This window comes from Massilia sp. 9I (genome assembly GCF_902506415.1).
Classification (GTDB): domain Bacteria; phylum Pseudomonadota; class Gammaproteobacteria; order Burkholderiales; family Burkholderiaceae_D; genus Telluria.
In genome coordinates this window covers 1,304,631-1,359,301 of the sequence record NZ_LR733275.1, presented here as the reverse complement: position 1 = coordinate 1,359,301, position 54,671 = coordinate 1,304,631, and the positions used below count along the sequence as shown (strand labels likewise).

At 65.4% G+C, this 54,671-nt stretch carries 58 protein-coding genes and 1 riboswitch (2 of these 59 cut by a window edge); of the genes, 36 read left to right on the top strand and 22 right to left on the bottom strand.

Features of this window, described 5'->3' with window-relative positions; translation table 11 throughout:
- Positions 1-272, top strand: partial view of a Dabb family protein gene (locus GV068_RS06200; RefSeq protein WP_159696505.1) — the 3' portion only. Its footprint begins 46 nt before the window's first position; the window shows 272 of its 318 coding nt (coding positions 47-318); its start codon lies off the left edge, out of view; it ends in the stop codon at positions 270-272.
- Positions 269-793 carry a hypothetical protein gene (locus GV068_RS06195; protein ID WP_159696504.1) on the top strand — a complete coding sequence of 175 codons (525 nt, stop codon included), beginning with the start codon at positions 269-271 and terminating at the stop codon, positions 791-793. Before GV068_RS06200 ends, GV068_RS06195 begins: the two co-directional genes overlap by 4 nt.
- On the opposite strand, the gene GV068_RS06190 is transcribed toward GV068_RS06195, so the two are convergent.
- The 4 genes from GV068_RS06190 to GV068_RS06175 form a co-directional block, all read right to left on the bottom strand.
- Complete coding sequence (locus tag GV068_RS06190) at positions 756-1,961, bottom strand: serine hydrolase (RefSeq protein WP_159696503.1); 1,206 nt, start codon at positions 1,959-1,961, stop codon at positions 756-758. The genes GV068_RS06195 and GV068_RS06190 overlap by 38 nt on opposite strands.
- 74 nt (positions 1,962-2,035) lie before the next feature.
- Positions 2,036-2,242, bottom strand: coding sequence for an addiction module protein (locus tag GV068_RS06185; RefSeq protein WP_159696502.1), 207 nt, complete (start codon positions 2,240-2,242; stop codon positions 2,036-2,038).
- Between the two features lie 42 nt (positions 2,243-2,284).
- Positions 2,285-5,881, bottom strand: a complete 3,597-nt coding sequence (locus GV068_RS06180; RefSeq protein ID WP_159696501.1) for a M1 family aminopeptidase — start codon at positions 5,879-5,881, stop codon at positions 2,285-2,287.
- Between the two features lie 3 nt (positions 5,882-5,884).
- Complete coding sequence (locus tag GV068_RS06175; RefSeq protein WP_159696500.1) at positions 5,885-6,778, bottom strand: ABC transporter ATP-binding protein; 894 nt, start codon at positions 6,776-6,778, stop codon at positions 5,885-5,887.
- Positions 6,779-6,982: 204 nt separating this feature from the next.
- On the opposite strand from GV068_RS06175, the gene GV068_RS06170 reads away from it, so the two are divergent.
- Both GV068_RS06170 and coq7 read left to right on the top strand, forming a co-directional pair.
- Complete coding sequence (locus tag GV068_RS06170; RefSeq protein ID WP_159696499.1) at positions 6,983-7,408, top strand: hypothetical protein; 426 nt, start codon at positions 6,983-6,985, stop codon at positions 7,406-7,408.
- 59 nt (positions 7,409-7,467) lie between these two features.
- Positions 7,468-8,112 (top strand): 2-polyprenyl-3-methyl-6-methoxy-1,4-benzoquinone monooxygenase, encoded by a 645-nt coding sequence (coq7, locus tag GV068_RS06165; RefSeq protein ID WP_159696498.1) that lies wholly within the window; start codon positions 7,468-7,470, stop codon positions 8,110-8,112.
- 183 nt (positions 8,113-8,295) lie between these two features.
- Here coq7 and GV068_RS06160 read toward each other — a convergent pair whose 3' ends face one another.
- The 4 genes from GV068_RS06160 to GV068_RS06145 all read right to left on the bottom strand — a co-directional run bounded on the left by GV068_RS06160 (position 8,296) and on the right by GV068_RS06145 (position 12,184).
- Positions 8,296-8,718 (bottom strand): OsmC family protein, encoded by a 423-nt coding sequence (locus tag GV068_RS06160; protein WP_159696497.1) that lies wholly within the window; start codon positions 8,716-8,718, stop codon positions 8,296-8,298.
- A 76-nt stretch (positions 8,719-8,794) separates the two neighbouring features.
- Positions 8,795-9,991, bottom strand: a complete 1,197-nt coding sequence (locus GV068_RS06155; RefSeq protein ID WP_159696496.1) for an ABC transporter permease — start codon at positions 9,989-9,991, stop codon at positions 8,795-8,797.
- Entirely contained in the window at positions 9,988-10,719 is a 732-nt protein-coding gene (locus tag GV068_RS06150) for an ATP-binding cassette domain-containing protein (protein ID WP_159696495.1), read from the bottom strand. Before GV068_RS06150 ends, GV068_RS06155 begins: the two co-directional genes overlap by 4 nt.
- A gap of 10 nt (positions 10,720-10,729) precedes the next feature.
- Positions 10,730-12,184 carry an alpha/beta fold hydrolase gene (locus tag GV068_RS06145; RefSeq protein WP_159696494.1) on the bottom strand — a complete coding sequence of 485 codons (1,455 nt, stop codon included), beginning with the start codon at positions 12,182-12,184 and terminating at the stop codon, positions 10,730-10,732.
- Between the two features lie 296 nt (positions 12,185-12,480).
- Here GV068_RS06145 and rplM point away from each other — a divergent pair, with 296 nt between their 5' ends.
- From rplM to GV068_RS06125, 4 genes are all read left to right on the top strand, one after another.
- Positions 12,481-12,909, top strand: a complete 429-nt coding sequence (gene rplM, locus GV068_RS06140) for a 50S ribosomal protein L13 (RefSeq protein WP_027865815.1) — start codon at positions 12,481-12,483, stop codon at positions 12,907-12,909.
- 9 nt (positions 12,910-12,918) lie between these two features.
- Positions 12,919-13,311, top strand: coding sequence for a 30S ribosomal protein S9 (gene rpsI, locus GV068_RS06135; protein ID WP_027865814.1), 393 nt, complete (start codon positions 12,919-12,921; stop codon positions 13,309-13,311).
- A 209-nt stretch (positions 13,312-13,520) separates the two neighbouring features.
- Positions 13,521-14,267 (top strand): helix-turn-helix domain-containing protein, encoded by a 747-nt coding sequence (locus GV068_RS06130; RefSeq protein ID WP_159696493.1) that lies wholly within the window; start codon positions 13,521-13,523, stop codon positions 14,265-14,267.
- Between the two features lie 23 nt (positions 14,268-14,290).
- Positions 14,291-15,031, top strand: coding sequence for a hypothetical protein (locus tag GV068_RS06125; protein ID WP_159696492.1), 741 nt, complete (start codon positions 14,291-14,293; stop codon positions 15,029-15,031).
- On the opposite strand, the gene GV068_RS06120 is transcribed toward GV068_RS06125, so the two are convergent.
- The gene (locus GV068_RS06120) at positions 15,028-15,486 is read right to left on the bottom strand and encodes a hypothetical protein (protein ID WP_159696491.1); all 459 of its coding nucleotides are present in this window, start codon (positions 15,484-15,486) and stop codon (positions 15,028-15,030) included. The two genes, GV068_RS06125 and GV068_RS06120, sit on opposite strands and share 4 nt — an antisense overlap.
- A gap of 207 nt (positions 15,487-15,693) precedes the next feature.
- Between GV068_RS06120 and argC the strand changes: the two genes are divergently transcribed.
- On the top strand, positions 15,694-16,731 hold the full coding sequence (gene argC / locus GV068_RS06115) for an N-acetyl-gamma-glutamyl-phosphate reductase (protein ID WP_159696490.1): 1,038 nt from the start codon (positions 15,694-15,696) through the stop codon (positions 16,729-16,731).
- On the opposite strand, the gene GV068_RS06110 is transcribed toward argC, so the two are convergent.
- Positions 16,728-17,351, bottom strand: coding sequence for a helix-turn-helix domain-containing protein (locus GV068_RS06110; protein WP_159696489.1), 624 nt, complete (start codon positions 17,349-17,351; stop codon positions 16,728-16,730). The genes argC and GV068_RS06110 overlap by 4 nt on opposite strands.
- A 60-nt stretch (positions 17,352-17,411) precedes the next feature.
- Here GV068_RS06110 and GV068_RS06105 point away from each other — a divergent pair, with 60 nt between their 5' ends.
- From GV068_RS06105 to erpA, 3 genes are all read left to right on the top strand, one after another.
- Entirely contained in the window at positions 17,412-18,671 is a 1,260-nt protein-coding gene (locus GV068_RS06105; RefSeq protein WP_159696488.1) for a S41 family peptidase, read from the top strand.
- Between the two features lie 177 nt (positions 18,672-18,848).
- Complete coding sequence (locus tag GV068_RS06100) at positions 18,849-19,250, top strand: polymer-forming cytoskeletal protein (RefSeq protein ID WP_159696487.1); 402 nt, start codon at positions 18,849-18,851, stop codon at positions 19,248-19,250.
- Between the two features lie 54 nt (positions 19,251-19,304).
- Positions 19,305-19,673, top strand: a complete 369-nt coding sequence (gene erpA, locus GV068_RS06095; protein ID WP_027865807.1) for an iron-sulfur cluster insertion protein ErpA — start codon at positions 19,305-19,307, stop codon at positions 19,671-19,673.
- A gap of 99 nt (positions 19,674-19,772) precedes the next feature.
- Here erpA and GV068_RS06090 read toward each other — a convergent pair whose 3' ends face one another.
- Complete coding sequence (locus tag GV068_RS06090; protein WP_159696486.1) at positions 19,773-20,870, bottom strand: anhydro-N-acetylmuramic acid kinase; 1,098 nt, start codon at positions 20,868-20,870, stop codon at positions 19,773-19,775.
- Between the two features lie 221 nt (positions 20,871-21,091).
- On the opposite strand from GV068_RS06090, the gene GV068_RS06085 reads away from it, so the two are divergent.
- The gene (locus GV068_RS06085; RefSeq protein ID WP_159696485.1) at positions 21,092-21,259 is read left to right on the top strand and encodes a hypothetical protein; all 168 of its coding nucleotides are present in this window, start codon (positions 21,092-21,094) and stop codon (positions 21,257-21,259) included.
- A gap of 72 nt (positions 21,260-21,331) precedes the next feature.
- Here the strand turns inward: GV068_RS06085 and GV068_RS06080 are convergent, their stop codons facing one another.
- Positions 21,332-22,696, bottom strand: a complete 1,365-nt coding sequence (locus GV068_RS06080; protein ID WP_159696484.1) for a peptidoglycan DD-metalloendopeptidase family protein — start codon at positions 22,694-22,696, stop codon at positions 21,332-21,334.
- A 148-nt stretch (positions 22,697-22,844) separates the two neighbouring features.
- On the opposite strand from GV068_RS06080, the gene tyrS reads away from it, so the two are divergent.
- From tyrS to ruvB, 10 genes are all read left to right on the top strand, one after another.
- A complete protein-coding gene (gene tyrS / locus GV068_RS06075) occupies positions 22,845-24,110 on the top strand; it encodes a tyrosine--tRNA ligase (protein WP_159696483.1) in 1,266 nt (421 codons plus the stop codon).
- Entirely contained in the window at positions 24,107-24,565 is a 459-nt protein-coding gene (gene dtd, locus GV068_RS06070; protein WP_159696482.1) for a D-aminoacyl-tRNA deacylase, read from the top strand. The genes tyrS and dtd overlap by 4 nt, the downstream gene beginning before the upstream one ends.
- A 49-nt stretch (positions 24,566-24,614) precedes the next feature.
- A complete protein-coding gene (locus GV068_RS06065; protein ID WP_159696481.1) occupies positions 24,615-25,277 on the top strand; it encodes a YbhB/YbcL family Raf kinase inhibitor-like protein in 663 nt (220 codons plus the stop codon).
- A gap of 29 nt (positions 25,278-25,306) precedes the next feature.
- Positions 25,307-25,972 carry a histidine phosphatase family protein gene (locus GV068_RS06060; protein ID WP_159696480.1) on the top strand — a complete coding sequence of 222 codons (666 nt, stop codon included), beginning with the start codon at positions 25,307-25,309 and terminating at the stop codon, positions 25,970-25,972.
- A gap of 303 nt (positions 25,973-26,275) precedes the next feature.
- Positions 26,276-27,301: a tRNA dihydrouridine synthase DusB gene (dusB, locus tag GV068_RS06055; RefSeq protein ID WP_159696479.1), complete on the top strand. Its 1,026-nt coding sequence runs from the start codon at positions 26,276-26,278 to the stop codon at positions 27,299-27,301.
- A 106-nt stretch (positions 27,302-27,407) separates the two neighbouring features.
- Entirely contained in the window at positions 27,408-27,641 is a 234-nt protein-coding gene (locus GV068_RS06050) for a helix-turn-helix domain-containing protein (RefSeq protein ID WP_027865797.1), read from the top strand.
- Positions 27,642-27,732: 91 nt separating this feature from the next.
- Entirely contained in the window at positions 27,733-29,319 is a 1,587-nt protein-coding gene (gene purH, locus GV068_RS06045) for a bifunctional phosphoribosylaminoimidazolecarboxamide formyltransferase/IMP cyclohydrolase (RefSeq protein WP_159696478.1), read from the top strand.
- Between the two features lie 112 nt (positions 29,320-29,431).
- Complete coding sequence (gene ruvC, locus GV068_RS06040; RefSeq protein ID WP_159696477.1) at positions 29,432-29,968, top strand: crossover junction endodeoxyribonuclease RuvC; 537 nt, start codon at positions 29,432-29,434, stop codon at positions 29,966-29,968.
- Between the two features lie 17 nt (positions 29,969-29,985).
- Complete coding sequence (gene ruvA / locus GV068_RS06035; protein WP_159696476.1) at positions 29,986-30,564, top strand: Holliday junction branch migration protein RuvA; 579 nt, start codon at positions 29,986-29,988, stop codon at positions 30,562-30,564.
- On the top strand, positions 30,561-31,628 hold the full coding sequence (gene ruvB, locus GV068_RS06030; RefSeq protein ID WP_159696475.1) for a Holliday junction branch migration DNA helicase RuvB: 1,068 nt from the start codon (positions 30,561-30,563) through the stop codon (positions 31,626-31,628). Before ruvA ends, ruvB begins: the two co-directional genes overlap by 4 nt.
- 69 nt (positions 31,629-31,697) lie before the next feature.
- On the opposite strand, the gene GV068_RS06025 is transcribed toward ruvB, so the two are convergent.
- The 3 genes from GV068_RS06025 to GV068_RS06015 form a co-directional block, all read right to left on the bottom strand.
- Positions 31,698-31,991 carry a hypothetical protein gene (locus GV068_RS06025; protein WP_159696474.1) on the bottom strand — a complete coding sequence of 98 codons (294 nt, stop codon included), beginning with the start codon at positions 31,989-31,991 and terminating at the stop codon, positions 31,698-31,700.
- A 143-nt stretch (positions 31,992-32,134) separates the two neighbouring features.
- A complete protein-coding gene (locus GV068_RS06020) occupies positions 32,135-32,479 on the bottom strand; it encodes an NTF2 fold immunity protein (RefSeq protein WP_159696473.1) in 345 nt (114 codons plus the stop codon).
- Between the two features lie 277 nt (positions 32,480-32,756).
- Positions 32,757-33,278 (bottom strand): DUF2867 domain-containing protein, encoded by a 522-nt coding sequence (locus GV068_RS06015; protein WP_159696472.1) that lies wholly within the window; start codon positions 33,276-33,278, stop codon positions 32,757-32,759.
- Between the two features lie 186 nt (positions 33,279-33,464).
- On the opposite strand from GV068_RS06015, the gene GV068_RS06010 reads away from it, so the two are divergent.
- From GV068_RS06010 to GV068_RS06000, 3 genes are read left to right on the top strand one after another with little or no spacing between them, the layout of a single operon-like run.
- The gene (locus GV068_RS06010) at positions 33,465-35,261 is read left to right on the top strand and encodes a CIA30 family protein (RefSeq protein ID WP_159696471.1); all 1,797 of its coding nucleotides are present in this window, start codon (positions 33,465-33,467) and stop codon (positions 35,259-35,261) included.
- A 28-nt stretch (positions 35,262-35,289) separates the two neighbouring features.
- Positions 35,290-36,396: a sensor histidine kinase gene (locus GV068_RS06005; RefSeq protein ID WP_159696470.1), complete on the top strand. Its 1,107-nt coding sequence runs from the start codon at positions 35,290-35,292 to the stop codon at positions 36,394-36,396.
- A complete protein-coding gene (locus tag GV068_RS06000; RefSeq protein ID WP_159696469.1) occupies positions 36,393-36,998 on the top strand; it encodes a response regulator transcription factor in 606 nt (201 codons plus the stop codon). The genes GV068_RS06005 and GV068_RS06000 overlap by 4 nt, the downstream gene beginning before the upstream one ends.
- A 24-nt stretch (positions 36,999-37,022) precedes the next feature.
- Here the strand turns inward: GV068_RS06000 and GV068_RS05995 are convergent, their stop codons facing one another.
- The 3 genes from GV068_RS05995 to GV068_RS05985 form a co-directional block, all read right to left on the bottom strand.
- On the bottom strand, positions 37,023-37,445 hold the full coding sequence (locus tag GV068_RS05995; protein ID WP_159696468.1) for a hypothetical protein: 423 nt from the start codon (positions 37,443-37,445) through the stop codon (positions 37,023-37,025).
- Positions 37,446-37,538: 93 nt separating this feature from the next.
- Positions 37,539-37,880, bottom strand: coding sequence for a multidrug efflux SMR transporter (locus GV068_RS05990; protein WP_159696467.1), 342 nt, complete (start codon positions 37,878-37,880; stop codon positions 37,539-37,541).
- Between the two features lie 40 nt (positions 37,881-37,920).
- On the bottom strand, positions 37,921-38,367 hold the full coding sequence (locus GV068_RS05985; protein ID WP_159696466.1) for a DUF2147 domain-containing protein: 447 nt from the start codon (positions 38,365-38,367) through the stop codon (positions 37,921-37,923).
- Positions 38,368-38,556: 189 nt separating this feature from the next.
- Here GV068_RS05985 and GV068_RS05980 point away from each other — a divergent pair, with 189 nt between their 5' ends.
- Positions 38,557-39,504, top strand: coding sequence for a hypothetical protein (locus GV068_RS05980; RefSeq protein ID WP_159696465.1), 948 nt, complete (start codon positions 38,557-38,559; stop codon positions 39,502-39,504).
- Positions 39,505-39,555: 51 nt separating this feature from the next.
- On the opposite strand, the gene GV068_RS05975 is transcribed toward GV068_RS05980, so the two are convergent.
- Entirely contained in the window at positions 39,556-42,354 is a 2,799-nt protein-coding gene (locus GV068_RS05975; RefSeq protein WP_159696464.1) for a valine--tRNA ligase, read from the bottom strand.
- 210 nt (positions 42,355-42,564) lie between these two features.
- A riboswitch (TPP riboswitch) is annotated at positions 42,565-42,670 on the top strand.
- Between the two features lie 65 nt (positions 42,671-42,735).
- Here GV068_RS05975 and thiC point away from each other — a divergent pair.
- The 7 genes from thiC (at position 42,736) to GV068_RS05940 (ending at position 48,668) form a co-directional block, all read left to right on the top strand.
- Complete coding sequence (gene thiC, locus GV068_RS05970) at positions 42,736-44,649, top strand: phosphomethylpyrimidine synthase ThiC (RefSeq protein ID WP_159696463.1); 1,914 nt, start codon at positions 42,736-42,738, stop codon at positions 44,647-44,649.
- Positions 44,649-44,852, top strand: a complete 204-nt coding sequence (thiS, locus tag GV068_RS05965) for a sulfur carrier protein ThiS (RefSeq protein WP_159696462.1) — start codon at positions 44,649-44,651, stop codon at positions 44,850-44,852. Before thiC ends, thiS begins: the two co-directional genes overlap by 1 nt.
- Positions 44,853-44,869: 17 nt before the next feature.
- The gene (locus tag GV068_RS05960) at positions 44,870-45,664 is read left to right on the top strand and encodes a thiazole synthase (RefSeq protein WP_159696461.1); all 795 of its coding nucleotides are present in this window, start codon (positions 44,870-44,872) and stop codon (positions 45,662-45,664) included.
- The gene (locus GV068_RS05955) at positions 45,664-46,407 is read left to right on the top strand and encodes a hydroxymethylpyrimidine/phosphomethylpyrimidine kinase (RefSeq protein WP_159696460.1); all 744 of its coding nucleotides are present in this window, start codon (positions 45,664-45,666) and stop codon (positions 46,405-46,407) included. Before GV068_RS05960 ends, GV068_RS05955 begins: the two co-directional genes overlap by 1 nt.
- A gap of 25 nt (positions 46,408-46,432) precedes the next feature.
- Positions 46,433-47,065 carry a thiamine phosphate synthase gene (gene thiE / locus GV068_RS05950; protein WP_159704646.1) on the top strand — a complete coding sequence of 211 codons (633 nt, stop codon included), beginning with the start codon at positions 46,433-46,435 and terminating at the stop codon, positions 47,063-47,065.
- A gap of 19 nt (positions 47,066-47,084) precedes the next feature.
- On the top strand, positions 47,085-47,798 hold the full coding sequence (locus GV068_RS05945; RefSeq protein ID WP_159696459.1) for an ion channel: 714 nt from the start codon (positions 47,085-47,087) through the stop codon (positions 47,796-47,798).
- A gap of 108 nt (positions 47,799-47,906) precedes the next feature.
- Positions 47,907-48,668 carry a hypothetical protein gene (locus tag GV068_RS05940; protein WP_159696458.1) on the top strand — a complete coding sequence of 254 codons (762 nt, stop codon included), beginning with the start codon at positions 47,907-47,909 and terminating at the stop codon, positions 48,666-48,668.
- Here GV068_RS05940 and GV068_RS05935 read toward each other — a convergent pair.
- Positions 48,665-50,362, bottom strand: a complete 1,698-nt coding sequence (locus tag GV068_RS05935) for a TonB family protein (protein WP_159696457.1) — start codon at positions 50,360-50,362, stop codon at positions 48,665-48,667. The genes GV068_RS05940 and GV068_RS05935 overlap by 4 nt on opposite strands.
- Before the next feature lie 6 nt (positions 50,363-50,368).
- The gene (locus GV068_RS05930) at positions 50,369-52,078 is read right to left on the bottom strand and encodes a molecular chaperone HscC (RefSeq protein ID WP_159696456.1); all 1,710 of its coding nucleotides are present in this window, start codon (positions 52,076-52,078) and stop codon (positions 50,369-50,371) included.
- Positions 52,079-52,284: 206 nt separating this feature from the next.
- Here GV068_RS05930 and GV068_RS05925 point away from each other — a divergent pair, with 206 nt between their 5' ends.
- Together GV068_RS05925 and GV068_RS05920 are read left to right on the top strand one after the other, a co-directional pair.
- A complete protein-coding gene (locus GV068_RS05925; RefSeq protein WP_159696455.1) occupies positions 52,285-53,721 on the top strand; it encodes a M28 family peptidase in 1,437 nt (478 codons plus the stop codon).
- Positions 53,721-54,230 (top strand): GNAT family N-acetyltransferase, encoded by a 510-nt coding sequence (locus GV068_RS05920; RefSeq protein WP_159696454.1) that lies wholly within the window; start codon positions 53,721-53,723, stop codon positions 54,228-54,230. The genes GV068_RS05925 and GV068_RS05920 overlap by 1 nt, the downstream gene beginning before the upstream one ends.
- Before the next feature lie 70 nt (positions 54,231-54,300).
- On the opposite strand, the gene GV068_RS05915 is transcribed toward GV068_RS05920, so the two are convergent.
- A protein-coding gene (locus tag GV068_RS05915) for a S8 family serine peptidase (protein ID WP_159696453.1) crosses the window boundary here: on the bottom strand, positions 54,301-54,671 show its 3' portion. 1,192 nt of this gene lie beyond the right edge of the window; only the last 371 of its 1,563 coding nucleotides appear in the window; its start codon lies beyond the right edge, outside the window; it ends in the stop codon at positions 54,301-54,303.

Sequence of the window (54,671 nt, the reverse complement as noted above, 5' to 3'; positions counted from 1 at the left end):
AGGCCGACGCAAGCCAGGACGCGATCGACACCGTTGTCACCGACTTCGCCCAGCTGCCCGCCGAGATCCCCGGCATCGCCGCTTACGAGTGGGGCACCAACGTGAGCCCCGAAGGCCTCAACAACGGCTTCACCCACTGCTTCACGCTGACCTTCATGAGCGACGCCGACCGCGATGGCTATCTGGTGCATCCGGCGCACCAGCGCTTCGTGTCCACGCTGGGCGGCGCGCTGGAACGTTCGCTGGTGGTCGACTACTGGACGCGGTCTTGAGGCGCGCGCTGCTGCTGGCGCTGGCAGCAGCCTGCGCCTTGCCGGCGCTGGCGGACGAGCGCATTCCCTCGCGCCTGACCGGGGTGTGGGGCAGTGACGACCCCTTGTTTGCCGAGGGCCCCATACAGGGCGAGTTCCATCTGCAGGACGACGGATTCGGCGTTCTGATCGGTGCGTCGCCACCAATGATCCAGAACTCGGGGCCGAACAAAGGTCAGCCGGGTCCCCGGATCACTATGGGGATTCCGTTTCGTGCGAGGCTGGAGGGAGAGACGCTGACGATCCTGCCTTTTAATCCGGGCAACCCGAACGACAAGGGACCGACGCTGGAATGCCGCTACGAGGAGGGCGGCCTGACGCTGCGTTGCGCGATGCCTGACCGGAGCGCCTTGCTCATGAAGCGACGCAGCGCCACGCTGGACCCGCGCATGACAGAAGCGATCGACGGGATGCGCATTGCCCTGCGCGCCTACGCCGGCAAGGCTAGCGCACTTCGCCCAATGCCTTCCACACGTCCCTAAACTGTTCGACGATGTTCGAATCGTCCTCTTCGCCCGCGCCGCTGAACTCCGTGTTGGTCATCAGGAGCCGCCCGGTGCCGCTGGCCGGATCGATGAACATGAAGGCGGTGATTCCCGGATCGCTGCCGGTATGCCCGACCTGGCCGTTGCTGCGAATGCGCCAGAACACGCCGCTGTTCGGTTCTCCCGCCGGGCTGCCGGCGGGCAGGGCCTCTAGCGCGAACTGCGGGTCGAACAGCAGCGTGAAGCCGGCTTTCGTCAGCACTCCTTCGCCACCCTTGTAGCCCTTCACCATCGCCATCAGGAAGCGCGCCAGGTCGGCGGCGGACGTGGTCAGGCCGCCGTCTGGATAAGTGACCAGGGCATAGCGCGGATAGGCCTGGTGGCGGCGGTTGTAGACCTGCGCCTGGCGTTTCGCCTGCGCCGGCTCCGCGCGCCAGGAAGTGGCGCGCATGTTCAGCGGCTCGAAGATGTGGCGCCTCGTGAAGGCGTCGAAGCTCTGGCCGCTCTTGAGCTCGACCAGGTAGGCCGCGAGCGCCGAGCCGATGTTCGAGTAGTGATAGGCGGCGCCCGGCGCAGCCTTGGCGAAGTTGGTCTTGCGGTAGTCGCGCGCGCCCACGGCCAGGTAGCCCTTGAGGAAGCCGCCCAGGCTCAGGTCGGCGCGGCCCGGCTGCGTGAAGTCGCGTTTGAACTGTCCGTACAGCGGGCTAGTCTTGTCCGCCGCGGACAGCAGATAGTAGGAGTGTCCGTAGATCTCCTCGTCGTCGACGATGCTGGACGTGTGCGTCACCAGGTGACGTACCGTGATCGCGCCGCCGCCATGCGGGTGCTGGACCTTGAAGGGCAGGATGCTGTTGATTTCGGTGTCGAGGCCGAAGTAGCCAAGTTCGATCGCCTTCACGATGGCGACACCGATCACGGTCTTGCTGACCGAGCCGACGTTCTGCAGCGTGTCCTCGGTGTAGGGGCGGCGCGCCTCCAGGTCGGCCTGGCCGAAACCGTGCTGGTACAGCACCTCCTTGGCGGACACCACCGCCACCGCGAATCCCGGCAGCTTCGACCCCTGCTGCAGGGCGGCGAGTTTGGCAGTGACGGCGGCGCGTTCGACGGCCGCATGCGCGGCCACGGAGGCGAGGAACAGCAGGAGCAGGACGAACAGGCGCTTCATCGGATGGTCCTTGAAAAGCAAAACCGCGGCCAGGCCGCGGTTTCTCGAGCTGCGCATGGGGCGCTAGGTGGGGCTTACTCCTGCCATTCCTGCAGCGCGCGGATGGCCGCCTCGCCGTTGCGGATCGCCTTCACGCGGCGTACCACTTCATTGCGCCAGGCCTCGTCCGCATCCTCGTCGGGGACATCGATATCCTGGATCAGCATGCGGATCAAGGCGTGCTTATCCTCTGCACTCAGCAGCTGGATTTTTTCCGCGATCTCGGCAACCAGATTCGACATGATGATCCTCGACGTAATATTTCAGAAATATTAGCTTTAATTTTATGGGTTGTCGACAGGAACCATGTTATCTGTTGGCTTTCTGTCAATTAACTTATTGTCGGGGTCGATGCCGGCCCGTGCAGGGCGTGCGTCGACCATCAGCGTGACGGTCTGATCGGCCTTGTCGACCAGGCGGCGCTCGCGGACAAGCGGATTGCCGTTGCGGTCGTCGACGCCGAATTCGATGTAGTCCTTGAGCGCCACCTGTTTCTCGTCGCCCAGTTCGCCGGCACGCACCTTGCCCGCGTGCGCCTTGATCGTCACCTCGTACTTGCCGTCCTTGCGCTGGCGGACGGTGGCGCTGTCGGTGCGGTTTTCGTACAGGACGATGTGCTCGAACAGGTCGTCGATCAGGTAGGCTTTATCCGGAGGCGTGACCGCACGCAGGCCGTCGACCAGCGCCAGCACGGTGGGGTAGGGCGCGCCCTTGAAACCGTGTTCCTTCAGCAGGCCGCGCAGCACGCCGTTCACCACGTCCTCGCCCAGCAGATCCTGCAGCAGGTACAGCGCCAGGCTGCCCTTGCGGTAGTGGACGTAATCCTGGTTCTCGTTCTGCGCCAGCGGCAGCTCCTTGCGGCGCTCGGTGGCGCGGCCCATCAGGTAGGCGTCCAGGTTGTAGCGCAGGAAGCGGCGCATCTTCTGGCCGCCGACCGCGCGCTTCATGACCATCAGCGCGGTGTATTCGGACAGGCTCTCCGACAGCGCGGTGGCGCCGCGCGTGTTGGCGCCCACCAGCTGGTGGCCCCACCACTGGTGCGCGGTCTCGTGGGCGCTGACGTAGAAGGGATAATCGATGTCCTTGGGCGAATCGTTGTCGATGCGTGCGATGAAGCCCATGCTCTCCGAGAGCGGGATAGTGCCCGGGAAGGCCTGGGCGTAATTACCGTAGCGCGGGAACTCGACGATGCGCAGTTCGCGGAACTGATAGGGACCGAAGCGGCGCGAGGCGTATTCGAGGCCGGCCTGGGCGCCGCGGATCATGCGTTCGACGTTGTATTCGTGGCCCGGGTGGTAGAACACATCGATGGTGACGTCCTGCCAGCGGTCGTGGCGCACTTCGTAGCGCGCCGACTGGATCGCATAGAAGTTCAGGATCGGCTTGTCCATCCGGTAGTGGAAGTAGCGGCGGCCCTTGTCCATCCACTCCTTTTCCAGCGTGCCCGGCGCGATCGCGATCTGGTCCGGAGTGGTGGAGAGCACCGCATCGAAGCCGATCCAGTCGGCGTCCACGCCCAGGCCGTTGTTGGCGCGCGCGGCCTGGTCGTCGCGCGCAGCCATCGGGTCTTTCTTGGGCAGGCCGCGGCGCTTGCGGTCGCGGTCGTCCGTCAGCTCGACCGACGGCTGGTAGCCGATGCGCGGCATGACTTCGTTGGTGAAGAAGGTGCCGTTGCCCACCACCGGCGTGTCGCGGCCGATCCCCAGCAGGCCGCGCGGCGCGTAGTTGACGCGGAATTCGAGCGCCATGCGCGCACCCGGCGCCAGCGGCTCGGCCAGGCGGAAGTGGTAGAAGCCGCGCTCCGGATCGGCCTGCACGGGCTGCGCCGGCTGCGACAGATTGAACTCCAGGCTGGCGCCGCGCTGCTGGTACAGGATCACGTCGCGCAGCGGCTGGCCAGTGCGGTTCTCGAGCTGGTAGCTGCCCTTTACGCGCAGCGTGCGCTGCTCGGGAAGGATATCGGCCGCCAGTTTGACGTCGGCGATGCGCGGCTGCGGCAGTTTGGCGTAGCGGCGGTAGCGCAGTTCGTATTCGGCGCGCTCGCGTTCCTGTTGGGCGCTGGTCCGGAAGCCGCCCGCGTGCAGTTCATAGGCCAGCAGCGCGCCGGTACCGACAAAGATCACGAGGCCCGCGCCGAAGCCGGCCAGCACCGGCATGGACAGGTTGCGGCGCGCCAGGCGCAGGCGCTCGCGCCAGCCGGTATCGACGCCGCGCGCCCACAGCACGCGCGCCGCCACCATCATGACCAGGGCCAGGCCGCCCCAGTACAGCTGGAACAGGTGCTCGCGCAGGAGGTAATACCCGAAGCCGTTCATCGCCGAATAGGTGAAGGACGGGGTGCTGCCGTAGACCAGCATCGGATGGTCGTAGCCGAAGCCCTGGGCGGTTCCAAACACCAGGTACAGCGCGATCAGGATGAAGTAGGCCAGGTAGCGGTTGTTGACGATCACCTGCACCGCCACCGCGGCCACCGCCAGCAGTGCGTACTGCGGCAGCAGCACCGTGAACAGGTAGGTGAAATACAGACCCGGCTCGAGGCCGAACCAGCCTTTGAACAGCTGGATCAGCATCCCGACCAGCATCGCCATGACCAGGAGCAGGGCTTGCAGGCCGATCAGCGCCAGGGTCTTGCCCACCAGCGGCAGCCAGGTCGGCGCCGGCATCGCGTCGAGCATCTGCGCCATGCGCGCCTCGCGCTCGCGCCACACCATTTCCCCGGCGAACAGGGTGGTCACCACCAGCATGTAGAGCTGGAACACGTCGCGGATCAGCTCCAGCACCATGTAGGTGACGGGATAGGTATTGGTGCCGTAGATCGAGCCGAGATCGAGCGAGCTGGCGGCCAGGATCAGGGCGCCGGCGATCGCCAGCGCCAGGAAGTAGACGTTCCTGCACGATTCGCGCAGGTTGTACAGCACCGACTTCCCCAGCAGCAGGGCCAGGCTGCGGCGTTCGAAGTCGGGCGCTTCGCGCGTGTCGACGGCGGAGTGCGACAGCTGCGGGGCGAGGCCGGCCAGCGTGTCGGCCAGCTGCTGGCCCGCGCCCTTCTTGCTGCGCCCATCGAGGTTGCCGGTGGTGTGGAAGCGCCAGTAGCCGAGCAGCAGGACCACCAGCGCGAAGCCGACCCAGATCAGGCGGTTGACCAGGTAGACGCCTTCCAGCGTCACGGCGCGCGTGTTGCGTTCGGCGATCGGCCAGTATTCGGTGAGGCGGATCAGGGCCGTGGTGCCGAAGGGGTCGATCAGTGCGGCCAGGGTCTTGTAGTCGAGGTCACGCGCCAGCGAGGGCGCGATGATGTAGCCGATCATCATGACGATGCTGGCCACGTAGACCGGCAGCATGCGGCGCGACAGCGCGGCCAGCACGAAGAACAGGGAACCGAAGATGAAGGTGTTGGGCAGAAGCGTGAGCAGCCAGGGCATCAGGTAGTTGGCGAAGCCGTTCGGTCCCAGGCGATCTGGTTCGATGCCGGGGATGAAGCTGCCCAGCCAGGCGCCCAGCACGATGCTCGACAGGATCACCGCCAGCGTCACGAAGGCGCCGAGGAAGCGTCCCAGCACGTAGTCCGCCTTGCGGATCGGCGCGCTGAAGAAGAAGTGCTGCATCTCGTATTCGAAGTCCTGCTGCACCGAGCGGCCCATCACGGCGGCCACCACGACCACCCCGAAGCAGCCGAGGAAGGAGGCGGTCAGCGCGATCTGGCGCGGCGCGTTGATCAGGACCCGGCCGCCGAAGGTGACCAGGGCATCCTTGAAGGCGCCGCCGGCGGCGGCCGTCCACAGCATCGCCAGCGCCAGGAACATGCCGAAGTAGACCCAGGTCGACAGCAGCTTGAGGCGCTGCCGCGCCTCGAAACGGGCGATGGCGAACAGCGCTCCCATCGCTCAGCAGTTCCCCGCCGCGGCCTGGTAGTGGCCCGCGATGGTGGCGAAGTAGACGTCTTCCAAGCTGGCGCGAGCCGGCTCGAAGCCGTCGCCCGGGTCGGTCGCGGAATACACGTGGATCAGAGTGCGGCCGGTGAGCAGGCGGGTGGAGATCACCTGGTGGCGTTTCTGGAACACCGGCAGCTCCTGCTTGGTGACGAAGCGCGCCCAGATGAAGTCTTCGATTTCGTAGGTGAGGTCTTGTGGGTCGCCGCACAGCAGCACGTGGCCCTTGTTGATGATCGCCATGTTGGAGCACAGGTCGGCCACGTCGGACACGATGTGGGTGGACAGGATGACGGTCTTGTCTTCGCCGATCTCGGACAGCAGGTTGTGGAAGCGCACCCGTTCCTGCGGGTCCAGGCCGGCGGTCGGTTCGTCGACGATGATCAGGCGCGGGTCGCCCAGCAGGGCCTGGGCGATGCCGAAGCGCTGGCGCATGCCGCCCGAGAAGGTGCCGAGGCGCTGGTGGCGCACTTCCCAGAGATTGGTCTGCTGGAGCAGGCCGTCGACCACCTCCTGCCGCCGGTGCTTGTGCGAGAGGCCCTTGAGCTGGGCGAAATGGTCGAGCATCTCGTAAGCGCTCACTTTCGGGTAGACGCCGAAATCCTGCGGCAGGTAGCCGAGCATGCGGCGTACTTCATCCTTTTCGTCCAGAACGTCGATGTCGTCCAGGAAGACCGAGCCCGAGTCGCATTCCTGCAGGGTGGCCAGGATCCGCATCAGCGTCGATTTGCCGGCGCCGTTCGGACCGAGCAGGCCGAACATCCCGGCCGGGATGTTCAGCGTGACGCGGTCGAGCGCGACCACGCCATTGGCGTAGGTCTTCGACAAATTGCGGATCTTCAATTCCATGCCATGCCCCCAAGCGTGCATATAAACCTTTTCACACTTGCATTGTATTAAATTGTTCCTGGGTTTGTGGTAACTCTGCGACGCACGGACGCTTTGATGGCCCAGATTGCATAATCCGGCGACAGGACGCATGACTTAGCGCATTAATAATTTCCATACATAAACATTGCTCGCGAAAAGGCGGGAAACGTGGATAATGGCAGGATGAACAAGGCCATCCAGGACAAGCTGCTGGCGCTGATGCGCGAAGGGCGCGACCGCGCCGAATCGACCGACTGGTTCCGGGTCGCGCTGGGCCTGTTCTACCTCGCGGCGCTGATGACGGAAGAGGCGATCGATTTCAAGAAAGTCGACCGCGAATTCAACCGTTTCATCTATCACACCCTGGGCAAGGGTCACACCATCACTAGCGTGCTGCAGTTCATGAGCGGCGAAAAGGTCATGCCGACCGTCGAGTCGGCGCGCTTCCTTGAGGCCTTTGCCCGCCACTGCCCGGAAGTGCCGGCCGCATCGATTCCCTTCCTGCTCGAGCTGAACCTGGGCGTGGCGAAGAACATCTCGGGGCTGGAGCCGACGGGGCCGCTGGCCGACTGGATCGCGCGCCAGAAAGCCCTGGCGCCGGGCAGCTAGCGCCGGCTCTCTGCGGCAAGGCCTATAATGATGTTTTCGCATATCGCTTCGACAACATCATGAGTGCATACCGTTCCAGTACCCCCCTCGACAGCCTGATCACCGGTTTCGACAAGGCCCTGCGCGTGGTCGGCGGCGTCGCCTCCGCCTCGCGTCCGAACCCCGGGGCGCACGAAAACGACTGCGAGCTGAGCGACGACGACCGCCGCCACAGCGCCGGCCTGATGCGCGTGAACCACGTCGGTGAGGTGTGCGCGCAGGCGCTGTACGACTCGCAGGCGCGCTTCGGCAAGAGCCCGGCGATCCGGGCCCAGTTCGCGAAATCGGCGCGCGAGGAAGAAGACCACCTGGCGTGGACGGCCGAGCGCCTGTCCGAGCTGGGATCGCAGCCCAGCCTGCTCAATCCGCTGTGGTATGCCGGTTCCTACGTGCTGGGCAGCATCGCGGCCAAGCTGGGCGATCCGCAGAGCCTCGGCTTCGTGGTCGAGACCGAGCGCCAGGTCGAAGCACACTTGAACCGCCACCTGGAAGACCTGCCGCCGCAAGACGTACGCTCGCGCGCGATCGTGGAGCAGATGCGGGTGGATGAAATCGCCCACGGCGCGTCGGCACAGGCGCTGGGCGCGGCCGAGACGCCGGCGCCGGTGAAGCTGTTGATGACCGCGATGTCGAAGGTGATGACGACGACGGCGTATCACATTTGATTGGCTGAATAGCCGCGCTATCAGTTCTTCTCACGTATCGTGTAAACGTCATTCCCGCGAAGGCGGGAATCCAATTTTGCGTGCGTTACGGCTGCTTTGCGAACTTGGATTCCCGCCTGCGCGGGAATGACGGTTTTTAAGGCGGTGGTCGTTTGAAACGCTGGGGATCTGCCAGCATTCGAATCAAACCTCCACAATCTCCACCGTATGCGTGATCTCGGCCGTCTTGGCCAGCATGATCGACGCCGAGCAGTACTTGTCGTGCGACAGGCTCACCGCGCGCTCCACCGCCGCCGGCTTCAGGTTGCGACCCGTGACCGTGAAGTGGAAGTTGATCTTGGTGAAGACCTTGGGATCGGTCTCCGCGCGCTCGGCCTGCAGGGTCACGTCGCAGCCGCGCACGTCCTCGCGGCCGCGTTTCAGGATCAGGACCACGTCGTAGGCGGTGCAGCCGCCGGTGCCGACCAGCACCATCTCCATCGGGCGCGGCGCCAGGTTGTGGCCGCCGCCTTCGGGCGCGCCGTCCATCGACACCATGTGGCCGCTGCCGGTCTCGGCGCGGAAACTCATGCCCGAGGGGCCGTTCCAGCTGACTTTTACTTCCATTGCTTTCTCCGCGATTGAGTGATTGCGAAGCATTGTAAGGCAGGCGGGACGCCTCTGCCGGCGCCCCGGGTTTTCCTCAGACGGCCAGGACGTAGCGCTCGCTCTTCATGCGCCAACTGGCGTAGGCCACGATGAGCAGGGCCGGCAGCGCCGAACACAGGAAGGTCAGCAGCAGGGGAAGCGACTGCACGTCGCCGGCCTTGGACATCTCCTTGATCAGGGTCTGGTTCGACAGCATCGGCACCGCGTACATCCACAGCGCGGTCTTCAGGTCCAGGAAGGACACCACGATGCCCGGAATGATCGGCGCCAGCATCGCGATACTGAGTACGGTCTGCGCTTCCTTGAAGGTCTTGGAGTTCATCGCCAGCGCCACGTACAGGGCCGAGGCCAGCAGCGACAGCGGGATGGTGGCCAGGCAGACCAGGGCCAGTTCGCCCCAGCCCAGGCTCCACGACATCCCGATTTCCTCGAGCGGCAGCCACTTGAGCATCACGTGCGCCAGCACCAGCTCCAGGGTCACGCCGACCACGCCCAGGATGCCCGCCGCCAGCCACTTGCCGCCGATGAGTTCCCAGGTGTGCGCCGGCTGCGCCATCAGCACTTCGAGCGAACGGCGTTCGCGCTCGCCCGCCGTGCTGTCGACCGAGGCCGACATGGTCAGCATGAAGGCGGGCAGGAACAGCACGCCCATGATGCTGCCGACCAGCATGGCCGAGCGCGATGCGTTCGAGCCGGTGTCGTAGCGCTGCACCTGGATCGGGGTCACCGCCGCCGGCGACACGCCGTGCGCCAGCAGGCGTGCGCTGGCCACGTTATTGCCGTAGGCTTCCAGCACGTCTTCGACCTCGCGCCGTTGCGCATTGCTCTCGGCCGCCGAGTCGTACCAGACTTCGACGCGCGCCGGGCGCATCGCCTGGTAGTTCTCGACGAAGTCGTCCGACAGGCGCAGCACCGCTGCGACCTTCTTCGCGCGCAGCAGTTCGCCGATGGCTTCCTCGTCCATCTGCGGCGTGTCCTTGACCGTGATGTTCTTCTGGCCCAGCTGGGCCATCAGGGTCGGCGCCTTGGCTGCGCCGATCACGGCCAGGTCGACGCCTTCGCGTTCGGTCTTGGTGCTCTTGTCGATCAGCTGGTGCAAGGTCATGCCGATGATCAGCGGGTACAGCAGCGTGAACAGGGCCAGCATGGCCAGCGTGCGCTTGTCGCGCAGCGTCTCGCGCAGTTCCTTGAAAAAGACGATCCAGAGTTTCGATGCGGTGCGCGCTTTCATGCGATCCCTTCCTCGGTGCCGACCAGGCTGACGAAGGCGTCTTCCAGGCTGGCGATGCCGGTGCGCCGGCACAGTTCTTCGGGCGAGCCCTGGGCCACGGTGTGGCCGCCGGCAATGACGATCACGTCCTCGCACAGCGCGGTCACTTCCTGCATCACATGGGTCGCCATGATCACGCAGCAGCCGTCGGCGCGCAGTGCGCTCAGGGCGGTGCGCAGGGAGCGCGTGCTCATCACGTCCAGGCCGCGGCTCGGTTCGTCGAGCAGCAGGTGGCGCGGGCGGTGCAGCAGGGTGCGAGCGAGCGCCACCTTGATGCGCTGGCCCTGCGAGAAGCCCTTGCTGCGGCGCGCCAGGATGTCTTCCATGCCGAGCAGCTCCGAGACTTCGTCGATGCGGCGGCCGATCGCGGCGCGCTCCATGCCGTTCAGCTCACCGAAATAGGTGAGGTATTCGCGCGTGCTCAGGCGCTCGTACAGCCCGAACTGGTCGGTCAGGAAGCCGATGCTGCGGCGTACCGCCATCGGATCCTTCTCGGGGTCGACGCCGTCGATCGAGATGCTGCCCTGGTCGCGCTTGAGCAGCCCGACCAGGGTGCGCAGCAGGGTGGTCTTGCCGGCGCCGTTGGGGCCGAGCAGCGCGGTGATCTGGCCGTCGCGCGCGGTGAAACTGACGCCGCCCAGCGCCTGGACGGCGCCGAACTTCTTGCGTACATCGTGGACTTCAATCATGTTCTTCGCCTTAGGGTTGCGGGCCGGCGGCGCCGAGCTGGAAGGTCGGGGCCGGGATCTCGTTCAGGCACGCGGCATCGAGCCTGGCCTGCGGCTTGTCGAGGAATTCGCGCAGCAGGCGCGGCGCGCAGCCGAGCTGGGTCACGCCATGGCCGGCATTCGCCACCACCACCTGCTGGGCGTGCGCCATGCTGGCCGCGGCGCTGGCGGCGCGGTGCGGCGGCGTGACCGGATCGAGCGCGCCGGACAGCAGCAGGGCCGGGGCCTCGATCCGGCTCGGCGCCTTGTACGGCACCGCCGGCACGTTCATGGCCGCGCACATGGCGGGCATCTTGTCGGCCAGCGGCTTGGTCAGCTGGCCGACGTCGCGCGCGCGCAGTTCCGGCGTGAAGCGCGGGATGTCCTCGGCGCAGACCACCGCCAGGTGCAGCAGCGTCGCCATATTGCCTTCGGCGCCGAAGTCGGTCGCCAGGTTCTGGCGCGCCACGAAAGGCTCCCAGCGGCCCTGCGCCGCATTGTGGATCAGGAAGGGCAGGCGGCGCGCATCGGCCGGCGAGTACAGCACGTTGTGCACGGTGCCGAGGAAGCGCTGGGCGCTCATGTTCACCTCGACCTGCTGGGCGGTGCGCGGATCCGGCATCGACAGCTTCATGCTGCCGGCTTCCAGCTTGCGCACCAGGCCGTCGAATTCGGCGCGCAGGTTCGGGAAGGCCTTGCTGCAGCCGGCATCCTTGGCGCACAGCTCGAACATCTTGTCGAGCGCGGCCTGGCCGTCGCGGGCGCCGGCCGGGATCACCTGGTCGGGCGCGGCGACGCCGTCCAGCACCAGGCTGCGCACGCTGGCCGGATACAGGCGCGCATAGGCCTGGCCCAGGCGGGTGCCGTAGGAACCGCCCCAGACGTTGACGGCGCCATAGCCGAGCGCGCGGCGCACCGCTTCCAGGTCGCGCGCGGCGGCCTCGGTGGTATAGGCGGCCCACGGAGCCTTGGTGGCGGCGATGCAGGCGCGCAGCTCGCCTTCGAGCTGCTCCTCGCTCATGCGCTCGTGTTCCGGCTTATTCTTGCAATCGAGCTTGCCCGACAGGCCAGTGCCGCGCTGGTCGATGAACACGATGTCGCGGGTGGCGCGCACGCGGTTGAAGGCGAGGCTCAGCAGCTGCACGATGTCGCTGCCGGCCTGGCCGGGACCGCCGGCCAGCACGAACAGCGGGTCGCCGCGGGTATTGGCACGATGGGCCGGCGCCACGGTGACGTGCAGCTTGAGGCTGCCGGCGCCCGGCTTGGCATGGTCCAGCGGGACGTTCAGGGTGACGCATTGCAGGGCGTCGGTGACGCCGGGCAGGTGACAGCTACGGGTGGTGGTTGGCGCTGCGGGTGCTTTGGCGGCGCTGCCGGGCGCCGCCGCACCCGCCGTCGACGCCGCCAGCAGGAAGGCGGCGGCAGGCAGGAACGATCTTGTCTTCACACAATCTCCTCAAAGGATGCATGCATAGTAGATTGGCATCGTTTTGGCGGTCAATGTATTAGTTGCACCATCGCACGAAATTATGCGATCCGGGAACGCTTTGTTCTCCTGGCGAGAACTGGCTCAGAAGAGGGCGGGGAAAATGCGACAGCGGGCGTGACGCGGATTGACGAGCAGACTGCTCTTCGGCTATCATCGTGGGCTTTCCCTTTGCTCGGGGAAGACAATAAGGCAGAGTCCGCTGCAGCAAGGGCGGAACCACCACAGTGAGCATTTAACCTATTTAGGAAGTCATCATGAAAACTTTTTCCGCTAAGGGCCATGAAGTCCAGCGCGACTGGTTGGTGATTGACGCGACGGACTTGGTCCTCGGACGTGTTGCCAGCGAAGTGGCACTCCGACTGCGCGGCAAACACAAGCCGGAATTCACTCCGCACGTCGACACCGGCGATTACATCATCGTCGTCAACGCAGGCAAGCTGCGCGTGACCGGTACCAAGGCCACTAACAAGACCTACTACCGTCACTCGGGCTACCCAGGCGGCATCTACGAAACCAACTTCCTGAAGATGCAGCAGCGCTTCCCGGGCCGTGCCCTGGAAAAGGCTGTCAAAGGCATGCTGCCGAAGGGCCCGCTGGGCTATGCAATGATCAAGAAGCTGAAAGTGTACGCGGAAGGTTCGCACCCGCACGCAGCACAGCAACCACAAGCACTGACCCTCTAAGGAACTGACATGATCGGTAACTACAACTACGGCACCGGCCGTCGCAAGAGTGCAGTCGCTCGCGTGTTCATCAAAGCCGGCACCGGCCTGATCGTCGTGAACGGCAAGCCTGCGAACGAATACTTCTCGCGCGAGACCGGCCTGATGGTCATCCGTCAGCCGCTGGAACTGACCGGCAACGTCGAGCGTTTCGACATCAAGGTCAACGTGCACGGTGGTGGTGAGTCGGGCCAGGCAGGCGCCGTCCGCCACGGCATCACCCGCGCTCTGATCGACTACGACGCAGGCCTCAAGGGCGACCTGGCACGTGCCGGTTTCGTCACCCGTGACGCCCGTGAAGTCGAGCGTAAGAAAGTCGGCCTGCGTAAAGCACGTCGCGCAAAGCAGTTCTCGAAGCGTTAATTCGTTTCACCTGCTGGCAGCGTCCTTGGGGCGCTGCTGCGAAAGCCGTCCTCCGCAAGGTGGGCGGCTTTTTGCTTTTGGGGCGCGTTTATATGCATCCATGCGCCCTGATTTGCGAAATTCATGGCTATTCGCCAATATTCATCTTTCAAGTCTTGCATGAATCGCCAAGAATACGGCCATTCCATTGACGTTCAGGAAAGGTTGATATGAATTTTGGCGAAAGACTCAAGGGGCTCAGGACCGACAAGGGCCTGACCCAGCCGCAGTTCGCGGCGCTGGCCGGCATCGAGCAGTCCTACCTGTCGAAGCTGGAAAACGACAAGTCGGTGCCTTCGGCCGAGATGTTCGACACCATCGTGTCCGCGCTCGGGATGGATGCCGCGACCTTCCTGCAGGAGGTTGACAGGGAGGTGATCGACTCGACCCTGCGCCATGTCCCTTCCGTCACCCAGTTCAAGACGCAGGCCGTGACCGAACAGGTGCACCACACGAAGCGCTGGGTGTTCGGTTCGGCGGCAGCATGGCTGTTGGGTTTCGCCATCATGCTGGCGGCAAACGACGGCATCTTTTTCCCGAACGAGCTTTACGTCTACAAATCCCCCGGGGTGTTCCTGGCCGACGAAGGGGAGAATGTCTTTGACAGCTACGGGAAGATTCTGGCTCTGCAGCAGCGCGCCAAACTCATCACGGACGAAGAGGCAAGCAGACGCTTGTCCGAGTTCACGGCCAAGCGCGAGCGTCCGCTCACCGTGGAATGGCCCGAAAGCCGCGGCACCATCTATTACGAAGCCACCGAAAACGGCAAGCGTCGCTTCGACCTGGCCAATATCAGGGGCTTGGAGAGCACCGGCAACAGGCTGTTGCAATATATCGGCGCCCTCGTCTTCGCTTGCGGCTTCCTTTGTATCTTCATTGAATGGCGCCTGCGCCGCCTGAAAAAACAGCTTCGTTAATTTTTCAACCAGCAAGGGAACACATGTCGCAACTCCGCACCTTCTTCGCCGGCGCCACCACCATGGCCGCGGCCCTGGCCGCCATCATGACCCTGACCGGCTCCGCCGACCCGGGCCGGCGCGCCAGCTTCGACGAGATCACCGTCGGCCGCATCAACATCGTCGAGCCGGACGGCACCAAGCGCATCGTCATTTCCAACAAGGCGCAGTTCCCGGGCGACTTCATGCAGGGGAAAGAGCGTGCGCGGCCGGATCGCAGCAGCTTCGCCGGCATGATCTTCATTAACGAGGAAGGCACGGAAAACGGCGGCTTCCTCCAGAAGGGCAGCATCGGCGCCGACGGCAAGATTGCCTCCGGCCTGTCGCTCACCTTCGACCGCTTCCGCCAGGACCAGGCGCTGCAATTGCTGACCAACGACAGCGCCGTCCACCAGCAGACCGCCATCAAGATCAACGACGTGCCGATGTACAGCACGACCGCGATTGCCGATTACGCGCGCTTCCGCCAGGAAGCCGGCAAACTGCCCGAGGCCGAGCAGCGCGCCTACTGGGACAAGCTGGCGGACGAAGGCCGCCTGAGCCAGAACCGCATCTGGCTCGGCAATACCATCGGCAAGAGCTCGACCCTGCAGCTGAAGGATGCCAAGGGCCGGGTCCGCATGATGCTGATGGTGACGCCCGAGGGCAAGGCCGAGATCCAGATGCTGGACGAGCAGGGCAAAGTCACCAAGTCGATCACGCCGGGCTCGGCCGACCAGGCTTAAAACAGCTCGACGCCCTGCCTGCGCGCCTCGCGCTCCACGCTGATCATCTTCAAGGCGGGGAGCGCGGCGCCGAGCAGCTGCTGGGCTTCCTCGCGATTCGTGTCCGTAGGAACCGCCAGCACCCGCAACAGCACGGGGTCGATCACACCCCAGTTCGCCCCATCATGGCAGCCCGAGCCGCCGCAAAAGGCCTGGAACACCACGAGCGGCCGGCCCTCGGCCGCATTCACGCATTGGCCGCCGATGAAGTCGATGCCGCGGAAACGCAGGAGGGTAGCAAGCCCGTTGCGGGACACGGTGACGACGCCTTCCGCGCGTTCTTCAGCGACCCTGGTGTCGCGCGCGAGCACCTCGATCCGAGCGTCCGAACCGCCGCAGGAGAATCGATCGGCGGCTAGGGCGGGCGCCGCGCCCATCGCTAGGTAGGCAAGGCAAAGCAGGGCGCAGGTTCGCATGGAATCTCCGAATGGATGGGGTGGCGACGCTCCCATGGTAAATCGCCGCCGGGTCTCTTGTGCAAAGAATATTTGCATGGCGAGCCCTGCATGCAAATATTCTTTGCAATGCCTGTCGCGGGCCTTGCCGGCGCACGCATTTTTCACGACTGTTAAAATGCAGCCTCGTCCTGAAAAGGTCATTCTTACATCACGAAGGAACAGAACATGATCAAAGTTGGTATCGTTGGCGGAACCGGATATACGGGCGTGGAATTGCTGCGGCTGTTGGCCGTGCACCCCGACGTGCAGCTGACGGCGATCACTTCGCGCAAGGAAGACGGCCTGCCAGTGGCCGACATGTTCCCCTCGCTGCGCGGCGTCGTCGACCTGGCCTTCTCGAGCCCCGACAAGGCCGACCTGACCCAGTGCGACGTGGTGTTCTTCGCCACCCCGCACGGCGTCGCCATGGCCCAGGCCCCGGCGCTGCTGGCAGCTGGCGTCAAGGTCATCGACCTGGCGGCCGACTTCCGCCTGAAGGACCAGGCCACGTTCGAGAAGTGGTACAAGATCCCGCACACCGCGCCCGAGCTGATCGAAGAAGCCGTGTACGGCCTGCCGGAACTGAACCGTGACGACATCAAGGGCGCGCGCCTGATCGCCAACCCGGGCTGCTACCCGACCACCATGCAGCTCGGCTTCGTGCCGCTGCTGAAAGCCGGCCTGGTCGATGCGGGCAACCTGATCGCCGACTGCAAGTCGGGCGTCTCGGGCGCCGGCCGCAAAGCCGAGATCGGCACGCTGTTCTCGGAGTCGAGCGACAACTTCAAGGCCTACGGCGTGCACGGCCATCGCCACACCCCGGAAACCTCGGCCCAGCTGGCGCGCTACACCGAGCAGAAGGTCGGCCTGATCTTCACCCCGCACCTGGTGCCGATGATCCGCGGCATGCACGCGACCCTGTACGCGCGCCTGAACAAGGACATCGACGACGCGGCCCTGCAGGCCCTGTTCGAAGACACCTACAAGGACAGCGCTTTCGTGGACGTGATGCCCTTCGGCTCGCACCCGGAAACCCGCTCGACCCGCGGCTCGAACATGCTGCGCCTGGCGCTGCACCGTCCGGAAGGCGGCAACACGGTCGTGATCCTGGTGGTCCAGGACAACCTGGTCAAGGGCGCCTCGGGCCAGGCCGTGCAGTGCATGAACCTGATGTTCGGTCTCGACGAAACCACCGGCCTGAAGCAGATCGCCCTGCTGCCTTAATCCTCCGGCCCGGCGCCGCCGTCGCTGCCCCTGCGCTTGGGCAGCGCCACGTGCGGCGCCAGCACGAAGGTGCAGCTGAGTATCTGCGTGCGCTCCGGCGCCCGCGGCTGGCTCATCAAGGCGCACAGGCGCTGCAGCAAGGCGTTCGCTTCCACCACTTCCTCCGGGCTCAGCCAGGCCTTGTTGCGCGCCGCCCAGAGCTGGCGCGCGCTTCCTTCCGTCACGACGTCCGGCAAGTCCAGGGCGTCGTCGAAATCCTGCTGCGCCACCTTGAGTAAACCACGCGTGAACTTGCGCAGGGCCTGTTTTCCAGGCTCCGAGGCGGGCCGATAGGCCAGCCGCAGCGCCCGCGTCGCGTGGCCCGGCAGCGCATAGCGCCGCGCCTCGTCTTCCCCTTCCGCCGATTCCGTAACCAATCCCGCCCGGCACAAGACCTTCAGGTGGTAATACAGCCCGTCGACGTGCCGGCCGAGCTGTAGGGCGAGCTCGGCCGCGCTGACCTGGCCGCCCAGCGCCGCAAGGGTGTCGACGATTTCCTGGCGCACGGGCGAGGCCAGGACCTCGATCAGGGCGGGGTCGTCAATGATCCGGTATTCGTCCTGCATGATTTTCTCCGCCATGTGTTTGTGTTGAAATTTACCTATATTATTTCAACACACTTTTCGACCAGACGGAAGACCATGCGATTCCTGAACTACCTGTTGACGGCGGCAAGCCTCTTGATGCTCGCGCTGCCCCTTGCGCACGCCGCAGAGCCCCTGTCCAGCCTGGGCGCGGCCCAGTTCCGCGAGGACCTGGCTTTTATCCGCAAGACCATCGATACCGCCCATCCGGATCCCGGCTTTTCCACCGATCGCGCCGCAGTGGAAGCCGCGCTCGAGCGGCTGGGGCAGGACCTGCCGCCCGTCTTGAGCCGCGACGAAGCCTGGTGGCGCCTCGCGACGCTCAACCCCCTGTTCGCCGATGCGCATTTCTTCATTGGCTACCCCGACTGGCGGGGTGAGGCGAAGGCCTGGCTGGCCGGCGGCGGCGTGCTGTTTCCGATTGAGGTCGAGATCGGCCCGGACGGCCGGCTGTTCGTGCGCAGCCCGGAGCGGCCGCGGATCATCTCCATCGACGGTGTCGATGCGGAGCAGCTCGTTTCCACGCTCTTGGCGCGGATCCACGGCGACACCCCGGCGTTCCGGGCCAACCTGCTGGCCGAACGCTGGTGGTTCTACTATGGGAAGCGCTTCGGCGCCGCGCAGCGGTACCAAGTGGTGCTCGACGAGGCGGGCCGGCGCCGGACCGTGCAGCTGCCCGCTAGCCGCGCCATCCCGCGCCTGCTGGCCGAGGAGGCCGACTTTGCGTCCCTGTACCGCCTCGCCATCGGCAAGGACGGCAAGGCGGTGCTGACGGTCGGCAGTTTCAGCCAGCCCGATCCGTCGCCCTTCCTGGCCTTTACGCGCGATGCCTTTGCCCGCATTCGCGACGCCGGCGTGACCGAGCTGGAAATCGATGTCAGCCGCAACGGTGGCGGCGACGATGCGCTGTGGCTGGACGGCCTGATGCCTTACCTGGCTAGCCGGCCATACCGCACCGGATCGACCTACCGCGCCCGGGCGCGGGCGCAGGAAGGCGCGGCGGCGCCCGTGACCGACGGCGAAATCACGACCTGGCGCCAGCCCCAGCCGGAGAATCCCTTGCGCTTCGGCGGCAAACTCAGCGTCCGGATCGGACCGGCGACCTACTCGTCGGCCGTCCTGTTCGCCAATGTGATGCGCGATTTCGGCATGGCGCGCCTGATTGGCGCCGGCGGGGCGGCGCGCACGACCCAATCGGGTGGCGTGCGCAGCTTCAGCCTGCCGCATTCCGGCCTGCCTTTCTACCTGCCTCGTTTCATCCTCGATCCGCCCGCCGGACGCGTCTCGCGCGCCTTGCTGGAGTCCGCCATGCCCTGAGAAAGCCGCGTATTTGTGTTGCCAATGTGTATACATTTTTTGATTGCGCGAGCGCATTCTTGCCGAGCCGATCTATATCAAGGACGCTCCTGTTAAGAGCGGTAAATTGACCAATGCACAGGTTGATTTCTGCGCCCCCGGCATTTGCCGCGGGCGACACACTGGAAGGGGTGGATCATGTTCGGTCGACAAGTAAAGAGCGAGATTGACAGCCTGGTCGGCATCTCGGCCCGCATCGAAGGTGACCTGTGCTTTACCGGAGGCCTGCGCATCGACGGCGAGGTGCATGGCAACGTGGTGGCGGCGGACGGCGCCGACAGCATGCTGATCGTGTCCGAGCATGCCCGCATCGAGGGTGAAGTACGCTGCGCCAGCCTGGTGGTCAACGGCTACATCGCGGGCTCGGTATATTCGTCAGAACTCCTTGAATTACAGCCGAAAGGCCGCATACATGGTGATGTACATTACCGCTTGCTCGAAATGCACGGCGGCGCCCTCGTGACGGGGAAATTGACCCACGAACCCGCCAGCGAGCCGGTGTTTCATCTAGCCGACGCCGAGGTGGGGTCGGCAGCATGAGTTGCGCCAACGGTCTATAATGGGCGTAATTCAGTATTTCACCAGGAGTGTTTCATGACCGCAGTCGCCGAAGTGCAAGAGCACGACACGATCCCCGTTCCGATCAACTTCACCGACAGCGCCGCAGAAAAAGTTGCCCAGCTGATCGAAGAAGAGGGCAATCCCGACCTCAAGCTGCGCGTGTTCGTGCAGGGTGGCGGTTGCTCCGGTTTCCAGTATGGCTTCACCTTTGACGAAATCGTCAACGAAGACGACACCACGATGGAAAAGAACGGTGTCCAGCTGCTGATCGACTCGATGAGCTACCAGTACCTGGTCGGCGCCGAGATCGACTACAAGGACGACCTCGAAGGCGCCCAGTTCGTGATCAAGAACCCGAACGCCACCTCGACCTGCGGTTGCGGTTCGTCGTTCTCCGCGTAACTTCCCCCAGGCCGCCCGGGTAGACCGGGCAGTCGAACGGCCCGGTTCATCCGGGCCGTTTCTTATTGAGGGTCCGGTTTTCGCCAGGCCCTTTGTTGTTTACGCCGGGTACAAGGCGCCGAGGATGCGCGGACCGCGCGCACCCGTCACCGCCGGCAGATTGCCCGGCGCGCGCTGCATGAAGCGGTAGCCGAGCCAGGCGAAGGCCAGCGCCTCGACCCGGTTCGGGGCAATGCCCAGCGCCGCCGTCGATTCCACCGGCACGCCGCCCAGCGCGGCGCTGATGGCCTGCATCAGGGTCGCGTTGTAGGCGCCGCCGCCGCACACGTAAACCGCCTCCACCGCCGCGTGCTCGGCGCGGATGGCATCGGCGATCGTCAGCGCCGTCAGGCGCGTCAGGGTCGCCATGACATCGGCCGGCGCCAGCTGCCCGAAACCCTTCAGCTTGTGATCCAGCCACCCGTCGTGGAACAGGTCGCGGCCGGTGCTCTTGGGCGCCGGCTGGCGGAAATAGGGCTCGTCCAGCAGGGCCTCCAGCAGCGGCTGGTCGACGGCGCCGCTGGCGGCCCAGGCGCCATCCTCGTCGTAGGCCTTGCCCAGGTGGCGGCCGATCCACAAGTCCATCAGCACATTGCCCGGACCGGTATCGAAACCGGTGACACGGCCGTCGCCGTACAGCACGCTGATGTTGCCGATCCCACCGATGTTCACCACCACGCGCGCGGTGCCCGGCTTGCCGAAGGCAGCCTCGTGGAAGGCCGGCACCAGCGGCGCGCCCTGGCCGCCGGCCGCGACGTCGCGCGTGCGGAAGTCGGCGACGACGTCGATCCCCGTCAGTTCCGCCAGCAGCGCAGGGTTGTTGGTCTGGCGCGTGAAGCCCAGTTCCGGACGGTGGCGGATGGTCTGTCCATGCACGGCCACGGCCGCCACAGGACCGCCGCCGGCGGGCAGCAGCTGGCGCACGCAGTCGGCGTAGCACAGGGCCAGGCCGTTGGCGGCCAGGCCTTCACGCTCGAGCTCGTTCTCGCTGGCGGCCTGCAGCGCCATCAGTTCGCTGCGTAGCGCGGCGGGGAAGGGCGTAAAGGCTGCAGCCAGGGTGCGGATGCTGCCGTTGGCGAAATCGGCCAGCACGCCGTCCACGCCGTCGAGGCTGGTGCCGGACATCAGGCCGATGTACAGGGAAGAGGTCTCGCTCATGTTCTCTCGATGGTGATGGAGGCAGACCTGGCGCAGGCCTGCCGGCCATGCAGTCTAAACGGTCGGACTGGAAAGCGGAAGCCATCGGGAAGGAGAGGGCGGACGGTGCTGAGCAACGGTTAATCAGCGTATTCAGCCTTTCGGTTGTTGCAATGTGTGCATTTTGCGGAAAATCCAGGTGCTAGACTGGACTTGCATCGAACTTGTAATCTGGACGGAACATGAAGAAATCCAAGCATTTCGGCTACGCCGCCATCGCCTTCGGCATTGCCAGCGCCGGGTTCATCCTGGGCGGCCACGTCGCGCTCGGCGGCGGCCTGGGCGGGCTGGCCGCTGCGTATGCGGCCCTGGCTTTCCGCGCGCATGACCGGGAACAGCGCGATTCCTGAAAAGCGGCTCCGCAAAACAAAACGCCCCGCGGCATGTGCATGCCGCGGGGCGTTTTTACGTTGGAAGCCGGATTAGCGGGCTGCCATCGCGTTGCCGCTCGGTGCGAGCAGCGAGAAGCGGTGCTTCATGTCGGCGGCGGCCATGCGGAAGCGGGCCACTTCGCCCGGGTTCAGCGGTTGCTGGGCCAGCGACTTGAGCTTGCTCGGATCCTGGGCCTGGCCGGCGACGCGGAACTCATAGTGCAGGTGCGGGCCGGTCGACCAGCCGGTCGAGCCGACGTAGCCGATCACCTGGCCCTGGCTGATCCTGGCGCCCTTGCGCATGCCTGGAGCGATGCGGCTCATGTGGGCGTAGGCGGTGCTGTAGTTCGACCAGTGCTTGAGGACGACCTGGTTGCCGTAGCCGCCGCTGTTGCCGGCGAAGTCGACGGTGCCGTCGGCCGAGGCGCGGATCGGGGTGCCGATGGTGGCGGCGTAGTCGACGCCCTTGTGCGCTTTCCACTTGCCCGAGATCGGGTGCACGCGCATCGAGAAGCCGGAGGAGATACGGGAGAATTCGAGCGGGGACTTGAGGAAGGCCTTCTTCAGCGACTTGCCGTCCAGGCTGTAGTAGCCGCCCTGTTTGGTGACCGGGTCTTCGTACCAGACCGACTGGTAGGCCACGCCGCGGTTGACGAATTCGCCTGCCAGGATGCGGCCGGTCTTGACCAGTTCGCCATCGAGCCAGAAGGTTTCGTACACGACATTGAACCTGTCGCCGCGCTTGATGTCCGAACGGAAGTCGATGTTGGTCGAGAACATCTCGATCATCTGGCTGACGACCGAATCCGGCATGCTGCCGCCGTCGACATTGGAGTCGGTGGCCGAGTACAGCGAGCCGGTGATCACGCGCGAACGCATTTCGACGCGGCGTTCCAGCTTGGCTGGGGCCTCGAGGGCGACGAACTTGTCACCCTGGCGCTCGACCGAGATCTGGCGTGCATCGCCGGCCTTGCCGTCGGTGATCGTGGCGCGCATCGACAGCAGCAGGCCATTTTCATCGGTTTCGGCCTGGATCCGCTTGCCGGTCTTGAGCGACAGCAGGCGGCGGGCGGTTTTGTCGGAGCGGACGAATTTCTGGGCGTCGGCGTCGTCGACGCCAAGACGGTTGAAGAGGGAACCGAGCGAATCGCCGGGGCGGATGCGCTCTTCGTGGATGAATTGCTGCTCGTTTTGCTGGAGGGCGGCGATCTGGTCGGCCAGGTTCGGCAGTTCCAGGTCTTGCTCGATCGACTTGACCGGCATGTCCGCCGCGTCCGGAACGATCGGGGCCACGGCGACGGCGCCGAAGGCGCACACGCTCAGGAACGCAGCGCCGGCGCTGATGATGCGCGCCTTGCGGGTCTGTGGCACCAGCTGGAGCAGGCTTTGACGGGTGATTTTCTGTTTAAGGTTCATGCAATCAGTTAAAATTTGCGGCTGAACTTCCAGGATCTTTTCTCTTATGCTTCTGCAAAGTTATCTGCGGGAAACATAAAAACGATCGTGAATTATACCAAAAGAAGTGGTCCTACAACCGCTTTGGCCAATTTCCTACACGACTTTTATGACTTCAAATGTTTCGTCCGGTAACGGCGCACCGGTAAAAGCTTCTGCCCCCCTGCCGTTGACGGACAAGGTGCTCGAGGCGCTGGCCATCACCAAGCGCGGTGTCGATGAACTGCTGATCGAGAGCGAATTCGCCCAGAAACTGGCGCGCTCCGAGCAATCGGGCACGCCGCTGCGCATCAAGCTGGGCCTGGACCCGACTGCGCCCGACCTGCACCTTGGCCACACCGTGGTGCTGAACAAGATGCGCCAGCTGCAAGACCTGGGCCACCAGGTGATCTTCCTGATCGGCGATTTCACCTCGATGATCGGCGACCCGTCGGGCCGCAATGCCACGCGTCCGCCGCTGACCCGCGAGCAGGTCGAGGAAAACGCGATGACCTATTTCCGCCAGGCTTCCCTGGTGCTGGACGCCGCGCGCACGGAAATCCGCTACAACTCAGAATGGTGCGACCCGCTGGGCGCGCGCGGGATGATCCAGCTGGCTTCGCGCTACACCGTGGCCCGGATGATGGAGCGCGACGATTTCACCAAACGCTACAAGAGTGGGACACCGATCGCCGTGCATGAGTTCCTGTACCCTTTGATGCAGGGCTACGACTCGGTCGCTTTAAAGGCGGACTTGGAACTTGGGGGCACGGACCAGAAGTTCAACCTCCTGGTTGGCCGTGAATTACAGAAAGATTACGGTCAAGAACAGCAATGCATCCTGACCATGCCGCTGCTCGAGGGCCTGGACGGCGTCGAGAAGATGTCGAAGTCCAAGAACAACTACATCGGCATCACCGAAGCACCGAACACCATGTTCGGCAAGCTGATGAGCATTTCGGACGACATGATGTGGAAATACTACGATCTGCTGTCCTTCCGCTCGATCGCCGAGATCGCCCAGGTCAAGGCCGAGGTGGCCGGCGGCGCCAATCCCCGCGATGCGAAAGTGGCGTTGGGCAAGGAAATCGTCACCCGCTTCCACTCGGCCCAGGCCGCCGAGGAAGCGCTGGCCGACTTCGTCAACCGCTCCAAGGGCGGCATCCCGCACGATGTGCCGGAAGTCAGCCTGTCGGGCGCGCCGCTGGGCGTGGCCCAGCTGCTGAAAGCTGCCGGCCTGTGCGCTTCCACCTCGGAAGCGATGCGCATGGTCGACCAGGGAGGCGTGCGCATCGACGGCGCCGTGGTCGGCGACAAGGGTTTGCAGGTCGAGGCCGGCACCTTCGTGATGCAGGTGGGCAAGCGCAAATTTGCGCGTGTGACTCTGTCCGCATGATCGGGCTGCTGCAACGCGTCACTGAAGCCAGCGTGCGCGTCGACGGTGAAACCGTCGGCGCAATTGGCCCCGGCCTGATGGTGCTGGTGTGCGCCGAGAAGGGCGACACCGAGCGCGAGGCCGAGGCCCTGCTGGCCAAGCTGCTGGGCTACCGCGTGTTCTCCGACGAGGCCGGCAAGATGAACCGCAGCGTGACCGATACTCAGGGCGGCCTGCTGCTGGTGCCCCAGTTCACCCTGGCGGCGGATACCAAATCGGGCACGCGGCCCTCGTTCTCGCCGGCCGCCGCGCCGGAAGACGGGCGGCGCCTGTTCGAGCATGTCGTGCGCCAGGCCCGCGAACGTCATGGCATTGTCCAGACCGGTAAGTTCGGCGCGGACATGAAAGTCTCGCTCGTCAACGATGGTCCTGTCACTTTCTGGCTGCAGGTTGATCCCGTCGGTGTTGGGCGTTGAAACCCGCGCCTTGAACTAGGGTCAATAGCATCAAGGGCTGGGAGGACGTATGCGCATCTGGAGCGATTCATTTACCGAGGGCGAGCAGATTCCGCCTGAGTGTGCCTTTGCCGAGATCGATCCCGGCAGCCACGTCAAGCTGTCCAGCAACCGCAGCCCGCACCTGGCCTGGGAGGACGTCCCGGCCGGGACCAAGTCGCTGGTGCTGATCTGCCACGACCCCGACGTGCCCTCCGTGGGCACGGATGTCAACCAGGAAGGCAAGACCGTCCCGGCCTCGCTGCCGCGGGTCGACTTCTTCCACTGGTCGCTGGTAGACATTCCGCTCTGCCTCAAGTCCCTGTCCGAAGGCATGTTTTCGGACATGGTCACGCCGCACGGCAAGTCCGGTCCGCTGGTGCCTTTCACGATCAAGAACGGCACCGAACACCAGCTGCGCCAGGGCATCAACGACTATACCGGCTGGTTCGCCGGCGACCCCGACATGGCCGGCGAGTACTACGGCTACGACGGGCCGTGCCCGCCATGGAACGACGAACGGGTGCATACTTACGTCTTCACGCTGTACGCGCTCGACATTCCGCGCCTGCCGCTGGTAGGGCGCTTCACTGGTGCGGAACTGCGCCTGGCGATCCGCGGCCACATCCTGGACGAGGCGCGTACCTTCGGCGTGTATTCGCTGAATCCCGACGTCGCATCCACATTAACCTAGACGCCCCGAGGTTCGGGCGAACGAACCTCATGCTTTCGAACGACAACGCAGCAAGCACCACCATCCTCCTGATCCGCCATGGCGAAACCGCCTGGAATGCCGAAAAACGGCTGCAGGGCCACCTCGACATCGCCCTGAACGCCGAAGGCGAACGCCAGGCAGCGCTGCTCGGCGCCGCCCTGGCGCTTGAGCCCATCGACCACGTCGTCGCCAGCGACCTGCTGCGGGCGCATCAGACCGCCGAAGCGATCGCGCGCGGGCGCGGCATGGCGGTCGGCACCGATCCCGCGCTACGCGAACGTTGCTACGGCGGTTTCGAAGGGCTGCTGTACAGCGAGATCGCGGCGCGCTTTCCGCTCGAATTCGCCGCCTGGCAGGCGCGCGACGTCGACGCCGTGCTGCCGCTGGGCGCGAACCGCGGCGAGACGTTCCGCCAGTTCTATGAGCGGACGACTGGCGCGATCCTGGCGCATGCGGCGGCGCATTCGGGCAAGACCATCGCCCTGGTAGCGCATGGCGGGGTGCTGGAGTGCGCCTACCGGGCCGCGCTCGGCCTGCCGCTGGAGACGCCGCGCGACTTCAAGGTGCTCAATGCGAGCGTGAACCGCTTCGTGGCGGAGCAGGGCGCCTTGCGGCTGGTGAGCTGGGGCGAGGTGGGGCACCTGCAGCCGGCGGTGCTGGATGATTTGGCTTGAGTGGCTTCGGTGGGAAACTTGGATCCCGGCCTCCGCCGGGATGACGACGTTGGGGTTGTCGGTGAGTTGACATGGCCGATTTATAACCGTTAGCAGAAAGACCGTCGTTCCGGCGGAGGCCGGAACCCAATTTCCTCGCGCACCAACACAGCATCCTCGCACCCCAACCCGCACGGCCTACCCCCACTTCCACCGCCTGCCAATATCACACACGCAACAACATCCAAAAATTCTGCCGCTATTTTGAGCAGCGAATGAGGTAAAATAATAGGTTCCCCGAGAAACTTTAGAGACTTTTCCGCTGTGCAAATCGGTCCATACACCCTGCGTAACAATGTCTTCGTCGCCCCCATGGCCGGTGTGACGGACCGCCCGTTCCGCCAGCTGTGCAAGCAGCTCGGGGCCGGCTACGCCGTGTCCGAGATGGCAGCCTCCAACCCGCGCCTGTGGGCCAGCGAAAAGACCTCGCGCCGTACCGATCACACCGGAGAGATGGAACCGAAGGCGGTGCAGATCGCCGGCGCCGATCCGAAAGACCTGGCCGATTGCGCAAAGTTCAACGTCGAGCGTGGCGCCCAGATCATCGACATCAACATGGGTTGCCCGGTGAAGAAGGTCTGCAACAGCTGGTGCGGTTCGGCCCTGCTGCAGCACGAAGACCTGGTCGAGCGCATCCTGCACGCGGTGGTCGAGGCCGTCGACGTGCCGGTCACCTTGAAATTCCGTACCGGCTGGGATCGCCAGAACAAGAATGCCTTGAACATCGCCCGCATGGCGGAGCAGGCCGGTATCCAGATGCTGACCCTGCACGGCCGCACCCGCGCCGACGGCTATAAGGGCGATGCCGAATACGACACCATCCGCGCCGTCAAGGCGGCGGTAGGCATCCCGGTGGTGGCCAACGGCGACATCACGACCCCGGAAAAGGCGAAGTTCGTGCTCGATTACACCGGCGCCGACGCCGTGATGATCGGCCGCGCCGCCCAGGGCCGTCCCTGGATCTGCCGCGAGATCGACCATTACCTGCGCACGGGCGAACACCTGCCGGCCCCGCTGGTCGAAGAGGTACGCGGCCTGATGAACGAACACCTGCCGGCGCACTACGCCTTCTATGGCGAGTATGTCGGCGTGCGCACGGCTCGTAAACACATCGGGTGGTACGTGCAGGACTTGCCGGGCGGGCAAGAATTCCGCCAGCGCATGAACCTGCTGGAATCGACTGCCGAGCAGTTGGCAGCGGTCGACGCGTTTTTCAAATCGCAACTCCGGCTTGGCGAGCGGTTACAATACCGGCCCGCTCATGTTGCCGATGAGGCGATGGCAGCATAAGTGCAGGTAATAGCAGCATAAAAAGTAGGCATAAGAATCAGAATAAAACGGGGACACGCTGCACAAGCAGCGAGCAATCATTAACCAGGATGAAGCAGCAGAGAACATGAGCAAAGAAAGTATCCAGGAAGTCGTCCAGAAAAGCCTCGAGGACTATTTCAACGATCTGGGCGAGCAGAAACCGACGAACATCTACGACATGATGGTCCTGACGGTGGAAAAACCGGTCCTTGAAGTGGTCATGACGCGCGCCGACGGCAACCAGTCGCACGCGGCGCAGATGCTGGGCATCAACCGGAATACTTTGCGCAAGAAACTCCAGGAGCACGGGCTCCTCTAAGCTCATTTGCATGGCGTGGCCGTGCGTCTGGGCGCGGCCGGTTCACCGTCCGCGCGCCCGGATGCCAGAATTCTTAACAACAGGCCTCACCATGATCAAACAAGCACTGATTTCCGTCTCCGACAAAACCGGCGTCCTCGATTTCGCGAAGGCGCTGTCGGCTCTCGGCGTCAACATCCTGTCCACCGGCGGCACCGCGAAGCTGCTGCAGGAAAATGGCGTGCAAGTGACTGAAGTCGCCGACTACACCGGCTTCCCGGAAATGCTCGACGGCCGGGTCAAGACCCTGCACCCGAAGGTCCACGGCGGCATCCTGGCGCGCCGCGACCTGCCGGAGCACGTCGCCAAGCTCGACGAACACGGCATCCCGCAGATCGACATGGTCGTGGTCAACCTGTACCCGTTCCAGCAGACCGTCGCCAAGACCGAGTGCTCGCTGGAAGACGCGATCGAGAACATCGACATCGGCGGCCCGACCATGCTGCGCTCGGCTGCCAAGAACCACCGTGACGTGGTCGTGGTCGTCGACCCGGCCGACTACGGCGTGGTGCTGGCCGAGATGAAAGGCACCGGCACCAGCGCCGGCCCGGTCAGCTACGAGACCAAGTTCCGCCTCGCCAAGAAAGTCTTCGCGCACACCGCCCAGTACGACGGCGCGATCACCAACTACCTGACCAGCCTGGGCGAAGACCGCCTGCACGCGACCCGCTCGAGCTATCCGCAGACCCTGAACGTGAGCTTCGAGAAGGTCCAGGACATGCGCTACGGCGAGAACCCGCACCAGGGCGCCGCCTTCTACCGCGATCTCGTGAGCACCCCGGGCGCGCTGGCCAACTACCGCCAGCTGCAGGGCAAGGAACTTTCGTACAACAACATCGCCGACGCCGATGCGGCCTGGGAATGCGTCAAGTCGCTCGGTGGCCTGGGCCAGCCGGCCGGCTGCGTGATCGTCAAGCACGCCAATCCCTGCGGCGTGGCGATCGGCGTCGATGCGCTGGACGCCTACTCGCGCGCACTGCAGACCGACCCGACCTCGGCTTTCGGCGGCATCATCGCCTTCAACGTCGAAGTCGACGGCCGCGCCGCCGAAGCGGTGGCCAAGCTGTTCGTGGAAGTGCTGATCGCGCCGTCGTTCACGGCAGAGGCGCGCCAGATCATGTCGGCCAAGCAGAACGTGCGCCTGCTGGAAATCCCGCTGGGCGAAGGCCAGAACGCGTATGACCTCAAGCGCGTTGGCGGCGGTGTGCTGGTGCAGGCGCCGGACGCCAAGAACGTTGGCCTGGGCGAACTGCGCGTGGTCAGCAAGAAGCAGCCGACCCAGCAGCAGCTGCAGGACCTGATGTTCGCTTGGCGCGTCGCCAAGTTCGTGAAGTCGAACGCCATCGTGTTCTGCGCCAACGGCATGACCCTGGGCGTCGGCGCCGGCCAGATGAGCCGCATCGACTCGGCGCGCATCGCCTCGATCAAGGCGCAGAATGCCGGCCTGTCGCTGGCGGGCTCGGCGGTGGCCTCGGATGCGTTCTTCCCGTTCCGTGACGGGCTGGATGTGGTGGTGGATGCGGGCGCGACCTGCGTCATTCACCCGGGCGGCTCGATGCGTGACCAGGAAGTCATCGATGCGGCCGACGAGCGCGGCGTCGTGATGCTGTACACCGGCACCCGCCACTTCCGTCACTGATGTCGTGGGTGGGCGGTGATACCGCCCACCATCGTGGTATGCTTGACCACACACTGTGTTTTTGCACAGTATTTTTTCCCACGAACACCCTCCAGCCGTATATCATTCCACAATGATTATTCTCGGCATCGACCCGGGCCTGCGTACGACGGGGTTCGGCGTCATCGAAAAACACGGCAGCAAACTGCGCTACATCGCGTCCGGCACCATCAAGACCGGTAGTGAGGGAGCGCTGCCGCCGCGGCTCAAGGTCATCCTGAACGGCGTGGGCGAAATCGTCTCGGCCTACCAGCCGGGCTGCGCGGCCATCGAAAAAGTCTTTGTCAACGTCAACCCGCAGTCCACGCTGCTGCTGGGCCAGGCGCGCGGAGCGGCCATCACGGCCCTGGTCGGCGCCGACCTCGACGTGGCCGAATACACGGCGGTGCAGGTCAAGCAGGCCGTGGTCGGCACCGGCAAGGCGGCCAAGGCGCAGGTGCAGGACATGGTGTCGCGCCTGTTGAAACTCCCGGGCCTGCCCGGCACCGACGCGGCCGACGCGCTCGGCGTCGCGATCTGCCACGCCCACAGCATGGATGCGCTGTCGATGATCGGCGCGCTGTCGCCGACCACCAGCACGCTGCGCATGAAACGCAGCCGCCTCGTTTAAGAACAACAGGAAACTACATGATCGGTCGTCTCTCCGGAACCCTGCTCGAAAAAGCGCCGCCCCACGTGCTGGTGGACTGCAACGGCGTCGGCTATGAAGTCGACGTTCCGATGAGCACCTTCTACAACCTTCCGCACACCGGCGAAAAAGTGGTGCTGTTCACCCACCTGGTGGTGCGCGAGGATGCCCACCTGCTGTTCGGTTTCGGCACTGCTTCCGAGCGTGCGCTGTTCCGCCAGCTGATCAAGATCACCGGTATCGGCGCCCGCATGGCCTTGTCGATCCTGTCGGGCATGTCGGTGGCCGACCTGTCCCAGGCCGTCACCTTGCAGGAAACCGGCCGCCTGGTGAAGGTTCCGGGCATCGGCAAGAAGACCGCCGAACGCCTGCTGCTGGAGCTGAAGGGCAAGCTGGGCGCCGACATCGGTGTGGTCGGCGGGGCAGTGCGTGACGACGCCCAGGCCGACGTGCTCAATGCGCTGATCGCTTTGGGGTATTCTGACAAGGAAGCGCTCCTGGCGATCAAGAACATGCCGGCCGGTAGCAGCGTTTCCGACGGCATCAAGTTCGCCCTCAAGGCACTGTCTAAAGCATGAGTATCCAGACCGACAATTTCACCGAACAGCGCGTGATCGACGCGGCCCCGGCGTCGCCGAACGAAGAGGCGATCGAACGCGCCTTGCGTCCCAAGCAGCTGGACGAATACGTCGGCCAGGCCAAGATCCGCGACCAGCTCGAAATCTTCATCAGCGCCGCCCGCAAGCGCCGCGAAGCGCTCGACCACACGCTGCTGTTCGGGCCGCCGGGCCTCGGTAAAACCACGCTGGCGCACATCATCGCGCGCGAGATGGGCGTCAACCTGCGCCAGACCTCGGGCCCGGTGCTGGAGCGTCCGGGCGACCTGGCCGCGCTGCTCACCAACCTCGAGCCGAACGACGTGCTGTTCATCGACGAGATCCACCGCCTGTCGCCGGTGGTCGAGGAGATCCTGTACCCGGCGCTCGAGGACTACCAGATCGACATCATGATCGGCGAGGGCCCGGCCGCGCGTTCCGTGAAGCTGGACCTGCAGCCGTTTACCCTGGTCGGCGCGACCACCCGCGCCGGCATGCTGACCAATCCGCTGCGCGACCGCTTCGGCATCGTGGCGCGTCTCGAGTTCTACAACGTCGAGGAACTGACCAAGATCGTTCTCCGCAGCGCCGCTCTGTTGGCGGCGCCGATCAACGAAGCCGGCGCACGCGAAGTGGCCAAGCGCGCCCGCGGCACGCCGCGTATCGCCAACCGCCTGCTGCGCCGCGTGCGTGACTACGCGGAAGTGAAGGGCACCGGCGAGATCACCGTCGACATGGCCGACCGCGCACTGAAGATGCTCGATGTCGATACCGTCGGCTTCGACGTCATGGACCGCAAGCTGCTGGAAGCGGTGCTGTTCAAGTTCGCGGGCGGCCCGGTGGGCATCGGCAATCTGGCGGCGGCGATCGGCGAAGCTGCCGACACCATCGAGGACGTGCTGGAACCCTATTTGATCCAGCAGGGCTACCTGCAGCGTACGCCGCGTGGACGGATCGCTACGCCGCTGGCCTATCAGCACTTCGGCGTGACGGCGCCGCGCATCAGCCCGACGGGCGATTTGTGGGATAACCTGCCGCCTGCTTGAGAGTCCCTGGTGGCCCCTCTCGACACGCCTTGAATGGACGAACCGAGACGAGCATACAAGCTGTTGAGTTTAGCGATGAATAACCTGGGACTGGTGCTGCGCCGACGTTGAGAATCGCTCGGCAAATCCAATCACTTCTGCAAGAGGCTCGTGTTCGTGCGACGTTGTGACAATCGTGTGCTCACCAAGCCCTTCATCGTTCACGCAAGCCCAATCGAGAGCGTTCTCCCACTCCCTGGCGCCTACGCAGATTACACAGAACAGCTCGATTCGGGCTGCGATCAGGTCGCGCAAGAATTGTTCGTCGCGTTCAGGAACATAGCCGGAGAGCGAAACCAGAACGATTTTCCCGGAGTAGGTCATGCCTGCCTTTCAGCTTTCCGCTCGTGCTTGACAGCACTTCATTGCGACCGGTTGTTTCCTCTGTCGTACGTGCGCTAGAGGCCCACGGACCCGGCCCTTAGAGGACGACGACCTCAGGTCTGCTTCTCATTTTTGTCATCCCTTTACACAAAATGCGCCATGCGAATTATCCGTCCATCGTGCTTTGCAATCTCAACTTCAAACGTCCCCCCATAAGCCACAGACTCCGGCAGGGTGCCTTCGACCTTCCAGACCGTGCCATGGCGTTTAAGCGTTACCTTAAACGGCCGCTGTTTGTCGATATTCTCCCGACCGTATATCGGAATCAAGACGGCATAGGCGATTTGCTCGGCAACCTTCGCATTGGGAACGTATCCTTCAGGCGGACGATAATTTTCTTTGCCAGTCGGCTTTAAACTTTGTGCAGTAGTGAAGCTCGGCGACCCAAGCAGGCCTACCAGCACCAGCGCTATTAGATATTGCTTCATTGCGCACTCCTGCAGTTCTAACTCATTCCAAGGAGGATAGCAGGCTAATTCACTTCGTAGCCGGTAAGGCGCCAAGATCGAAATACAAACGGTGGCCATAGACCATCGAACCTTAGGTACGTGACAGTCGCAGTCGCCTCCGACTCCCCCATGTAGTCGAAACCTTCGCAGATCACGCCCTCGCACACCTGTGCCTCAATCGCGGAAGGCCTACCGATAAGCTCAGGTTGCGCTGTATAAGTCGCGTATGGCTCCTTTAGGGCAAGCCGCCGCCGCACTAATCACTTGACGCCGGCCAGCCGATCGCCGCCGCCCGCCGCAGGCTCGCCTTGACCACCAAACGGTGGAAGGGCGCGATCACGAACAAATAAGTCCGCCCCAGCAGGTTATGGCAATGCACGACGGTGGTCACTGTCAGCTCCTGCGGCCCGCACAGGAAGGACACCCTGAAGTCGAGATGGCTGTCGTCCTCACCCAGCACGATCTCGTTCTCGCTCCTGCTGTAGATCCGAAAGATGCCGACACGCTCGGCCTGCTCCCTGCTGGCCAGCTGCGCCAGCTGTCGCGCCGTCTTGAGGCCGAAGCAGGCGACGATCATGTCGCGCAGGCTAGTGAGCCTGTCGATCCACGCCGGCTGGTGCGACACGATGAAGCGGGCCAGGGTCTCGGGGTCGCGCGATGCGTGGGCGGGCAGCGCGATCGCGAAGGCATCCGCAAGATGGACCGGCTCATAGAGCCCGGTGACGCCGGACTGGGAGGGCGGTAGCACCTCGACGGGGGCAGTGGCTTCGATAGGCATGCGGGCAGCTCCGGAGTGAGGTTCAGCGCCTGCAGTATGGAACCTGGGCGATGGATGATCAATGCAGGCTGCATCGCCTGCGCTTTTTGTCATGACAATTGTCATGACAAACTGATGGCGCATGCTTCTACAGGCGCCTGCCGCTTTTTCGCATACTGGCCACATACCAACCCATGCGAGGAACACATGAAGTCCACCGCCCTGAAAGCAGTCGCCACCGCCGCCGTCCTCCTGATGGCCGCATCCGCCAATGCCGCTCCGACCCTGGTCCATGACGTGCGCGTCTTCGACGGCGAGCGCGTGCACGAGCACCGCTCGGTCCTGTTCGACAAGGGCGTCATCGTCGACGCCGACTTCAAGGGCAGTGCGCCGCAAGGCGCGCGTGTGGTCAGCGGCGCCGGTCGCACCCTGCTGCCGGGCCTGATCGACGCGCATACCCACGCCTTCCGCTTCCACGAGCTGCCGGTGCTGTTCGGCGTCACCACGCAGATCGACATGTTCACCGAGGTCGGCATGATGAAGAAGGCCAAGCAGGAGATGGCCGAGGGCCGCAACCACGCACACGCCGACCTGTTCTCGGCGGGCACCCTGGTCACCGCGCCGGGCGGCCACGGCACCCAGTTCGGCATCGCGATCCCGACCATCACCAAGGCCGAAGACGCACAGGCTTTCGTCGACGCGCGCATCGCCGAGGGTTCGGACTTCATCAAGATCGTGATGGAAGGCGGCTACGGCTACAAGTCGCTCGACCTGGCGACCGTGAAGGCCCTGATCAAGGCGGCGCACAAGCGCGGCAAGATGGCGGTGGTCCACATCAGCAACGAGCAGGATGCGCGCGCCGTGCTGGAAGCCGGCGCCGACGGGCTGGTGCACCTGTTCACCGGCGCCTCGGCCGATGCGCAAGGCCTGGCCAAGCTGGCGCGCAGCAAAAATGCCTTCGTGATCCCGACCTTCGCGGTCCTTGAGAGCATGGCCGCCTTCCGCGGCGACGACCTGCTCGCCAACCCGGCCTTCGCCGCGCTGCTCGACAAGGATGCCCAGGCGCCGCTCAAGGCGCGCTACGGCAATGAGGCAAAACCGGCGCTGCTGGTGGCCCCGAAAGCGGTGACCGTGGCGATGGTCAAGGCCGGCGTGCCGGTGCTGGCCGGGACCGATGCGGGCAACGCGGGCACCCAGTATGGCGTGAGCATGCACCGCGAACTGGCGGCGTTGGTGGAGGCCGGCATGACGCCGTCGCAGGCCTTGAGCGCCGCCACCAGCGCACCGGCCAAGGCCTTCAAGCTGGGCCAGCGCGGGCAGGTCAAGCAGGGCTACAAGGCCGACCTGCTGCTGGTCGAGGGCAATCCGGCCAGCGACATCCTGGCCACGCGCCGCATCGTCGAAGTCTGGAAGGATGGCGAAAGCGCGAACGGCCTGGTAGAGGCCCAGCGCCAGCTGGTGGCCAAGGCGGCGCAGGAAACGCAGGGCGCCAAGCCCCTGGCGCTGCCGGCGGACGGCCGCATCAGCCAGTTCAGCGACAAGCGCCTGGGCAGCCCCTTCGGCATGGGATGGGGACCATCGACCGACAGCTTCGCCGGCGGCAAATCGACGGTGAAGCTGGCCGCGCAGCCGGCGCTGCCGGACGGCCAGGTGCCGCTTGCGATCAATGCGACGGTGGCGCCTGGACTGCCCTTCGCCTGGTCGGGCGTGGCCTTCATGCCGGGCGCCCAGCCGATGCAGCCGGTGAACCTGAGCGCGGCCAAGGAGGTACGGTTCAAGGTACGCGGCGACGGCAAGACTTACCAGATCATGGCGATGTCGCAGGGAGTACAGATGCCGGGTGCGAAATCCTTCGTGGCCGGCCCTGACTGGACTGAAGTCACCATCCCCTTCAGCCAGCTGAAAGGCATCGATCCGGCGGCCGTCACCATGTTAGGATTCAACGCCGGCCCGCAGCCGGGCGAGTACCGCTTCGAGATCGCCGACGTACGCCTGCTGCCATAAAGAGAATACCAGCCAGAAGAAGACGACGATGAACAGGATCATGCATGTGCTGAAGGGGCCGTGGGTGCCGGCGGAGCAGGGCAGGATGCCGTACTTCTGGCTGCTCAGTCTTGGCTACATGGGCTGGAAGTACGCCTACGTCACGCCGAGCGCCCTGGAACTGGCCATGCTGGTCCTGACGCTGGCGGTGTTCGTGCCCCTGTACTTCTTCAGCTACTGGGCGCGCGGCTGGCAGGTCTACGCCTGCATGCTGGCGGGCTGCCTGATCGGCACTGCCTGGGTGCGCTGGAACCCGGGCGCGGCCACCTTCTTCATCTTCGCCTGCGCCATGGCGGCCGGGATCGAGCGCATGAAGCAGGCCACGCTGGCGATCGGCGCGGTCGTCGTCTGCGCGCTGCTCGCCTCCCTGCAGCTGACGCAGACGCGCTTCCTGTTCCTGATGCCGATCCTGACCATCAGCCTGCCGGTGGGCGTCGGCGCCGTGATGGATGCGCGCCTGCGCCGCTCGCGCGAGCAGCTGATGCGCAAGCAGGAAGAGGTCGAGCACATGGCCACCATCGCCGAGCGCGAACGGATCTCGCGCGACCTGCACGACCTGCTCGGCCATTCGCTGTCCCTGATCGCATTGAAGGCGGAGTTGGCGCGCAAGCTGGTGCACCGCGACGTCGATGCCTGTGCCCGCGAGGTGGGCGACATCGAGACCAGCGCGCGCCAGGCCCTGGCCGAGGTGCGCGCCGCCGTCACCGGTTACCGCGAAAAAGGGCTGGCGAGCGCACTGGCCAGCGCCCGCGCCAGCCTGGCGGCGGCCGAGGTCCGGCTGGAAGAGAAAGTCGAACGCTTCGAGCTGGCGCCGGCCGCCGAGAACGTGGTGGCGCTCACCTTGCGCGAGGCGATCACCAACGTGGTGCGCCATGCCGGCGCGAGCCGTTGCAGCGTCTCGCTGGCGCTGGAACACGGCGTGGCCGTGCTGCGCATCCTGGATGACGGCAAGGCGCGCAGCGAAGCCGATATCCGCCACGGCAACGGCTTGTGCGGCATGCGCGAACGCGTGGCCTCGGTCGGCGGGAAACTGGCCGTGCGCGCCCATGCCGGCCTCGAACTCGAACTGCGCATCCCCACTGGAGCACCCGCATGATCCGCATCCTCCTTGCCGAAGACCAGACCCTCGTGCTGGGCGCCATGGCCGCGCTGCTGCGGCTCGAGCCCGATTTCGAGGTGGTCGGCGCCGCCACCAACGGGCGCGAAGCGCTCGCGATGTGCGAGCAGCTGGCGCCCGACATCGTCCTGACCGATATCGAGATGCCCTTGATGACGGGCCTGGAACTGGCGGCCCAGCTCAGGGAGCGCCGGCTGGCGGCGAAGGTCGTCGTGGTCACCACCTTCGCGCGCAGCGGCTATCTGCGGCGCGCGCTGGAGGCCGGGGTGCGCGGCTACCTGCTGAAGGATGCGCCGGTCGACGCGCTGGCAGCCGCGATCCGCGCGGTGCACGGCGGCGGACGCGCGATCGCGCCCGAGCTGGCGCTGGAAAGCTGGAGCGGCGGTGACGATCCGCTGACCGAGCGCGAACGGCAGGTGCTGCGCCTGGCGGGGGAGGGGCGCTCCAGCTCCGACATCGCACGCCAGGTGCACCTGTCCGAAGGCACGGTGCGCAACTACCTGTCCGAGGCGATCAGCAAACTGAATGCCGCGAACCGGGTCGAAGCCTATCGCATGGCGCGCGACGCCGGCTGGCTGTAGCCGTCCGCGCGGCCCGGGACCTGCTTACAGGTGGTGCAGGACCGGGGCGCGGTGCTGGCGTTTTTCGCGGGCGCGCACGCGGCTCGGGCTCGGTTCCCCCAGCAGCAGGAAAGCCATCACCAGCGAAATGATCATGGTGAAGCAGAGCAGCGCGCCGCTCATCCACAGCGCGATCGGCTCGGCGCTGCGCCAGAGGGTCGCCATCCCGGCCAGGAAGGGCAGGACCAGCAGCATGGCGCACAGGCGCGCCAGCGCCGGCGAGCGCTTGATGCGGTGCCCGGTCATGCCGATGAAGAAGAAACTCGACGCGGCCAGCAGCATCGCCGTCAGCAGGAAGGCGGAGCGCGACAGCTCGGGCAGGTCGGCGCCCCGCGGGACCAGCACGGCGGGCGGGGCGACCAGCACCAGCAAGCCTGCGACCAGGCAGGCAAGACGCAAGAAGATCATTTGATTTCCTCGTTAGAAGTTCGTGTGCGTACAACTCAGCAGTAACGAGACAATAGCGAAATTACAATTTACGCGGCGCGCGAATGGAAGAGCTCAGTGGCTGACGCTTTTCGAGAACAGGTTGATGACCGCCACGCCGGCGATGATCAAGGCGAGGCCGGCCAGGGCGGGCAGGTCGAGGCGCTGCTGGTAGACGATCCAGCTGATCAGGGAAATCAGGATGATGCCGACGCCCGACCAGATCGCGTAGGCGATGCCGTTGGGTAGCACCCTGAGGCTGAAGGTCAGCAGGTAGAAGGAGATGGCGTAGCATCCAACCGTGACCAGGCTGGGCAGCGGGCGGGTAAAGCTGTCGGATGCCTTGAGCGCGGTGGTGCCGATGACTTCGGCGACGATGGCAAAGGCGAGGAAGAGGTAGGCCTTGGCGGGGGACATGGAAACGGCAGGGCGGCCCGCAGGCCGCCCCACATAGCGATTACTGCTCGCGCACCCAGGTCTGGGTACGGCCGAACATCGGCGCGCCGATGTAGCCGCGCACGTCCAGCTTGCTGCCATTGTCCTTCAGGGTCAGCTTGCTCTTGTAGGTCTTGCCCTTGGCCGGGTCGAGGATCTCGCCGCCGGTGTACTCGTTGCCGTCCTTCTTGAGGCCCCACAGGATGGTCATGCCGATGATCGGCTGGTCCTTGCGCGCGCCGTCACAGGAGGTGCACTTCGGGTTCTGGTCCTGGTCGGCCGGACGGAACAGCTTGTCGATCTTGCCGGTCAACACACCGTTCTCTTCGGTGATGCGCACGAGCGACTTCGGTTTGCCGGTTTCGTCGTCGATCGTCTTCCATACGCCTGCGGGCGAAGCGTTCTGTGCCCACGCTGCGGGCATCGCGAACATCATGGCAATCAGGCCTGCCTTCATCAGTTGTCGCATCTTGGGGTCTCCAGAATTGTTGTTGGTACGGCAGAGTGTAGCAAACCCTGTTCACCAAGTGGATGGCGGAATCCGAGGATTCCTTCCAATCGCAACACCGACCCTGCGCCGGGTGGCGGTGACAGTCGGTGACTTTCCGCCTGCTGTCACGCCGTTACAATGCCATTTTCCCTTAGGAACCCCACTCTCGTGAAACTCATCGCCTCCCTGATTCTGCTGTCGACCGCCTTGTCCGTTCCTTCCGCCCAAGCCGCCGCAGCGGCTCCTGTCATGAAGGTAAACGACCTGGCCACCGCCTTCCAGCAGGTGGCCGACCGCAACGCCGGCGCACCGGATGCCGCGGCGCGCGATTTTCGCGAGACGATCGTACCGCGCTTCCCGCAGTTCTACGGTCTGCAGCGTTACGGCGGCAAGCTTACGGAGGCCCAGCAGGACGCCCGGGTGGCCAAGGCATTCGCGGACTTCCCGGCGATCCGCGGCGCCTACATCAAGAAGGTGGCGGACTTCACCCGCGACCTGCCGCGGCACATCGCAAGCTTTCGGGCCGAATTCCCGGATTATCCGGCCAGCACCGATATCTGGTTCCTGCACTCGCTCGGCGAAATGGATGGCGGCACGCGCACCTTCGACGGCAAGCGCTTCTTCGTCTTCGGCGCCGATGTGATGGTGAAGGCCCACGGAAACGGCGACGAGGCGGCCTTCTTCCACCACGAGCTGTTCCATGACTATCAGGCCTTGCAATGCGGTAGTCAGGACCGGGTCTGGTCCCTGCTGTGGGAAGAGGGACTGGCCACCTATGTGGCCTTGCGCCTGAACCCGAAGGCGAGCGAAGCAGAGCTGCTGCTCGACCTGCCGATCGGCCTCGTGCCGGATACGCGCAGGCAGCTGGGGCGTGCGCTGGACGACCTGCACGCAAAACTCGACAGCAGCGCGGAAGAAGCGCTGGCCGGCCTGTTCCAGCGGCGCGGCGACCTGACCGGCCTGCCGGCGCGGCGCGGCTACTACCTGGGCTACCTGGTGGCGGAAGAGATCGGGAAGGGCATGAGCATGCGCCAGATGGCGAAGCTCGATTGCGAGAGCGCGCGCAAGGCGGTGGCCGACGCGGTGGAGAAGCTGCGCGGTAAGGTGGGCGGCTAAGCCGCCCACCCTACAAAAAAAACGCGGCCTCGGCCGCGTTTTTCATGTCGCTTACGCCGCCGGCAGTTTCGCCAGCTGCTCCTGCATCTTGGCCAGCGTCGCCGAGAAGTTTGCGACGCGTTCCTTCTCCTGCTCCACCACCGCGGCCGGGGCGCGGGCGACGAAGCTTTCGTTGGACAGCTTGCCGCTGGCTTTGGCGATCTCGCCCTGCAGGCGCGCAATCTCTTTCGACAGGCGCTCGCGCTCGGCGGCGACGTCGATCTCGACCTTCAGCATCAGCTTGGTGGTGCCGACGATCGACACGGCGGCCGGCGACTCCGGCAGCGCGTCGACGATCTGCACCTCGGCCAGCTTGCCCAGCGCCTGAATGTACGGTGCGAACAGCGCCATGCGCGCGCGGTCTGCATCGTTGCCCGCCTCGACGAACAGCGGCACGCGCACCGACGGCGACAGCGACATCTCGCCGCGCAGGTTGCGGGTGGCGTCGATCAGGGCTTTCAGCTGTTCCATCCAGGCTTCCGCCTCTTCGCTGACGAAGGAGGTGTCGGCCAGCGGGTAGGGCTGCAGCATGATGGTGTCGCCGGTCTTGCCTGCCATCGGCGCGATCGCCTGCCACAGCGCTTCGGTGACGAACGGGATGATCGGATGCGCCAGGCGCAGCACCACTTCCAGCACGCGCAGCAGGGTGTGGCGGGTGGCGCGCTGCTGCGCTTCCGTGCCCTGCTGGACCGAGACCTTGGCCAGTTCCAGGTACCAGTCGCAGTACTCGTACCAGACGAAGTTGTAGATGCTGCTGGCGATGTTGTCGAAGCGGTAGTCGGCAAAGCCCTTGGCGATATCGAGTTCGACGCGGTTGAGCAGCGAGATGATCCAGCGGTCGGCCTGCGACAGGTCTTCCGGATTCGGCTGTCCGCAGTCCTTGCCTTCCGTGTTCATCATCACGAAGCGGGTGGCGTTCCACAGCTTGTTGCAGAAGTTGCGGTAGCCTTCGCAGCGGCCAAGGTCGAAGTTGATGTTGCGGCCCAGCGAAGCGTAGCTCGCCATGGTGAAGCGCACGGCGTCGGTGCCGAAGGACGGGATCCCTTCCGGGAACTCCTTGCGGGTCGCTTTCGCGATCTTGTCGGCGGCGCGCGGGTCCATCAGGCCGGTGGTGCGCTTGGCCACCAGCGACTCGAGGTCGATGCCGTCGATCAGGTCGATCGGGTCGAGGGTATTGCCCTTCGACTTCGACATCTTCTGGCCCTGGCTGTCGCGCACCAGGCCGTGCACGTACACGGTCTCGAACGGCACCTTGCCGGTGAAGTGGGTCGTCATCATCACCATGCGGGCGACCCAGAAGAAGATGATGTCGAAGGCCGTCACCAGCACCGACGAAGGCAGGAAATGCTTGAGGTCCGGGGTTTCTTCCGGCCAGCCCATGGTCGAGAAGGGCACCAGGGCCGACGAGAACCAGGTGTCCAGCACGTCGTCGTCGCGGCGCAGGGCACCCGTGATGCCTTGCGCGGCGGCCTTGGCCTGCGCTTCTTCTTCGTCGCGGGCGACCACGATCTCGCCGTTCTCGCCGTACCAGGCCGGGATGCGGTGGCCCCACCACAGTTGGCGCGAGATGCACCAGTCCTGGATGTTGCCCAGCCACTGGTTGTAGGTGGTGGTCCAGTTCTCCGGCACGAACTTGATCTGGCCGTTGGCGACCTTTTCCAGGGCTACTTCGGTGATCGACTTGCCCGGGTTGAAGGTGCCTTCAGGCGCCGGTTTGCTCATGGCGACGAACCACTGGTCGGTCAGCATCGGCTCGATGACGACGCCGGTACGGTCGCCGCGCGGGACCATCAGCTTGTGCGGCTTGACCTCTTGCAGCAGGCCTTGCGCGTCGAGGTCGGCGACGATCTGCTTGCGCGCGGCGAAGCGGTCCAGGCCCTGGTACTGGGTCGGGCCGTTTTCGTTGATCTTCGCGTCCAGCGTGAAGATGTTGATCGGCGCGAGGCCGGCGCGCTGGCCGACTGCAGCGTCGTTGAAGTCGTGGGCCGGGGTGATCTTCACGCAGCCGGTGCCGAATTCCTTGTCCACATAGCTGTCGGCGATCACCGGGATCTGGCGGCCGGTCAAGGGCAGCGTGAGCAGCTTGCCATGCAGGTGGAGGTAGCGCTCGTCGGTCGGGTCCACGGCCACGGCGACGTCGCCGAGCATGGTTTCAGGACGGGTGGTAGCAACGGTCAGGTGGCCCGAGCCGTCGGCCAACGGGTACTTGATGTACCACATCGAGCCATCTTCTTCCTGCGAATCCACTTCCAGGTCCGACACCGCGGTGCCCAGCACCGGATCCCAGTTGACCAGGCGCTTGCCGCGGTAGATCAGGCCCTGTTCGAACAGTCGCACGAAGACTTCGGTAACGGTCTTCGAGCGCGGCTCGTCCATCGTGAAATATTCGCGCTTCCAGTCGGGCGAGGTGCCCATGCGGCGCATCTGGCCGGTAATGGTGTTGCCCGACTTTTCCTTCCACTCCCAGACCTTCTCCACGAAGGCTTCGCGGCCCAGGTCGTGGCGCGAGATCTTCTGCGCGTCGAGCTGGCGCTCCACCACGATCTGGGTGGCGATGCCGGCGTGGTCGGTGCCCGGTATCCACGCGGTGTTATAGCCGCGCATGCGGTAGTAGCGGGTCAGGCCGTCCATGATGGTCTGGTTGAAGGCATGGCCCATGTGCAGGGTGCCCGTCACGTTCGGCGGCGGCAGCTGGATGGCGAAGGACGGCTTGCCGTCTTCCATGCTGGCGGTGAAGTAACCGCGCTGCTCCCATTCGGTGCGCCAGTATTGTTCAATGTCTGCAGGCTCGAAAGACTTGGCTAATTCCATGATCGTAATGGTGAAGTGGTTGATCGCGTAAGAACGCGTGAAAACGATGCGAAAACGAACATTATAGAGGAGGAGCCGAGGGCGTCACGAGGAGGCTTCCGAATCCAGCGAAATTTCTCATAAATATTCCCATGTATTCATGTTATAGACTCATAATATTTACACATGAATAATTAACGCGCTATAATCCGCCCCGCTGCCGACATGGGCAGCACACGCTAGGGGTCCTGCGGGCGCGTTTGCGCTGCGTGGGTGAGAAATACCCTCTGAACCTGATCTGGATAATGCCAGCGAAGGGAAGCTTCCGAGATGCCGGTCGTGCCCGCACGCGCCTGCCCGCCGTCTCCGCCTCCTTTGCTGGCTCCTACGCAAAGGAGCCACATGAATGCACCTCTGAAGTTCGACGCCGCGACCGCCACGGTCGACCAGGCGGCAATCGAACCTTTCCCCAACTCGCGCAAGGTCTACATCGAAGGCAGCCGGCCCGACATTCGCGTGCCGATGCGCGAGATCTTCCAGTCGCCCACGCCGGACAGCTTCGGCGGCGAAGCCAATCCGCCGCTGTTCGTGTACGACACCTCCGGCCCCTACACCGATCCGCAGGCGCGGATCGATGTGCGGCGCGGCTTGGGCACGCCGCGCCTGCCCTGGATCCTCGAACGCGACGATACGCTGGAGCTGGCGGGGCCGACGTCCGCCTACGGCCAGGCGCGCCTGGCGGATCCCGCGCTCGCGCCCTTGCGCTTCGAGCTGCAGCGCACGCCGCGCCGCGCCCGCGCGGGCCGCAACGTCACCCAGATGCACTATGCCCGCCAGGGGATCGTGACACCCGAGATGGAATTCGTCGCCCTGCGCGAGAACCTGCGCCGCAAGGAATACCTGGCCGCGCTCGTCGAGTCCGGGCCGGTCGGGGCGCGTGTGGCCAGCCTGCTGGGCCGCCAGCATCCGGGACAGTCTTTCGGCGCCAGCATTCCGCATGAGATCACGCCGGAGTTCGTGCGCCAGGAAGTGGCGCGCGGACGCGCCATCATCCCGGCCAACATCAACCATCCGGAAGTCGAGCCGATGATCATCGGCCGCAACTTCCTGGTGAAGGTCAACGCCAACATCGGCAACTCCGCCGTGACGTCGTCGATCGGCGAGGAAGTGGAAAAGATGACCTGGGCGATCCGCTGGGGCGCCGACAACGTGATGGACCTCTCGACCGGCAAGCACATCCACGAGACGCGCGAATGGATCATCCGGAATTCGCCGGTGCCGATCGGGACGGTGCCGATCTACCAGGCGCTGGAAAAGGTCGGGGGCAAGGCCGAGGAACTCACGTGGGAGATCTACCGCGACACCCTGATCGAACAGGCGGAGCAGGGCGTCGACTACTTCACCATCCACGCCGGCGTGCGCCTCGCCTACGTGCCGATGACGGCCAAGCGCCTGACCGGCATCGTCTCGCGCGGCGGTTCGATCATGGCCAAGTGGTGCCTGGCGCATCATCGGGAATCGTTCCTGTATACGCATTTCGAGGAGATCTGCGAGATCATGAAGGCCTACGATGTTTCCTTCAGCCTGGGCGACGGCCTGCGTCCGGGTTCGATCTTTGATGCCAACGACGAAGCCCAGCTGGCGGAGCTCAGGACGCTCGGCGAGCTCACGCAAGTCGCATGGAAGCACGACGTGCAAACCATGATCGAGGGCCCGGGCCACGTGCCGCTGCACCTGATCAAGGAGAACATGGACCTGCAGCTTACCCAGTGCAGCGAGGCGCCGTTCTACACCCTCGGGCCGCTCACCACCGACATCGCGCCCGGCTACGACCACATCACCTCCGGCATCGGCGCCGCCACCATCGGCTGGTACGGCACCGCCATGCTGTGCTACGTCACACCCAAGGAGCACCTGGGCCTGCCCGACAAGCAGGACGTCAAGGACGGCATCATCACCTACAAGATCGCGGCCCACGCCGCCGACCTGGCCAAGGGTCATCCGGGTGCACAGATGCGCGACAACGCGCTGTCTAAGGCGCGCTTCGAGTTCCGCTGGGAAGACCAGTTCAACCTCGGCCTGGACCCGGACAAGGCGCGCGCCTTCCACGACGAGACCCTGCCCAAGGATTCCGCCAAAGTCGCTCACTTCTGCTCGATGTGCGGCCCCCATTTCTGCTCGATGAAGATCACGCAGGAAGTGCGCGAGTACGCGGCAGCCAGCGGCGTGGCCGAAGAAGCCGCGCTGGCCAAGGGCATGGAAGAAAAGGCGATCGAGTTCGTGCGCGGCGGCGCGAAGCTGTACCGGGAGCTGTGATGCTGGACATCGAACTGAACGGCTCTCCCTACCAGGTGCCGCCCGATGTCTCGCTGCAGGAGCTGGCCGGCCAGCTCGGGCTGGCGGGGCAGGCGGTGGCGGTCGCGGTCAACCGCGAAGTGGTGCCGCGCCAGCGCTGGCCGGAGCGGCGCCTGCAGGCGCGGGACAAGGTGGACATCGTGCGCGCCATTGGCGGCGGATAAGAATGGAGGACATGACAATGAACGCAATGACTGATACCGATTTCCTGACCATCGCCGGCCGCCAGTACGCCTCGCGCCTGCTGGTCGGCAGCGGCAAGTACCGCGACCTGGCGCAGACGCGCGAGGCCACGCTGGCGGCGGGCGCCGAGATCGTCACGGTGGCGATCCGCCGCGTGAACATCGGCCAGGACCCGAACGCTCCCAGCCTGCTCGACGTGCTGCCCCCGGATGAATTCACCATCCTGCCCAACACCGCCGGCTGCTACACCGCCAAGGACGCGGTCTACACGCTGCAGATGGCGCGCGAGCTGCTGGGCGGGCGCAAGCTGGTCAAGCTGGAAGTGCTGGGCGACGAGAAGACCCTGTTCCCGCACATGCCGGAAACGCTCAAGGCCGCCGAGACGCTGGTGCGCGACGGCTTCGACGTGATGGTCTACTGCAGCGACGACCCGGTGCAGGCGCGCCTCCTGCAGGAGATCGGCTGCGTCGCCGTGATGCCACTGGCCTCGCTGATCGGCTCGGGCATGGGGATACTGAACCCCTGGAACCTGGGCCTGATCATCGAGCAGGCCACGGTGCCGGTGCTGGTCGACGCGGGCGTGGGCACCGCCTCGGATGCTGCCATCGCGATGGAACTCGGGTGCGACGGCGTGCTGATGAACAGCGCGATCGCGGCAGCGCGCGATCCGGTGCGCATGGCGCGCGCGATGCGCCATGCCGTCATTGCCGGCCGCGAAGCGTACCTGGCCGGTCGCATGCCGAAGCGTTTCACAGCTGCCCCCTCGTCGCCGCTGCAGGGCCTGGCCACCTGATGGTGCCGACGGTTCTGGTGTTCGCCGGGCTCGATCCCGGCGGCGGGGCGGGGCTAGCGGCGGACATTGCCGCCATCGGCGCCCTCGGCGGCCACGCGCTGCCGGTAGCGACCGCACTCACGGTGCAGGACAACAACCGGGTGCACGAGGTGCAGCCGGTCGACGCCGGCCTGATCCTTCGCCAGGCCGACGCCCTGATCGATTCCTGCAGCATCGACGCGGTCAAGATCGGCATCCCCGGCAGCCGCGAGAACGCGGCCGTCATCGCGCGACTGCTGCGCCAGCTGCGCGCCGCCGACCCGGGATTGCCGGTGGTGCTCGATCCGGTGCTGGCGAGCGGCCATGGCGATGCGCTCGGTACCGGCAACGCCATCGCCGCGCTGGCCGAGCTGCTGCCGCTGGCCACCGTCTTGGTGCCGAACCTGCCGGAAGCGCGGGCGCTCGGCGCCGTGCCCTGCGAGCACGTGCTGGTCACCGGCGGCCATGGCGAGGGTGAGCTCATCGTCAACCGCTGGCTGCGCGACGGTGTGGAGCAACGCGCCTGGCGCATGCCGCGCCTGCCGCACCACTACCACGGCAGCGGCTGCACGCTGGCGGCCGCCATCGCGGCGCGCCTGGCGCTGGGCGACACCATGAGCGAAGCCCTCGAGCACGCGCAGGACTACTGCCACCAGACCCTGGCGCACGCGTTCTGGATCGCCCCCGGTCAACGCATCCCGCGCCGTTTCCTCCATACCCACTGAAAGGACTCCCATGGACAAGCACCGCCTGCACGGCCTCTACCTCGTCACGCCCGACTGGGACGACACCGATTGCCTGCTGGCGGTGACCGGCACCGCGCTGGCCGCCGGCGCCGCCCTGGTGCAGTACCGGCACAAGAGCGCCAGCCCGTCACTGCGCGCGCAGCAGGCGGGCGCGCTGCTGGCGCTGTGCCGCCGCTACGGCCGGCCGCTCGTCATCAACGACCACCTCGAGCTGTGCCGCGACCTCGACGCCGACGGCGTGCACCTGGGCGGCACCGACGCTCCGATCGCCCATGCACGCGCGCTGCTCGGCCCCGACAAGATCGTCGGCGCTTCCTGCTACGGCGAGCTGAAACTGGCGGAAAGCGCCCAGCAGGCGGGCGCCAGCTACGTCGCCTTTGGGGGCTTCTATCCGTCCCCGGTGAAAAAATACAGCTTCGTCACCCCGCCCGAGCTGGTCGACGTCTGGCGCGACCGGGTCGCGCTGCCGATGGTGGTCATCGGCGGCATGACGCCGCAGAACGCCGCGCCGCTGGTGGCGCGCGGGGCCTCGATGGTGGCGGCGATCACCTCCGTGTATGCGGCCGAGGACCCGGATTACGCGGTGCGCGCATTCTGTGCGCTGTTCGGCCGCGCCGGTCCTACAATAGCGGGGTGATCCACTTTTGCCGCCAACCATGCGACCATTGCGCCTGCTGATCCATACGCGCCGCCATCCTTCCGCCATCCTGCTGCTGGTGCAGCTGCTCGGCATGCTGCTGTATCCCTTCATCGAGGGCGCACCGGCAGGGCACGCGGCCTTCAACGTGTTCGGCATCGTGGTGCTGTCGCTGACCATCCGCATGGTGCGGCGCACACCCGGCGAGACCTGGATCAGCGTGGCGCTCGGCGTACCGATCGTGATCCTGCTGGCGCTGCAATCCTTCTTCGACCTGCGCAGCGAGCTGCTGGCCTGGTCCTCGGCGCTGGAGGCGCTGTTCTACTTCTACGCTGCGGGCAGCCTGATCGCCTACATGATGGGCGACCGCCAGGCCACCACCGACGAACTGTTCGCCGCCGGCGCCACCTTCACCCTGCTGGCCTGGGCCTTCACCCACCTCTACCTGATGGTGCAGGAGTTGCAACCGGGGACTTTCGGGGCCGCCGTCAATGCGGCTGCGCCGCGCACCTGGAGCGAGCTGAATTACCTGAGCTTCGCGCTGCTCTCGAGTACCGGCATCGGCGACGTGATCCCGCTGACCGTACATGCGCGCGCCCTGTGCAGCATCGAGATGCTGGTCGGCGTCATGTACCTCGCCGCCGTGGTGGCGCGCCTGATCGGCTTCACCACCCAGGGCAAGGTCCACCGGCGCCACCCGAACACCTCGCGCGAATCCTGGGAAGAGGACTGAGGCTTACGCGGGCCGCATAGCTTGCGTCCCGCGCCCCGCTGGTTAAGCTTTCGATAAGACTCGTTCAGTATGTTGCGCCTGTCGCGCCATCACATAACGAGAACGATCTTGAGACCACGCACCATGCACCCCGCGCGCCGCATCGCGCGCGCCCTGAAAACCGGCATTGCCGGCCTGTTTGCCGTAGCGACCCTGTACCTGCTGGTGTGCGCGTTTCCCAAGCCGGTGTTCGCCTACCGCAGCACCTACCAGAACTACCAGATGTGGTCCGACCAGCCGATCCCGGGCGAGATCACCGATGTCCTCGACGACGTGACGCGGCGCCTGCGCACCTCGTCGCTGCACGACCGCGAGATGCCGGTCGAGATCTTCTTCTGCAACGAGCCCTGGCGCCTGTGGCTGTACGGGCGCGCCTTCAACGCGCGCATGGGCGGCGTGGCCGACGTCTGGCTGACCCGGCAGGTGTTCATCCGCGCCTCCGACATCCCCGCCAATCGCATCCTGCCGCCGGGGCCGCGGCCTATCGCCGATGCCGCCCAGCGTCCGCTGTCCTACTTCATCGCCCACGAAATCACCCACAGCGACGTCTCGCGCGCATTCGGCCGCACCGTCATGCTGCGCTATCCGCAATGGCTGCTGGAAGGCTATGCCGACTATGTCGGCAAGGGCGGCGATTTTGATTTCGAGGATAACCGCGCCCGCTTCATGGCGGGCGCGTGGGAGCTCGACCGCGACAGGAGTGGCCTGTACCGCGAGTACCACCTCAAGGTCGCCTACCTGCTCGACAAGAAGGGCTGGACGCTGCAGCAGGTGTTCGCGAACCCGCCCGACGAGCACGAGCTGGATGCCCGGCTGCGCGTGAATCCTTAATTCGACTCCGCCGGCGGCTGTTCGGGTTCAGGTGGCGCGTCCTGCGGCCGCTGGACCGGCGCCTCCGGTGGCCGCTCCTTGCGGAAGATCGTGGTCCCGTAGGTGAACTGGAAGCTCGCGGTACCCGGTGCGAAGGGTTTGGCCTTGCCTACCGCATCCTTCACGGCCTGATCCAGCCCGGGGTCGCCCGATGACTTCGCGACCTCGACGTCCAGCACCTTGCCGTCGCGGCCGAGCTTTACCTTATAGGTGCCGTTGTAGTCGCCCGGCTTGGCATCGGGCGCAGGCTTGAACTGCACCTTGGGCAGGTGTTTGCGCAGCAGATCGAGCGTCAGCGGCGCCGGCGCAGGTGCAGGCACACCCATGTCGGCCTGCGTGCGCTGCGCAGCACCCGGACGGGTCATGTCGCCGGTATAGCGCACTTCGAATTCGCGCGGCGTCTCGAGCGGGAAGGGCTTGGCGTTCCTCAGCGCGATGCCCACGGCCTGGTCGAAGCCCGGCTCTCCCGAGGTCTGCCAGTTCTGCACCCGCTCCACCTTGCCGTCGACATTGAGGAAGACCTTGTAGACCACCTCGAGGTCGCGCCGGTCCTTTCCCGGGGGCGGCGTGTAGCGGACCGTCGGCACGGCCTCGCGCAGGACGGCGTCCGCGATGCGCGGAACGCCGGAGGCCTGGTCGAAACGCTTGTAGGAAGCGGGGCGGGGCGTGTCCAGCTTGTCCTTATCCCGTCCCGAATTGAATATGCCGGCCAGCACGACCACCGCCAGGATGAAGATGCCGGCGCCATGCCGGGACAGGAAACTCTCTTCCGGCGGTGGCGGCTCCGCCCACGCTTCGCCTTCCAGCACGATCGGCGCTCCGCCCCACTCGCGGTAGACGCTGCGCCAGCGTTCCACGTTTTCCATGCCGGCGACGACTTCCATGAAGGCGGGGAAGCGGCCCAGTATGCGCTCGACGTCCTTCATCGCGGCGCGGATGCGCCGGGTGGACGGCAGCTCCTGCTGGCGCAGCATCTTGATGAGATCACGCATGCGCGCGCGGTCGGTCGCCTGCTGCGCGTCGAACAGCCGGCGCTCCTCGATCGCCTGGTCCAGCATGCGTCCGGCCTGGCCCAGCTGGCGTAGGCCGCGCGGATCTTCGGCCCAGCCGAAGGCTTCCTGGGCCGCGACGAACAACACCTCGTGTCCGGGACGCCAGCCGGAGGCGAGCAGGGAAGCGATGTAGGCCTCGAAGTAGATGCGCGCATCGATGTTGAACAGTTCTTCGTCCGCAAAGCGTGCTTCGATGGCGGCGCGCCAGGCAGCCACTTCGCCGTGCTTGGGCAGCACCACCAGTTTGCCGGCCGCTTCCAGGAAGCGGTGGTAGACAGTGGCGCCCAGCTGCGCCGCATCGGGCGGTTGTTCCCCCTCCACTTCGGGAGTGGACTCGGGTGCGCTCGCAAGGGGCGAAGGCGCGTCAGGCGTCGCGCCGTCGTCCGCGGGCGGCTCGGCGGACGCCTGCGCACCATCCTGCGCCAGTTTCCAGCGCGCCCAGTCGAGCGCCACCTCGTAGGCGTCGCGCAGGGCCTGGAAGGCGGCGGGGTCGAGCTCTTGGTCGATCTGCTTGAGCCGGCGCGCATAGGCACGCCGGATGTCGCGCTCCTGCGCGGATTCGTCGAGCCCGAGCGCGACGAGGAAATCGTAGGTCGACTCCATCGCGGCTCAGGACTCCGGCAGCAGGAAGCTCTGGTGGTCAAAATAATCGACCACTTCGCGGAAGGCCTTGGCCGCCGGCGCGATAATGCGCTGGTCCTGGGTTTCGAGAGCGGTCTCGAAGCGGGTGATCTCGCGCCCCAGCTGCTCGCGCGGCATGCCGCGCAGGTGCTGGTAAAGGCGCTCGGCGCGCGCCACAAGGGTACGGTTCTCGATCCGGTCGCGTGGATGGATCTTCAGTTCGGACAGGGCGCTGAAGCGCTGCGCGATCTCCTGCTCGCTGAGCAGGCCGGGATTGCCTTCGATGACGAGCGAGAACACCTCCCGGGTTGCAATCACCGTCGCTTCGACCTGCAGCAGGCCGTTGACGTCGTAGGTGAAGCGCACGTCGACGCCGCGGTCCTCGACGCCGCTGGGCAGGCGCACTTCCAGCTCGCCCAGCTTGATGTTGTCGCTGGCCATGCGCGCTTCGCCCTGGAACACCTGCAGCTCCACCACTTTCTGGTTGTCCTGGATCGGGTAGTAGCGCTTCACCCGGCTCACCGGGATCACGGTATTGCGTTCGATGATGGGGTCGAAGTGGCCGTGCGAGAACTGGTCGCCCGCGATGCGCACCGTGGTGCTCACGCCCAGCGAGTAGGGCGCCACGTCGGTCATCACCACCTCGTCGAGCGCGGCGTCGCGCATCTTCAGGCCGGCCTGCACCGCCGCGCCAAGGGCCACCACTTCGTCCGGGTTGATTTCGCAGGAGGGGAAGCGGCCGAACATGCGCGCCGCCATGCGGCGCACGATGGGCATGCGGGTCGCCCCACCGGCCAGCACGATGTTGTCGAGTTCCGCCAGCGGCAGTCTGGCGTCGCGCAGGGCGCGTTCGACCGGGCTGCGCAGGCGCGCCAGCAGCAGCGCGCAGTGCTTCTCGAAGGCCGCTTCGTCCAGCTCCATGCGGTATTCGTTCTCGCCGTCGCGCGCCTGGATCACGGTGCGCGGGGAGTCGCTGAGCGCGCGCTTGGCCTGCTCGACCTGAGCGCTCAGTCCCTGCATGAAGCGCGCGTCGCTGCGCAGCGCTTCCGGTACCTTCGCGGTCTCGAAGAAGCGGTCCACCAGGGTCGAGACGAAATCCTCGCCGCCCAGGTAGTTGTCGCCGGCCGAGGCGCGCACCTCCATGACGTTCTCGAACAGGTCCAGCACCGAGACGTCGAAGGTGCCGCCGCCCAGGTCGAACACGAGGAACTTGGATTCGCCGTCGCGCAGGTGGATGCCGTAGGCCAGGGCCGCCGCGGTAGGCTCGTTGAGCAGGCGCTCGACCTTTAGCCCAGCCAGCTGGCCGGCCGCGCGCGTGGCCTTGCGCTGGGCGTCGGAGAAGTAGGCGGGCACGGTGATCACGGCTTCCGTGACGGGCTGGTTCAGCGCCGCCTCGGCGTCTTCCTTCAGCGAGCGCAGCACCAGCGCCGACAGTTCTTCGGGCCGAAAGGCGCGCTTGCCGAGGTAGACCGTTTTGTCGCTGCCCATCATGCGCTTGAAGTTGGCGGCGCTGTGCTGCGGGTGTGTCTGCAGGCGCTCGCGCGCGGCGCGGCCGACCAGGATGCTGCCGTCTTCGTCGACGCTGACGCAGGACGGTGTCAGGACCTCGCCCAGGCTGTTGGGAATCAGGCGCGGCGCGCCGTTCTCCCATATGGCGATCAGGCTGTTCGTGGTTCCCAGGTCGATCCCGACGATCATCGTGTCCTCACCCTTTCATGGTCATGAATCGGTCGATCTTAACCCAAGCGCAGGCGGCTGCAAGACCGTGGCCGAGTATTTATCCGGCATGCATACGCGTGCTGTGACGGCATATGCATGCATATGCGCGGCCGGGCCGATACGTTGACCGCATCGGTCCGGCCGTGCGATATTGCCTTTCTTGCCAGTTCTTTGAAAGCAATCACATGCGTTCTTCGTTCCGTCCTCTCGTCTCCGCCCTCATCCTCGCGCTGGCCGTCAGCAGCTGCGCCCAGATCCCGACCGCCACCATCACGCCGGAAGCGCTGCGCACCCACGTGCAGTACCTCGCCTCCGACCAACTGGAAGGCCGCGGCACGCCATCGCGCGGACAGGACATGGCGACCGACTACATCGCGGCCCAGTTCCGCAAGGCGGGCCTGGAACCGGCAGGCGACGACGGCTACTTCCAGACCGCGAACTGGCAGTACGCCGAGCGTAAGGCCGGCGACGTGAACCTGAATATCACTGCCAACGGCAACACGGTCAGCGTGCCGGCTGGCGGGGCGACCGGCAACTTCCTCGATGCGGTCGCGCTGGCGAACACGCCGGCGGTGTTCATGAGTTGGAAGGACGCGCTGGAGAACAGTGAAGCGGCCAACGGCAAGGTGCTGGTGGTGCCGGCCGCGCCAGTGCCCGGCGCCGCGCGCCAGCTGCAGGAAAAACTCAAGAGCAAACCGGCACTGGTGATCATGCTCGACCGCGAGAAGCGCCATGGCGCCGGCACCGGCGGCTGGCTGGTCAATCCCGAACAGGCGGTGGTGAAGGGCGCACCGCCGGTGCTGGTCCTGCATGCGCCGAACCCGGCCGACATCCTCGAACGTGGCGGCGCAACGGTCAACGTGCAGGTCGCGGCGGCCAGCGTGCGGCCGGTCAAGCTGCGCAACGTGATCGGCGTGCTGCGCGGTTCCGACCCAAGCCTGAAGAACACCTACGTCCTGATGACGGCCCACCACGACCACGTCGGTATCCGCGACGGCGAGGTCTATAACGGCGCCAACGACGACGCCAGCGGCGTGGTGTCGGTGATCGAGGCCGCCAGCCAGCTGGCTTCGCGCAAGGAGCGTCCGCGCCGCAGCATCGTGTTCATGACCTTCTTCGGCGAAGAACTCGGCATGCTCGGTTCGAAATACTACGCGCGTCATCCGGTGTTTCCGCTGAAGGACACGGTGGTCAACATCAACCTCGAGCAGACCGGCCGCACCGACGACAGCGAAGGCAAGCAGGAAAACTCGATCGCGATGACCGGCTTCGATTTCTCGACCCTCGGCGGCATGCTCAAGAAGTCGGCCGACCAGACCGGCGTGCGCCTGTGGAAGCACGCATCCTTCAGCGACGCCTTCTTCTCGCGCGCCGACAACCAGTCGCTGGCCGACGTCGGCGTGCCGGCGCATACGCTGTCGGTGGCCTACGGCTTCCCCGACTACCACGGCAAGGACGACACCTGGGACAAGCTCGATTACGAGAACATGGCGCGCGTGACCCGCATGCTGGCGCAGGGCGTCTTCGACGTCGCCAACGACACGGCAAGCCCGGCCTGGACCGATGCACCGAAAGCAGCGAATTACGCAGCCAAGGGCCGCGCGCTGAAAGCCGCCAACTGATGGCGGAAATGCTGGTCCGCCGCCTGGGGCCGGAAGAGGGCGCGGCCTATCGCGCCGTCCGGCTGCGCGCGCTGGAGGATGCGCCGGACGCGTTCAGCGCTACCTTGCAGGAGGCGCTGGCACGGCCGCTGGAAGAATGGGACGCGCGCCTGGCACAGGCTGCCGTGTCGGGCATCGACTGCCCCCTTGGCGCCGAACGCGATGGAGAACTGGTCGGCCAGGCCTGGGCCAAGGTCGATGCGGACGACCCGGACACCGTCAACCTGTACCAGATGTGGGTGGCGCCGAAATGCCGCGGGCAGGGCGTGGCGGGCGCGCTACTGGCAGCCGCGATCGACTGGGCACGCGCACGCGGGGCCCGCACCGTCGGGCTGGGCGTGAACTGCGCCAACCCGCCCGCGATCGCCCTGTACGAGCGCGTGGGTTTCCGCATTCTCGGGGAGGCCTATCCGATGGCCGGGGCACCCGGGCGCATGGAATACGCGATGCGCCTGCAACTGGGCGCATGAAAAAAAAGGGACACCCGAGGGTGTCCCAAAGGACGCCCCCCGGGCGTCCTTTGTACTTGCAGCGCAAGGCTTAGTTACCGCAGCCCAGCGAAGCGATGCGGTCGCGTGCGGCCTTGGCCTGCACCAGGCCGAAGCCGTACTTGGTGTCGCGGCCGGCGGTGCCCAGGTCGAGCGCGCTCTTGGTGAGCGAAGCGCGCATCTGCGCCGCGGTGCAGGTCGGGAAGTAGCTCCACACCAGCGCCGCCACTGCCGACACGTGCGGGGTCGCCATCGAGGTGCCGTCGTAGTAGGCGTAGTTGCTGGCCTTGATGCCGACGGTCGCGCTCTGGCCCAGCTGGGCCTTCATCGCCGCGCCTTCGGTATCGGTGGCGGTGACCGACGGGATGCTGGTCACGGTGGTGCCCAGCGTGCCGCCGAAGGCGCCCGCCGCGTTGTTGTACA

What these genes read in the sequence shown, in the direction of transcription:
- GV068_RS06025 (WP_159696474.1), bottom strand. Translation starts at nt 31,991, where the DNA reads ATGACCTACTCCGGGAAAATCGTTCTGGTTTCGCTCTCCGGCTATGTT.
- GV068_RS05995 (WP_159696468.1), bottom strand. Translation starts at nt 37,445, where the DNA reads ATGATCTTCTTGCGTCTTGCCTGCCTGGTCGCAGGCTTGCTGGTGCTG.
- GV068_RS06160 (WP_159696497.1), bottom strand. Translation starts at nt 8,718, where the DNA reads ATGGAAGTAAAAGTCAGCTGGAACGGCCCCTCGGGCATGAGTTTCCGC.
- GV068_RS06150 (WP_159696495.1), bottom strand. Translation starts at nt 10,719, where the DNA reads ATGATTGAAGTCCACGATGTACGCAAGAAGTTCGGCGCCGTCCAGGCG.
- GV068_RS06090 (WP_159696486.1), bottom strand. Translation starts at nt 20,870, where the DNA reads ATGAGCGAGACCTCTTCCCTGTACATCGGCCTGATGTCCGGCACCAGC.
- GV068_RS05930 (WP_159696456.1), bottom strand. Translation starts at nt 52,078, where the DNA reads ATGATCGTCGGGATCGACCTGGGAACCACGAACAGCCTGATCGCCATA.
- GV068_RS06175 (WP_159696500.1), bottom strand. Translation starts at nt 6,778, where the DNA reads ATGGAATTGAAGATCCGCAATTTGTCGAAGACCTACGCCAATGGCGTG.
- GV068_RS06005 (WP_159696470.1), top strand. Translation starts at nt 35,290, where the DNA reads ATGAACAGGATCATGCATGTGCTGAAGGGGCCGTGGGTGCCGGCGGAG.
- dtd (WP_159696482.1), top strand. Translation starts at nt 24,107, where the DNA reads ATGATCGGGCTGCTGCAACGCGTCACTGAAGCCAGCGTGCGCGTCGAC.
- coq7 (WP_159696498.1), top strand. Translation starts at nt 7,468, where the DNA reads ATGAGTGCATACCGTTCCAGTACCCCCCTCGACAGCCTGATCACCGGT.
- purH (WP_159696478.1), top strand. Translation starts at nt 27,733, where the DNA reads ATGATCAAACAAGCACTGATTTCCGTCTCCGACAAAACCGGCGTCCTC.
- GV068_RS06015 (WP_159696472.1), bottom strand. Translation starts at nt 33,278, where the DNA reads ATGCCTATCGAAGCCACTGCCCCCGTCGAGGTGCTACCGCCCTCCCAG.
- GV068_RS06100 (WP_159696487.1), top strand. Translation starts at nt 18,849, where the DNA reads ATGTTCGGTCGACAAGTAAAGAGCGAGATTGACAGCCTGGTCGGCATC.
- GV068_RS05990 (WP_159696467.1), bottom strand. Translation starts at nt 37,880, where the DNA reads ATGTCCCCCGCCAAGGCCTACCTCTTCCTCGCCTTTGCCATCGTCGCC.
- GV068_RS06130 (WP_159696493.1), top strand. Translation starts at nt 13,521, where the DNA reads ATGAATTTTGGCGAAAGACTCAAGGGGCTCAGGACCGACAAGGGCCTG.
- GV068_RS06105 (WP_159696488.1), top strand. Translation starts at nt 17,412, where the DNA reads ATGCGATTCCTGAACTACCTGTTGACGGCGGCAAGCCTCTTGATGCTC.
- GV068_RS06170 (WP_159696499.1), top strand. Translation starts at nt 6,983, where the DNA reads ATGAACAAGGCCATCCAGGACAAGCTGCTGGCGCTGATGCGCGAAGGG.
- ruvA (WP_159696476.1), top strand. Translation starts at nt 29,986, where the DNA reads ATGATCGGTCGTCTCTCCGGAACCCTGCTCGAAAAAGCGCCGCCCCAC.
- GV068_RS06000 (WP_159696469.1), top strand. Translation starts at nt 36,393, where the DNA reads ATGATCCGCATCCTCCTTGCCGAAGACCAGACCCTCGTGCTGGGCGCC.
- argC (WP_159696490.1), top strand. Translation starts at nt 15,694, where the DNA reads ATGATCAAAGTTGGTATCGTTGGCGGAACCGGATATACGGGCGTGGAA.
- rpsI (WP_027865814.1), top strand. Translation starts at nt 12,919, where the DNA reads ATGATCGGTAACTACAACTACGGCACCGGCCGTCGCAAGAGTGCAGTC.
- GV068_RS06060 (WP_159696480.1), top strand. Translation starts at nt 25,307, where the DNA reads ATGCTTTCGAACGACAACGCAGCAAGCACCACCATCCTCCTGATCCGC.
- GV068_RS05985 (WP_159696466.1), bottom strand. Translation starts at nt 38,367, where the DNA reads ATGCGACAACTGATGAAGGCAGGCCTGATTGCCATGATGTTCGCGATG.
- GV068_RS06085 (WP_159696485.1), top strand. Translation starts at nt 21,092, where the DNA reads ATGAAGAAATCCAAGCATTTCGGCTACGCCGCCATCGCCTTCGGCATT.
- GV068_RS06180 (WP_159696501.1), bottom strand. Translation starts at nt 5,881, where the DNA reads ATGGGAGCGCTGTTCGCCATCGCCCGTTTCGAGGCGCGGCAGCGCCTC.
- GV068_RS06185 (WP_159696502.1), bottom strand. Translation starts at nt 2,242, where the DNA reads ATGTCGAATCTGGTTGCCGAGATCGCGGAAAAAATCCAGCTGCTGAGT.
- GV068_RS06050 (WP_027865797.1), top strand. Translation starts at nt 27,408, where the DNA reads ATGAGCAAAGAAAGTATCCAGGAAGTCGTCCAGAAAAGCCTCGAGGAC.
- ruvB (WP_159696475.1), top strand. Translation starts at nt 30,561, where the DNA reads ATGAGTATCCAGACCGACAATTTCACCGAACAGCGCGTGATCGACGCG.
- GV068_RS06120 (WP_159696491.1), bottom strand. Translation starts at nt 15,486, where the DNA reads ATGCGAACCTGCGCCCTGCTTTGCCTTGCCTACCTAGCGATGGGCGCG.
- GV068_RS06155 (WP_159696496.1), bottom strand. Translation starts at nt 9,991, where the DNA reads ATGAAAGCGCGCACCGCATCGAAACTCTGGATCGTCTTTTTCAAGGAA.
- GV068_RS05945 (WP_159696459.1), top strand. Translation starts at nt 47,085, where the DNA reads ATGCGACCATTGCGCCTGCTGATCCATACGCGCCGCCATCCTTCCGCC.
- GV068_RS05960 (WP_159696461.1), top strand. Translation starts at nt 44,870, where the DNA reads ATGAACGCAATGACTGATACCGATTTCCTGACCATCGCCGGCCGCCAG.
- ruvC (WP_159696477.1), top strand. Translation starts at nt 29,432, where the DNA reads ATGATTATTCTCGGCATCGACCCGGGCCTGCGTACGACGGGGTTCGGC.
- GV068_RS05920 (WP_159696454.1), top strand. Translation starts at nt 53,721, where the DNA reads ATGGCGGAAATGCTGGTCCGCCGCCTGGGGCCGGAAGAGGGCGCGGCC.
- GV068_RS06010 (WP_159696471.1), top strand. Translation starts at nt 33,465, where the DNA reads ATGAAGTCCACCGCCCTGAAAGCAGTCGCCACCGCCGCCGTCCTCCTG.
- GV068_RS05935 (WP_159696457.1), bottom strand. Translation starts at nt 50,362, where the DNA reads ATGGAGTCGACCTACGATTTCCTCGTCGCGCTCGGGCTCGACGAATCC.
- rplM (WP_027865815.1), top strand. Translation starts at nt 12,481, where the DNA reads ATGAAAACTTTTTCCGCTAAGGGCCATGAAGTCCAGCGCGACTGGTTG.
- tyrS (WP_159696483.1), top strand. Translation starts at nt 22,845, where the DNA reads ATGACTTCAAATGTTTCGTCCGGTAACGGCGCACCGGTAAAAGCTTCT.
- GV068_RS05975 (WP_159696464.1), bottom strand. Translation starts at nt 42,354, where the DNA reads ATGGAATTAGCCAAGTCTTTCGAGCCTGCAGACATTGAACAATACTGG.
- GV068_RS06020 (WP_159696473.1), bottom strand. Translation starts at nt 32,479, where the DNA reads ATGAAGCAATATCTAATAGCGCTGGTGCTGGTAGGCCTGCTTGGGTCG.
- GV068_RS06190 (WP_159696503.1), bottom strand. Translation starts at nt 1,961, where the DNA reads ATGAAGCGCCTGTTCGTCCTGCTCCTGCTGTTCCTCGCCTCCGTGGCC.
- erpA (WP_027865807.1), top strand. Translation starts at nt 19,305, where the DNA reads ATGACCGCAGTCGCCGAAGTGCAAGAGCACGACACGATCCCCGTTCCG.
- GV068_RS06125 (WP_159696492.1), top strand. Translation starts at nt 14,291, where the DNA reads ATGTCGCAACTCCGCACCTTCTTCGCCGGCGCCACCACCATGGCCGCG.
- GV068_RS06065 (WP_159696481.1), top strand. Translation starts at nt 24,615, where the DNA reads ATGCGCATCTGGAGCGATTCATTTACCGAGGGCGAGCAGATTCCGCCT.
- GV068_RS06080 (WP_159696484.1), bottom strand. Translation starts at nt 22,696, where the DNA reads ATGAACCTTAAACAGAAAATCACCCGTCAAAGCCTGCTCCAGCTGGTG.
- GV068_RS06110 (WP_159696489.1), bottom strand. Translation starts at nt 17,351, where the DNA reads ATGGCGGAGAAAATCATGCAGGACGAATACCGGATCATTGACGACCCC.
- GV068_RS05955 (WP_159696460.1), top strand. Translation starts at nt 45,664, where the DNA reads ATGGTGCCGACGGTTCTGGTGTTCGCCGGGCTCGATCCCGGCGGCGGG.
- thiC (WP_159696463.1), top strand. Translation starts at nt 42,736, where the DNA reads ATGAATGCACCTCTGAAGTTCGACGCCGCGACCGCCACGGTCGACCAG.
- thiS (WP_159696462.1), top strand. Translation starts at nt 44,649, where the DNA reads ATGCTGGACATCGAACTGAACGGCTCTCCCTACCAGGTGCCGCCCGAT.
- GV068_RS05925 (WP_159696455.1), top strand. Translation starts at nt 52,285, where the DNA reads ATGCGTTCTTCGTTCCGTCCTCTCGTCTCCGCCCTCATCCTCGCGCTG.